Here is a 57,140-nt window from a genome sequence, read left to right as displayed (position 1 = left end):
TCGACTACACGATCAGCGAGGACCCGGTCGAGGCCATGAGCCTGCTCACGGCCGGCATCGTCACCGGCTCGGAGCTGACCGTCCAGCGCGCGCCGATCGACTTCCTGGAGATCGAGCTCGCCGTCCTCGCCGAGATGGGCCTGCGCTACTCCCTCTCCGCCGAGTACCTCGCGGACAACGGGCACACCCGGCTCGCCGACGTCACGATCGAGCCCTCGGAGCTCAAGGCCCCGATCGACAAGATCCACCCGATGCCGTTCCCGGGCCTCAACATCGACAACCTGCCGTTCTTCGCCGTCATCGCGGCGGCGGCCGGCGGGTCGACGCTGATCCACGACTGGGTCTACGACAACCGGGCGATCCACCTGTCCGACCTGACCCGGCTCGGCGCCGACGTCCGCCTGCTCGACCCGCACCGGGTGCTGGTCAGCGGCCCGACCCGGTGGTCGAGCGCCGAGGTGGTCTGCCCGCCCGCGCTGCGCCCGGCGGTCTGCATCCTCCTGGCGATGCTCGCCGCCAAGGGGACGTCGGTGCTGCGCAACGTCGACATCATCGCCCGCGGCTACGAGCAGCTCTACGAGCGCCTGGTGGAGATGGGCGCCCGCATCGAGGTCTTCCACGACTGAGGCGGAGGGGCAGGGGCGCGGTGCCCGCGCCCCTGCCCCTCCGCTCAACGCTCCTGGTCGGTGGGGCGCACCAGCACCTCGTTGACCGCGACGTGCGGCGGCTGGGTGACCACGTAGACGATCGCCCGGGCGACGTCGTCTGCCTGCAGCGTGCGCATGCTCTCGGCCATCTGCCGGGAGGCCTCGCGCGCCTCGGGCTGGGTGATGTGGCTGGACAGCTCGGTGGCCACCGCCCCCGGCTCGACCAGCGAGACGCGGACCCCGCGCGCGGTGACCTCCTGGCGCAGCGACTCGCTGAAGGCGTTCACCGCCCACTTGCTCGCGTTGTAGACACCGGCCCCCTTCCGGGCGGTCCGGCCGGCGACGCTGGAGACGTTCACGACGTCGCCGGAGCCCTGCTCGAGCATCCCGTCGATCGCCGCGTGGGTCGTGTAGAGGACGCCCATCACGTTGGTCTGCACCATCCGGCGCCAGTCCTCGGGGTCGGCGCCGACGATGGTGCCGAGCAGCATCACCCCGGCGTTGTTCACCAGGACGTCCAGCCCGCCCAGCTCCTCCCGGGTCCGGCGGACGGCGTCGGCGCACGCGGCCTCGTCGGTGACGTCGAGGTCGAGCGTCAGCACCGCCGCGCCGTCCCCGCGCAACTTCCCGGCCAGCGCCTCCAGCCGGTCCCTGCGGCGCGCCCCCAGCGCGACGGCGGCACCGGCCTGCGCCAGGGCCACGGCGGTGGCCTCCCCGATGCCGGACGACGCGCCGGTGACCAGCGCGACCCGGCCGGCGAGTGGACGGGCGACCTCGGTCATGCGTGCTCTCCCTCCCGGGCCGCCTCGTGCGCGCCCGCGCCCCAGCCTCGCCGATCCGGCCGTCCGCGGCGCGCGCGGGGTCAGGCCAGGCGGACGCCGAACCCCCGGACCGCCAGCCGCAGCAGCACCGGCCCGGGCCGCAGCAGGTCCCGCACGCGGGCCGCGGCGGCCTCCTCCAGCTCGCACACCCGGCGGGTGTAGTCGTCCGGGCCGCGGCGCCGGGCCCGGTCCAGCTGCACCGCGTTGGCCCACACCTTGCGCCGCGACTCGCGCAGGAAGACCTGGCTGGCCGTGCGGTTGGCCGGGGAGAGCGCCCGGTCGAGGAGTGTGCGCCGGCCTCCGGCGCGGTGCAGCTCGCCGTCCTCCACGGCCACCCGGGCGGCCAGCACCCGGTCGATGCGCTCGTGGTCGCGCCGCCGCCGGGCGAGCAGGTCCGGGTCGTCGAAGTCCTCCGCCGGGATGACCCGCACCAGCGACTGCGGCAGGTCGTAGTTGATGTGCGCGTTCATGCCCAGCAGCACGTGCGCCTCCGGCGGCAGGCCGGGCCGGGCTCCGAACGCCAGCCGCCAGGGCCGGGGCGGGGCGGCCGGGTCGCTGCGGTGCGCGGCCAGCGCGTCGAGGTAGAGCCCGGCGAAGTCGACGTCCCACCCCTCGACCCACACCGGGTCCTCGAACTCACCGCCGCGGATGGCCGCCGCGACCGCCTCCGTCGTCCGCAGGTAGACACCGTGGAAGAACCGGGCCGGGTCCCGGTCGGCCTCCAGCGGCGCCTGAAGATCGGTCATGCGCCCGATCAGCGCCGCGACGTCGGTACCCACGCCGCAGACCATGGCGGGCTCAGATCAGCGCGTCCAGACCCTCGTCCGGGGGCAGGCCCAGGGCGGCGTCCACCGGCGGCCGGTGCGGCTGGTCCAGCCCGCGCATGCGGGCCGCGTGGAGGGCCAGCAGCAGGTTCAGCCGCAGCGTCGGGTCGGTGGTGAAGGGCCCGAGCAGCCGCTCGAGCTTGCCGATCCGGTAGCGCATCGTGTTGTAGTGGAAGTGCAACCGCCGGGCGGACTCCGCCACGTTGAGGTTGGTCTCCAGCAGCACCCGCAGCGTCTCCCGCAGGTCGGCGGAGTCGGGATCGGCGGCGTCGGCCAGCGACCCCAGCACCTCGTCGACGTAGTTGCGCAGCTCGGTGCTGTCGGGGATCAGCGACAGGAGCCGGAACACCCCGAGCTGGTCGAAGTGGGTCACCGCCTGCGGACCGTGGATCTCCTGCCCCACGCTCAGCGCCCGCGACGCCTGCTGGTGCGCCTCCCCCAGCGCCGACAGCGAGCCGGCCGGCCGGCCGATGCCGGTGCCCAGCACCCGCCCGACCCGGCGCACGCGGGCGTTGACCCGCGAGGTCACCGCGGACACCAGTGAGGTGATCTCGTCCGGCGTCCGCCCGTCCAGCGGCAGCACGGTGACGATCTCGGTGGACAGCCCGGCGACCGCCGCGCCGGAGACCTCCGTCTCCAGCGCCGAGCGCCAGCCGTCGGCCAGCCGGTCGAGGACGTCGAGGGCGCGGGTGGGGTCGGCCTGCGGGTCGACGGCGGTCTCGGTCGCGGCCACCAGGACGACGACCGGCCCGTCCAGCCGCCACCCGAAGGACCGGGTCTGCGCCAGCGCCCGCTCGGTGTGCCGCAGCGACCCGGCGACCAGCCGGCGGACCAGGTCGCCCTGGAACCGCAGCTCGACGGAGTGCACCGCCTGCTGCCGGATGACCGACAGCGCCGAGACGACGGCCGCGCGCTCGAGGACGCCGCCGGCGCCGACCACCATCGGTCCGGACCGGTGGACGGCGACCAGCCAGCCGTGCCGCTGGTCGCCGGCCATGATCGGCGCCACGGCGTACTCCCCCACCCCGCCGGGCAGCTCGTGGTGTCCCGGGACCAGCAGGATGCCGTCGGCCGGCGAGAGGTCGGCGTCGGCGAGCACGTCGGCGGGGGTCACCACGGTCTGGTCGGCGCGCAGGCCCGAGAGCCGCCGCGAGGGCGCCATGAGCGCCAGCTCGTCCTCGGCCTCGGCGTCCAGCAGCCACAGCCAGTCGCTGATCTCGGCGACGTCCTCGGCGGGGCCCGCGGTGGTGACGATCTCCCGGTCGGGGCCCAGGCCCAGCACCGCGGCGCCCTCCAGTGCGTGTGCCAGCTGCTCGGTCACCTCGGCCAGCCCGCCGCCGCTGAGCGCGACGTCGATGAACTGGTCGTGCATGCGGTGGGACAGCGCGAGCGCCTCGCTCTGCTTGCCCACGACCGCGCCCAGCACCTCGGAGACCAGCTCCTCGGTGCGGGCCCCGGTGGGCAGCGCGAGCACCGGGAAGGAGCGCCGGTCGGCTTCGGCGAGCACCTCGTCGGGCACCGGCGCCGGGCCCTCGCCGCGGCGGAAGGCCAGCGCCGTGGTGCCCATCGAGTCCAGCCGCTCGACCAGGGCCCGGTAGTTGGCGGCGTCGGCCGGCGGCAGCCGCGCCCCGAGGACGACGAGGACGTCGGGTCCGGCCACGGCGAGCGGATCGGCCGGGTCGTCGACCACCATGTGCCGCAGGATCCGGTCGAGCCCGCCGGCGCCGGCGACGACGTCGGTGCCCTCGAGGGCCGGCAGCTGCAGGGCCTCCTCGAGGGTCAGCCCCATGCGCTCGAGCCAGCTCGGCCGGTCGGGGCGGTTCTCGGTCACCGGCGCCTCCGCTGCCGACAGGTGGCGACGCATCGGGGTCGCGTCACTACGAGGAGTTCGGATGGTCGGCGTGGCCTGACTCCGGGTCACGGACTCCACTGTCCCAGTTGCCCTTCCCTCTGGCCATACCACGGCATCCTGTCAGGAGTGCCTGGACCAACGACCCCATTCTTGGCGACTTCCGCCATACAAGGGCATGCGACGCGCCGCTTAGGTTCGACTCCCGGATCCATTCCGCCGCTGGATGGTAGGCCGACCACCGCACCGCGGTGCCGCCGAGTCCCTCCGGCGGAGGAGCGGGACCGGGCGGGGGGTCTCGAGCCACGGTTCCTCCCGTTGCTCCCACGGTGAAGAGGCCGCCATGCGCACCATCGACGAGACCGCCGGCCCGGGCGACACCCGTCCCGGGGCCCCGACCTCCCCACGCGGCCGCGCCGCTCGAGCCGGAGTGCCGACCATCCCCCTCCCCCGGGAGTCGGCCCAGGCAACCGCCCGCACCGCCCGTCCCGCCCGCGCAGCCACGGCGGTCCCCGCGTCCGCCAGCACCGGTGTCGCCGACCTGCTCCGCGGTCCGGTCCGCCCGGCCCGGGTGCTGATGAGCGTCCCGGCCGCGGTGTACCTGTACGTCCCCAGCGAGCGCGGTGGCGACGTCGTCGGCGTCCTCACCAGTGACGCGGCGCGGTTGCCGCTGGGCTGCGTCCTGTTCCGCCCGAGCAACGGCCGCCCGCTGGTGGCGCTGCCCAGCGACGCGCCGGCCGAGGTCGGCGGCGGTCGCATCGTCGTCGGGGACCTCGCGGTGAGCGCGGCCGCGTGGTGGGACCCGCGTCCCCGGCTGCCCAGCCCCCGCCCCGCGCTGCTCCCCGAGGGCGTCCGCCAGCTGCGCAACGCGCTCTACGGCGAGGGCGTCCCGCACAGCGCCTTCACCCTCCCCGGCCTGCCGGCCGGTCCCGGCGGGCCGCTGGCCGCGCTGCGCGGCGCCGTCCGACGGGCCGACCTGGACGCCGCCCTGCGCACCGCGGCCCGGCTGATCGGCCTCGGCCCCGGGCTGACCCCGGCCGGCGACGACGTCATGGCCGGGACGATGGCCGGACTGGTGCTGCTGGGTCACCCGGCCGCCGAACGGTTCGCCGCCGGCGTCTACGCGCTGGCCGCGGGGCGCACCACCGAGCTCTCGCGGGCGCTGCTGCGGCACGCCGCCGCCGGGCGGGTCAGCGGCGAGTACGCCGCCGTCCTGCACGGCCTGGTCGGTGAGCGGCCGCTGGGCCCGGCGATCGCCGGGCTGCTGGCCACCGGCTCCACCAGCGGCCGGGCCATGGCGCTCGGGCTGTGCACCGCGATCGACCTGGTGGACCGCACCACCCGCCAGCGCTGACCCGACGCGACGAGGCCTCCCCGGTCGACCGGGGAGGCCTCGTCGCGTGTGGCCCCGTCCAGAGGCTCGCCGCGAGCGTGCGAGCGGTGAGGAGGACGGGGTCCTCGTTCAGATCCGGCAGGCGTGGATGCTGGTGACCAGGATCGCGCGGGCGCCGAGCTCCCAGAGCTCGTCCATCACCCGGTTTGTCTCGCCCTGCGCCACCATCGCGCGCACCGCCGACCACCCCTCGGTCTGCAGCGGGCTGACCGTGGGCCCCTCCAGGCCGGGGGTCAGCGCGGTCGCCTTCTCCAGCAGGTCGTTCGGGCAGTCGTAGTCGAGCATCACGTACTGCCGGGCCACCAGGACACCGCGCAGCCGGCGGCGCAGCTGGGCCACGGCGGGGATCTCCTCCGAGCCCGCCCGCCGGACCAGGATCGCCTCGCTGGTCAGCACCGGCTCGCCGATGATGTGCAGTCCGGCGGCGCGCAGCGTCGTCCCGGTCTCCACGACGTCGCAGACGGCGTCGGCGACGCCCAGCCGGCAGGCGGTCTCCACCGCGCCGTCGAGCTTCACCACGCCGGCACGGATGCCCTGCTCGTCCAGGTAGCGCTGCAGCAGGACGGGGTAGGCGGTGGCGATCCGCTTGCCGGCCAGCTGTTCCACGGTGTCGACGCCGGACTCCACCGGCGTGGCGAACCGGAACGAGGAGCGGCCGAAGCCCAGCGGCATGACCTCGACCGCGGCGGCACCCTCCCCGTCGCCCGGGGCGGTCTCCAGCAGCATGTCGCGGCCGGTGATGCCGACGTCCAGCGTGCCGGCGGCCACGTACACGGCGATGTCACGGGGCCGCAGGTAGAAGAACTCGGTGTCGCTGTCGGGGTCGTAGACGGCGAGGTCCTTGGTGCTGCGCCGCTGCCGGTACCCGCTCTCGGCGAGCATGGCGGCCGCGGGCTCACTCAGGACGCCCTTGTTCGGCACGGCGATGCGCAGCACGGGGGTCTCCTTCGATCGGTTGGTCGGCCCTCCTGCAGGGTCCCGCCGCTGACTCCGTCCGGAGGCACCACCCCGAGCGTGCGAGGGGTGAGAGGGACGGGGTCCTTCCGCGGTGAGGGGCAGGAGGGTCCTCCTTCAGAGGTGGGCGTAGACGTCGTCCAGCGTCAGGCCGCGGGCGAGCATGAGGACCTGCACCCGGTACAGCAGCTGGCTGATCTCCTCCGCCGTCCGCTCCTCGCCCTCGTGCTCGGCGGCCATCCAGGACTCCGCGGCCTCCTCGACGACCTTCTTGCCGGCCGCGTGCACGCCGTCGCGGACCGCCGTGACCGTGCCGGAGGCGGGGTCACCGGCGGCCACCTTGGCGGCGAGCTCGGCGAACAGCGCGTCGAAGGTCTTCACGCACGGCTCCCGTCGGCGGCCGGGGTGACGGAGAAGCCGGTGGGCCGCGACGGCCCGCGCAGCGAGCGGAGGGTGAGCGCGGTGGCCAGCGCGGCGATCGTCGCCTCCCAGCCCTTGTCCTCCGCGGAGCCGGGCAGCCCGGCGCGGTCGCGCGCCTGCTGCTCGGTGTCACAGGTGAGGACGCCGTTGCCGACCGGCGTGCCCGCGTCGAGGGCCACCCGGGTCAGGCCGGCGGTGACGGCGTCGCAGACGTACTCGAAGTGCGGCGTCCCGCCCCGGATGACCACGCCCAGGGCGACGACGGCGTCGTGCCGCTCGGTCAGCGCCTGGGCGACCACCGGCAGCTCCACCGCGCCCGGCACCCGGACCACGGTCGGCTCGCGGACGCCGGAGGCGGCGGCCGCGGCGACCGCGCGGTCCAGGAGCGCGCCGGTGATCTCCGCGTGCCAGGTGGTCGCGACGATGCCGAGGGTCAGCCCCCCGGCGTCGACCGGCTGCGCCTCGGGCGCGCCCTGTCCGCTCACAGTCTCTGCTCCTGCTGACCCAGGGGCACGTCGGTGCCCGGGACGGTGGGGACGTCGGCCGGACCGGACTCGGTCTCGGGCTCGATGATGTCGAGGAGGTGGCCCATCCGGTCGCGCTTGGTGCGCAGGTAGGCCAGGTTCTCGGCGGTGACGTGACTGGGCAGCGGCACCCGCCCGGTGATCCTCAGCCCGTAGCCCTCCAGCCCGGCCCGCTTGGCCGGGTTGTTGGTGAGCAGCCGCATCGTGTGCACGCCCAGGTCGACCAGGATCTGCGCGCCGGTGCCGTAGTCACGGGCGTCGGCGGGCAGCCCCAGGTCCAGGTTGGCGTCGACCGTGTCCACCCCGGAGTCCTGCAGCTGGTAGGCCTGCAGCTTGTGCAGCAGGCCGATGCCCCGGCCCTCGTGCCCTCGGATGTAGAGCACCACGCCGCGGCCCTCCTGGGCCACCGCGGCCAGCGCCGCCTGCAGCTGCGGACCGCAGTCGCAGCGCAGTGAGCCGAACACGTCGCCGGTCAGGCACTCGGAGTGCACCCGGACCAGCACGTCCTCCCCGTCGGCGAGGTCGCCGTAGACGAACGCCACGTGCTCGCGCTCGTCGTAGGAGGACCGGTAGCCCACCGCGGTGAACACGCCCGGCGCCAGCGGCACCGCCGCCTCGGCCACCCGCTCCACCAGCTTGTCGAACCGCTTGCGGTAGGCGATCAGGTCCGCGATCGACACCAGCGGCAGGTCGTGCTCGTCGGCGAAGACCCGCAGCTCCTCGCCGCGGGCCATGCCGGTCGGGTCCTTCTCGCTGACCAGCTCGCACAGCGTGCCCGAGGGGCGCAGCCCGGCCAGGACCGCGAGGTCCACCGCCGCCTCGGTGTGCCCGGGCCGACGCAGCACCCCGCCGTCCTTGGCCCGCAGCGGCACGATGTGCCCCGGCCGGGCGAGGTCGGCGGCGTTGGTCTCGGAGGCGGCCAGCAGCCGGATGGTGTGCGCGCGGTCGGACGCGGAGATGCCGGTGGTGACGCCCTCCCGGGCGTCGACGGTGACGGTGTAGGCCGTGCCGCGGCGGTCCTGGTTGACCCGGTACATCGGCGGCAGGTCCAGCCGGTCGGCGTCGGCCTCGGTGACGGCCACGCAGATGTAGCCCGACGTGTAGCGGACCATGAACGCCACCAGCTCGGGCGTGGCCAGCTCCGAGGCGAAGATGAGGTCGCCCTCGTTCTCCCGGTCCTCGTCGTCGATCACCACGACGGGGCGGCCGTCCTTGATCGCGGCGATCGCCGCCTCGATCGAGTCGAGTCGCGTGGTCGGCTCGCTCACCGCCGGGCTCCCAACAGGCGTTCCACGTACTTGGCGACCACGTCGACCTCCAGGTTGACCGGGTTCCCCGGAGGCACCGCGCCGAGCGTGGTCTCGCGGAGGGTGGTGGGGATGAGGCTGACCTCGAACCACGGCTCGGGGTCATCGACCGCGCTCACCGCGCTCACCGTGAGCGAGACGCCGTCCACCGCGACCGAGCCCTTCTCCACCACGTAGCGTGCCAGCTCGCCCGGCAGCGCGATCCGGACGACCTCCCAGTGCTCGCTGGGGGTCCGGGACAGCACGGTGCCGACGCCGTCGACGTGGCCCTGCACGAGGTGCCCGCCGAGCCGGGTCTGCGGGGTCACCGCGCGCTCGAGGTTCACCGGGTCGCCCGCGCCCAGGGCGCCGAGGCTGCTGCGGCGGAGGGTCTCGGCCATCACGTCGGTGCTCCAGACGCCCTCGGCGCCGTCCCCGCCGTCCACGGCGGTGACGGTGAGGCAGACGCCGTTGACCGCGATCGAGTCACCCAGCGCCACCCCCTCCAGCGCCCTGCGCGCGCGGATCTGCAGCCGGGCTGCGTCCGGCTGCTCCTCGCGGACGAGCAGGGTGCCGACCTCCTCGACGATCCCGGTGAACACGATCAACTCCCTCCGGTCGCGGCCGGGCTGACCGCGGACCGACCTGCACCAGTGTGCCGGTTCGGTCGCAGCCGGATGCCGACGTCCCCGCCCAGGAGGGTGACGTCGACGACCGACAGCGTCAGCGCGTCCGCGATCGAGGTGATTCCCAGGTCACCGACGAGCGACGCGCCGGCGCCCAGCAGCTTGGGCGCCAGGTGGACGACGGCCTCGTCGACCAGCCCGTCGCGGAGGAACGCCGCGGCCAGCGTGGGACCCCCCTCGAGCAGCACCCGGCGCACGTCGCGCTCGAACAGCTCGACCAGCAGCGCCCGCGGACCGGACGCGGCGCTGATCAGCGTCGGGGCGGCCCCGTCGAGCACGCGCGCCGTGCGCGGCAGCCGGCCGCGACGGTCGAGCACCACCCGCAGCGGCTGCCGGCCGGCGTCGCGGCCCTCGGCGTCGCGGACCGTGAGCTGCGGGTCGTCGGCCAGCGCGGTGCCCGAGCCGACCACGACGGCGTCGCAGGTGGCGCGCAGGCGGTGGACGGCGGCCCGCGCCTGCGGCCCGGTGACCCAGCGGCTGCTGCCGTCGGCGGCGGCGACCCGGCCGTCGAGCGTGCCGGCGGCCTTCCACACCACGTACGGCCGCCGCTCCCGGACGCCGGTCAGCCACGCCGCCAGCGCCCCCTCCTCCGCGGCGGCCTGCTCGACGCCGAGCTCGACGGCGACCCCGGCGTCGCGGAGCTGCTGCGCCCCGCCTCCGGCCAGCTCGGTCGGTTCGGGGACGGCGACGACGACGCGGGCGATCCCCGCGGCCAGCAGGGCGTCGGCGCAGGGGCCGGTGCGACCGGTGTGCGCGCAGGGCTCGAGGGTGACGACCGCGGTGCCGCCGCGGGCGCGGTCGCCGGCCTCGGTGAGCGCCGCGATCTCGGCGTGCGGGCCGCCGGGCGGGGCGGTGGCCCCCTCCCCCACCGGCGTCCCGTCGGCGGCGAGGACGACGGCGCCGACCGGCGGGTTGGGGCTGGTCGTGCCGAGGACGGCGGCGCCGAGCTCGCGGGCGCGGGCCATGGCGCTGCGCTCGGCCGGGGTGACCCTCACCCCTGCATCGCCGCGGCGGCCTGCGCGCGCAGGCCGGCGATGGCGCGGGCGGGGTCCTCGGCGCCGTAGACCGCCGAGCCCGCCACGAAGACGTCGGCACCGGCCTCGGCGGCCTGCTCGATGGTGTCGGCGTTGATCCCGCCGTCCACCTCGACCAGGACGGTCAGGTGCCCGGTGTCGACCAGTTGCCGGGCGCGGCGCACCTTCGGCAGCACCTCGGACCGGAACTCCTGGCCGCCGAAGCCGGGCTCGACGGTCATGACGAGGAGGGTGTCGAAGTCCGGGAGGACGTCGAGGTACTCCTCCAGCGGGGTGGCGGGCTTGAGGGCGAGGCCGGCCAGGGCCCCGGCGGCGCGGATGTCGCGCGCGACGGCGCGCGGGTCGGTGCAGGCCTCCGCGTGCAGGGTGACGTTGCGCGCCCCCGCCTCGGCGTAGCCCGGAGCCCAACGGTCGGGGTGGTGGATCATCAGGTGGCAGTCCAGCGGCACCGGGCTGACCGCCTGCAGCGCCTGCATCACCGGGAGGCCGAAGGTCAGGTTCGGCACGAAGTGCCCGTCCATGACGTCGAAGTGCAACCAGTCGGCGTCCTTCACCCGGTGGGCCTCGTCCGCCAGCCGGGCGAAGTCCGCCGACAGCAGGCTGGGCGCGATCATCGGGGTGCGGGACACGTCTGCCGAGTCTAGGCGGGGGCCGGGAGCCCTCCGGCGTCGGCGCTGGTCACGACCGGGCGCGCGACCGCCGCACCCACAGGCCCCCGGCTCCGGCGGCGGCCGCGAGCACGCCCAGGCCGACCAGCCAGCCGGTGGCGACGCCGCCGTCGTCCTCCGCCTCGGCGGCCGGCGTGGTGGCGGTGGCCGCCGGCTCCTCCGCTGCCGTCCCTGCCGGCTCGGGCGACGGGGACGGCGTGGTCCCGGGCGCGGGCGGGGTCACCGGTGCCGGGGCGCCCGGGGCCACGGTGAGCACCGGGGCGGGCTGCTCGGGCTCCGGTGCGCCGGGGGCGGCCTGCTCGATCCAGGCGTCCTCGGTGCCGTCGGTGTAGCGCTGGATCGTCGGGAAGGCCAGCTCGGTGACCTCGAACGGCAGCTGCGCGACGGTGATCGCGAAATCGGCGTCCTCCCCGGAGGCCAGGGGCGGTCCGCCGACCTCGAAGCCGTCCGCGGTGGCGGTGAGCGTCCAGCCGGCCGGGCCGGAGGCGAGCGACACGGTGGCCGGGTCGATGCCGTCGGGCAGCCGCGTGCGCAGGCCGGCCACGCCGGAGGGGTTCTCGGCCGCGGCCGAGAAGGTGACGGTGACCGGCCCGGTGCCCGCGGTGGCGCCGGGCGCGCTCACCTCGACGTGCGCGGCCGCCGTCCCGGTGCCGGCGGCGAGCAGGACGGCGGCCAGGGCGCCGGTGGCCAGGGAGCGGCGCACGGCCGCGCTGCGGGTCCTCACGGCGCTCTAGTCGTCCGGCGGGGCCGGCTGGTTCCCGGCGCGGACCGGCCCGCCTCAGTCGCGGTCGGGCAGGGCGACCCACTCGGCCCAGGAGAGGTCCCGGCCGACGTAGCGGGGACGGCGCAGCGGCCACCGTTCCGCGAGCCACCGCGGCACGAACTCGTCGAGGGCCCGCTCCACCTCGGTGCCGACCAGACGGTCGACCACCCACCACGAGACCTCGGCGTCGGCGTCCCCGGCCTTCTCCGGCGGGTCGATGTAGACGCAGCCGAGCAGCTCGGTCTCGGCCTCGTCGTGCAGCGAGTAGTTGAAGCTCTCGTGCGCCTCGGTCTCGCGCTCGTGGCGGGCGAGGTCGGCCCGGTCCTGCTCGCGGGTCATGGTGGCCGGCGGCCAGCCCCAGGCCTCGCCGTAGATCGACCACAGCCGCTCCCGGCAGGCCATCACGGCGGGGAAGTCCAGGTCGACGTCGGCCTCGCGGATGGGCCGCAGGTGGTGGCCGGTGGGGAGGTCGGCGCGCAGCGGGCGGACGAAGTCGTCGGGCAGCCAGGGCACCGGCGCACGGTACTGGGGCGGCAACCGGAACGCGGGAGTCCCCTCATGTCGGCCGACGCACCTAGCCTGACCCCTGTGGGACGCACTGTCTCCGGCCGGTTCTCCGGCGCCGGTCCGGGTCGGATCTCCGTGGCGGCCTCCGTCACGCGCTTCACCGTGGCCGGCGTGGTGGCCACCCTCGCGCTGTCGCTGCTGATCGCCTCGCTGTCCCGGCGGGCGGGCGTCGAGGAGGGCATCCGGTCGGCCGAGCGGGTGGCCCGGGTCGTCGGCCACGGCGTGGTCGCGCCGCTGCTGACCCCCGAGCTGCGCAGCGGGGACGAGCAGGCCCGCGAACGCCTGAGGACGGCCGTGGACGCGGTCGCGATGTCGGGGCCGGTGAGCCGGATCGAGGTCCTCGACGGCCGGGGCCAGGTGCTGTGGTCCGACGAGCCCCGGGTGGTGGGCGTGGTCACCCCGCTGGACGACCTGGAGCGCGACGCGCTGGCCAACGGCCACGTGGCCTCGCACATCACCGACCTCACCGCGCCGCAGAACCGGTTCGAGTCCCCGGACCGCGCGCTGCTCGAGGTGCACGTGGGGGTCCGGGACGGGGCCGGGCGGCGGCTGTTGGTCAAGGTCTACCAGAGCTACGACGTGGTGCAGGAGTCGGCGCGGGCCGCCTACATGCGGTTCGCGCCCGCCTCACTCGGTGCCCTGCTCCTGCTGCAGGCGGTGCAGATCCCCATCGCCTGGCACCTCGCCCGCCGGCTGCGCCGCCACCAGGAGGCCGAGACCCGGTTGCTCCAGTCGGTCGTCGACGCCTCCGAGGACGAGCGCCGGCGGATCGCGGGTGAGGTCCACGACGGCGTCGTCCAGGACCTCACCGGCCTCACCTACGACCTCGACGTCGCCCGGCTGCACGCGGCGAACGCGGACCCGGAGCTCATCGCGCGCACCGCGGAGCGGGTGCGGCAGAGTGTGACCGAGCTGCGGTCGCTGCTGGTCGACCTCAACCCGCCGCGGCTGCCGGAGGCGGGGCTGGCGCCCGCGCTGGCCGTGCTCGCCGAGGGCCTGGAACGGGAGGGTCTCACCGTGCACCTGGACGCCGCAGCCGCCGAGGACCTCCCGGAGCCGGTCGCCTCGCTGCTCTACCGCGCCGGCCTGGAGGCGCTGCGGAACGTGCGGTCGCACAGCGGGGCCCGGCGGGTCACCGTGGTGGTCAGCCGAACGGCGGGCGAGGCGGCGCTCAGCGTCGACGACGACGGCCGCGGGATGGACCGGGTGGGCCTCGCCGCGAGCAGCGTCCGCGGGCACCTGGGCCTGCGGACCCTGGAGGACCGCCTGCAGGCCGCGGGCGGCGCCCTGACGATCTCCAGCGCGCCGGGTCAGGGCACCCGGCTCCTGGCCCAGGTGCCCCTCGACGGCGCCGGCGCGCAGTACCGCGGCGCGCAGGCGTCCGACTCGGTCGGGGTGACCCGGTGATCCGGGTGCTCGTGGTCGACGACCACACCGTCGTCCGCCGGGGGCTGACCCACCTGCTGGCCACGGCGGCCGACATGGAGTGCGTCGGGGAGGCGGCCGACGGGGAGCAGGCCCTGGTGATGATCGCCGAGCTGCGGCCCGACGTCGTCCTGCTGGACCTGTCCATGCCCGGCGCCGACGGGGTCGCGGTCATCCGCCGGCTGCGAGCCGACGGAGACCCGACCCGCGTGCTGGTGCTGACCTCGTTCAGCGACGCCGGGCTGGTCCTCGACGCGGTCTCGGCCGGCGCCGACGGCTACCTGCTCAAGCAGGCGCGGGCCGAGCAGATCATCGACGGCGTCCGGACCGTCGCCGGCGGGGGCGCACCGGTCGACCCCGCCGTGGCCCGCTCGCTGCTCCGCGACGTCCGGGACCGCGGCGCGGCGCCCGCGGTGCCCCTCACCGACCGGGAGACCGAGGTGCTCGAGCTGATCCGGCTCGGCTATCCCAACCGGCTCATCGCCCGCCGGCTGGACATCAGCGAGCGCACCGTCAAGGTGCACATCACGCACATCTTCCAGCGGATCGGCGTCGCCGACCGCACGCAGGCCGCGCTGTGGGCCGAGCGCAACCTGCGCCCCATGCGGGGCTGACCCCGGACGCCCCCGCCGTCAGCGGGTGCGGCGGAGCAGCGCCATGAACATCGCGTCGGTGCCGTGCCGGTGCGGCCACAGCTGCCCGTACCGGCCGCGCGCGACCCCGGGGACGTCGGGGAACAGGGGCGCGACCGGTAGCACCTCGACGTCGTCCCGGGCGGCCGCGGCGTCGACGACCGCGACGGTCTCTGCGGCGTGCGGGGAGCAGGTCACGTAGGCCAGCACTCCCCCGGGCCGCACGGACTCCAGGGCGGCGGCCAGCAGCGCGGTCTGCACCTCCACCAGCGGGGCCACGTCGTCCGGCGTCCGCCGCCAGCGGACCTCCGGGCGGCGGCGCAGCGCTCCCAGCCCGGTGCACGGGGCGTCGAGCAGCACCCGGTCGAAGGCGGCGGCCGGCCACGGCGGACGGCGGCCGTCGGCGACCAGCACCTCCACGTCGTCCTCGGCGGCCAGCGCCTGCCGCACCAGCTCGGCGCGGTGCGGCGACCGGTCGGCGGCGGTCAGCCGCACCCCGGGGCGACGGACCGCGGCGAGCAGCGCGGCCTTGCCGCCGGGGCCGGCACACACGTCCAGCCAGGCGGCGTCGGGGCCCTCCAGCGGCGCTCGGGTCAGCAGCAGCGCGGCCAGCTGGCTGCCCTCGTCCTGGACGCCGGCGGTCCCGGCGCGCACCGCCGGCACCCGCCCGGGGTCACCGCCGCCCAGCCGGACGGCGTGCGGCGACCACGGCCCCGGCGTCCCGCCCGACTCCTCGGCCAGCCGCTCGCGGGCCACCCGGCGGGCCACCAGGTGCACCTCGGGCGCGGCGTCGTCGGCCAGGAGGGCGGGCTCGAGATCGGCGTCGCCGCCCAGGGCCTCCCGCCAGGTCCGCACGATCCAGGCGGGGTGGTCGGTGGCCAGGGCCAGCCGCCGCTCCGCGTCGCCGCCGAGCCGCTCGAGCCAGGCCGCGCGGTCCCCTCCGGCGGCCACCTTCCGCAGCACCGCGTTGACCAGCCCGGAGGCCCCGGCGCCGACGATCGCCCGGGTCAGGTCGACCGTGGTGGCGACCGCGGCGTGCGCGGGCACCCGCAGGTCGAGCAGCTGGTACGTGCCCAGGCGGAGCAGGTCCAGCACCCGCGGGTCGAGGTCGGTCAGGGGCCGGTCGACCAGCCCGGCGAGGACGGCGTCGAGCGTGCCTCGGGCGCGCAGGGTGCCGTAGGTCAGCTGGGTGGTGAAGGCGGCGTCGCGCGCGTCGAGCTCCCGCTCGCGCAGCAGCTGGGGCAGCAGCAGGTTGGCGTAGGCCTCGCGGGACGTGACGGCGTCCAGGACGTCGTAGGCGGTCAGCCGCGCCCCGTCGAGCTGCGGCCGCGGCGCCCGCCGTCCGTCGCGCCGTCCCGGGCGCGGCCGGCCCGGCCGGCGTGGGGGCCGGGTCATCCGACCCGCTCGCCGGGCGCCGGGCGGGCCCCGCGGGCCCAGTCGGCGGCCGGCAGCAGCCGCTTGCCCGCCGGCTGCACCTCGCCCAGGCGCACCGCGCCCCGGCCCGTGCCGACCAGCACGCCGGTGGCGCCCACCGACAGCTCGCCGGGCGCCAGCCCCAGGGGCGACGGCAGCGGCTCGACCGGGCCCAGTCGCAGGCGGTCGCCGCGCCAGGTGGTCCACGCACCGGGGACCGGCGTCACCCCGCGGACCCGCCGGTCGACGACGTGCGCCGGCAGCGCCCAGTCGACCCGGGCGTCGGCCGGCTCGATCCGCGGCGCCAGGCTGATCCCCTCGGCCGGCTGCGGCTCGGGCTCGAGGGCGCCGGCCTCGATGCCGTCCAGCGTGGCCAGCAGCAGGCGGGCACCGCTGACCGCCAACCGGCCCAGCAGGTCCCCGGCGGTGTCCCGCGGCGCGATCGGCTCGGTGACCATGCCGTAGACCGGCCCGGTGTCCAGGCCCGCCTCCAGGCGGAAGGTCGAGGCGCCGGTGACCTCGTCCCCGGCCATGACCGCGTGCTGCACGGGGGCGGCGCCGCGCCAGGCGGGCAGCAGCGAGAAGTGCAGGTTGACCCAGCCGTGCCGGGGCAGGTCCAGCGCCGCCCGGGGCACCAGCGCGCCGTAGGCGACGACCGGCGCGCAGTCGACGGCGAGGTCGGCGAGCTGCTGGAGGAACGCGGGCTCGCGCGGCGAGCGCGGCTGCAGCACCGGCACGCCGGCGGCGTCCGCCCGCTCGGCCACCGGCGAGCGGCTCACCTTCCGGCCGCGCCCGGAGCGGGCGTCGGGCCGGGTGAGGACGGCGGCGACCTCGTGGGGCGAGTCGAGCAGCAGGTCCAGGGAGGGGACGGCGACGTCCGGCGTCCCGGCGAACAGGAGCCTCAGTGGGGGCTCACCTCCACGCGCGGCACCCACGCCTCCGTGCCCGACCACTCGGCCGCGGCGATCTCGGCCAGCGCGGCCGCGCGGGCGGCGTCCTCCAGCCGGTCGACGAACAGCACGCCGTCGAGGTGGTCGACCTCGTGCTGCACCGCGCGGGCCAGCAGGTGCGAGCCCTCGACCCGGACCGGCTCGCCGTGCAGGTCGAACCCGGTCGCGGCGACGTACAGGTGGCGGCGGCAGTCGTAGGCGAACCCCGGGATCGACAGGCAGCCCTCGGGACCCTCCTGGGTCTCCTCCCCCACCGGGGTCACGACCGGGTTGACCAGGTGGCCGAGCTCCCCGTCGACGAGCCAGGTGAACACCCGCAGGCCGACGCCGATCTGCGGAGCGGCCAGCCCCGCGCCTCCGGCGGCGAGCATCGTGTCGGTCAGGTCGGCGACCAGGCCGCGCAACTCCCTGTCGAAGTCGACGACGGGGGCGGCGGGCGTGCGCAGCACGGCGTCGCCGTACAGCCGGATGGGGGTGACGCTCACCGGTCGATCGTAGAAGAGGCCTTCTCCGCCCCCGCCGCTCCGGAGTCGGTCAGCCGGGGACGAGCGGTCGGTGGGCGCCCAGGTGCGCGTCGGCCCAGGAGGGCCAGGGCCTGGCCGCTTCCTCGCCGGCGAACGCCACGAGCCCGACCATGGCGGCGTCGACCGTCGGGCGGCGGTCGGGGTCGGGGTCGGTGAGCTCGGCGACCACGTCCATGACGGCGTCGGCGCGGGGCGCCTGGGGGTGCAGCAGGGCATGCAGCGTGGCCCCGACGCCGTAGACGTCCATCGCGGGGGTCACCGTGCGCACACCCTCGGCGGCCAGCTCCGGCGCGCGGAACCCCTCCGTGCCCGCCCGCTCCGACGGCTGCATCCGGTGGCCCAGGGGGCGGGCGGCACCGAGGTCGACCAGCCGCGGCTTGCCGTCGACGAGGAGCACGTTGAGCGGGTCGACGTCGAGGTGCGCCAGGCTCCGGGCGTGCAGCGCGCGCACGGCGCCGAGGAGCACGACGCCCAGGCAGGCGGTGTCCTCGGCCGACAGCCGACCATCGGCCTCCACGCACTCGAACAGGTTCGGACCGTCCATGTACTCGACGGCGAGGAAGGGGACGTCGTGGGCCCGCCCGTCGTGCAGCAGCCGCGGGATCGCCGGGTGGCGGAGCGCCATGAGAGCCCGCGCCTCCTGGTCCAGTGCCCGGACCGCCACGGGTTTCCAGCCCGGGCGGACGACCTTGACCACGGCCGGAGCCCAGAGGTCCACCGACCAGCACAGCCACGTCTCCCGGCGTGGGCCCACCATGATCAGCCCCCAGGCGAGGTGCCCGGGCACGAGCGGTCCGCCCGGCTCGGGGTTCCACCGCGGGCGGCCGTCCCGCTCGTCGAGCCTCACCGCAGCGCCCACGTCTGCCACTGCTCCTCCTCGGTCGGTCCTGGGACGGCGATCGCCGTCCCGCCAGCGGCCGGCGGGACGGCGATCTGACGGACTCAGTCACAGTCGTCGTCGCTGTTCCAGTGGTCGTCGCTGTGCCACCAGTGGTCGTCGTCGCTGCTGGACCACCAGTTCTTGAGGCGGCTCACCGTGGTGGTCACCTCACCGAAGATGCGGCGGAACGTGGTCATCTCGTGTCACCTCCCCTCGATGGACTCGTAACGGGTGCGGGGACTCAGAGGGCGCGTGCGCCGGGGACGTCCGGGCCCGGTCGGGTTGGCGTGCTGGGGGCCGGTGCCCTCGCGCACGGCGCCGTCGGGCCGGCGCTGCGCCGGAGGAGCGGTGTCCCGCGCGCCCGCGTACGGCCGGTACGGGGCCACGGGCACCGTCCGGTCGGCGATGGCCGCCAGGACCGGGTCGTGGGTGACGAGGACGACGGTGCGGTCCCGCGTGGCCGACCGGATTGCACCGACGACCTGCCGGGCCGCCTCGGCGTCGAGCGACGTCGTCGGCTCGTCGAGGAGGACGACCGGCGCCGGTGACACCACGGCGCGGGCCAGCGCCACCCGGCGCCGCTGGCCGCCGGAGAGCAGCACGCCGCTCTCGCCGAGCGGGGTGTCGTAGCCCTCCGGGAGGACGGCGGTGAACTCGTCCACCCAGGCGGCGCGGCCGGCGGCGAGCACCTCGGCGCGGCTGGCCGCCGGGGTCCCGAAGGCGATGTTCTCCGCGAGGGTGGCGTCGAGCAGCCACGGGTCCTGCGGCACGAAGGCCACCTGGCGGCGCAGCTCCGCCGTCGCCATCTCGCGGACGTCGACCTCGTCGATGAGCACCCGCCCCGCGTCCGGGTCGTACAGCCGGAGGAGCAGGGACAGGACCGTGCTCTTGCCCGCACCGCTGGGCCCGAACAGGCACACGGTCTCCCCGGCGCGGACGTCGAGGGAGAAGCCGCGCAGGACGGGGCGGTCGGTGGCGTAGGAGAAGTCCACCGCCTCCAGCCGGAGCCCCTGGCGCACCGGCGGGAACGGCCGCGGCCGGTCGGGCTCGGGCACCGCCTCGGTGCAGGCCAGCACCTGGTGGATGCGCTCCGCGCTGGCGTGCGCCTTGGCCTGCACACCGGACAGCCGCACCAGGCTGCGGACCGGCGACTGCAGCGACCGCAGGTAGGCCAACACCACGAGCAGTTGGCCCACCGTCAGGGCCCCGTTCAGCACCTGGATCCCGCCGGTGACCAGGACGACGCCGGAACCGACGCTGAGGAGGATGCCGGACACCGGCGCCCAACGCGCCTCGGTGACGGCCGCCCGCGTCTGCGCGGTCACCACGCGCTCGTTGGGCTCGCCGAACAGCCGGCCGGCCCGGTCCAGGCGACCGAAGGCCTGCACGGGCCGGACGTTGCGCAGCAGTTCGGTGGCGGTCGCGGAGAGCTTGCCGGCCGCCTCGCGCGCCTCCATGGTCGCCGCGCGCACCCGCCGGCGTTGACACGCGGTCAGCCAGGCCAGCAGGGGGAGGACGACGAGGCCGAGCCAGGCCAGGGTGGGGTCGACCGCGAAGAGCAGGACCAGGGCACCGCCGAGGAGCAGCAGATCGGGCAGGACCTGGGTGAACGCGGCCACGGTCGCGTCGAGCATCCGACCGACGTCGGCGGTCAGCCGGGAGACGACCTCCCCGGTGCGGGTCCGGTCGTGCCACCGCAGCGACAGGGACAGCGCCCGCGCGAAGAGGGCCGAACGCATCGCCCCGGCCATGCGTTCGGCTGCCCGCTCGGCCCACACCCGGGTCCCGACGTCCAGCAGGGCGCCGACGGCCTGCAGCCCGAGGAGGGCCACCCCGGCGGCGACGAGCAGGCCCACCGGGCCGAGCCCGGACAGGACCCCGGCCGGCCCGTGCAGCGGCTGCCCGCCCAGGGCGTGGTCGACCGCCAGGGCCAGCGGCCACGGGGACAGCAGCGAGGTGGCGACCTGGCACACCGCCGCGACGGCGGCCAGGCTGAGCAGGCCCACCTGGGGCCGGATGAAGGGCGCGGCGACCCGCAGGGCCCCGGGGGGCCGCGGAGCTGCATGCGCCGGCACGCCGTCCAGCGTTCGCTCCAGTTGGGTGGAGTATCCATCCGTCCCTGGGTGTACCCCGATGGTCTTAGGCCCGCGGGACGGCGCAAGCCGGAACGCGGAGACCCATTCCGAGCCGGTCGCGTCCTATCCTCTGCCACGTGACCTGGATCACGTCACGGCCGCGGGGGTGGCCGGCGAAGCCGCGGCCGGTCCCCGTGGTGGCGGCCCGTCGGACCACCACCGTGGGGTCCCCGTCGTGATCCGCGTCCTTGTCGTCGACGACCACGCGGTCGTCCGCCAGGGACTGATGAGCCTCCTCGAGGAGGGCGTGGACATGGAGTGCGTCGGCGCGGCAGGTGACGCCGCCGGTGCGCTCGGCCTGACCGAGCAGCTCCGTCCCGACGTCGTCATGCTGGACCTCTCCATGCCGGGAGAGGACGGCATCAGCGTGATCCGCCGCCTGCGATCCCGCTCGGACCCTGCTCGGATCCTCGTCCTCACCTCGTACGGGGAGGGCCCCCGCGTCCTCGAGGCCCTCGACGCCGGCGCCGACGGCTACCTGCTCAAGCACGCCTCGTCCGACGCGATCCTCGACGGCATCCGGGCCGTGGCCGCCGGGGACGGGCCGATCGACCCGCGGGTGGCCCCCTCGGTGATCGCCGCGCTGCGGGAGCGCGGACAGAGCGAGCTGCTCACCGACCGGGAGCGCGAGGTCCTCGAGCTGCTCCGTCAGGGGCACTCGAACAAGGTCATCGCCCGGCGCCTGCGCATCGCCGAGGGCACCGTGAAGACGCACGTGACCCACATCCTGCAGCGCGTGGGGGCGGCTGACCGCACCCAGGCGGCGCTGTGGGCCGAGCGCCACCTGCGCCCCGGCCAACCCGGGGAAGGCAGCGCCTGATGTCCCGGGGAGCCCACCGGAAGCGCCCGGGACCCGGTCACCCGCCCTTCCTGACCGACAGCCGGCACCGGCCGGTGGTGGTGGGGCGTGCGGCGGCGGTCCTCCGGCCGCAGCCGCACTGGGCCGGGGTCGTCCGCGTGACGGCCGGCACGCTGACCATCGCGGGGGCCTTCGTGCTGGTCCTGCTCGTCGGCACCTGGACGGGGCTGTCCCTCGTCGGCGGTCCGGCCGCCACCGACATGTCCGGGCCTCCGATGGCGTTCCCAGCCCCCGAGGCCGCGGCGCCGCCCGATCGGGACGTGCTGCGCCCGCCGGACGACGCCGTGCCGCAGCCCCCGCAGGTCGTGGAGGTCCTGCCACCCGCCACGTCCGGACCGGACATCCAGCCGGCCTCGGCCACCCGCGAGCGCGCTCCCGACGGGGATCCCACCCCGCAGCCGGGCGCCGGGATCGGCGCTCCCGCGGGGGCGCCGGCGCCCTCGGCCGGCAGGGTCGTGGTCCCGCCGCTGGTGGCGGCCACCTCGGCCGGACCGTCGCCGGCCCCGGCTCCCCCGGCCGACCCCGCCCCGTCGCAGGGGGCCGCGCCGGAACCCGCCGCACCGGAACCCGCCGCACCGGAACCCGCCGCACCGGAACCCGCCGCACCGGAACCCGTCGCACCGCCCGCCGCGGTGCCTCCCGCGCCGGACCCGCCGGCCGACGCCGATCCCGCGCCCCCCGCGCCGAGCAGCCCGCCGCCCGCCGAGCCGGTCGCCCCGCCTCCCGACGGCGACGAGCACGGACACGGCGACGGCGACGGACGCGGCCACGGGGGCCGGCATCCGCACGGCGACCGCGACCGGGAGCACGACCGGGACGCCGACCCGTACCCGTTCCGCGACGGCCACGGCCACGGGCACCACGGCACCAGCCGGCCCGCCGACCGGGACGAGCCGTGTCCGCCCGACGCCGTGCAGCCGTCCGGAACCGCGGCCCCCACCGAGGCCGCGGAGGAGCCCGTGGAGGCGGCTCCCCCGGCGGAGTGACTGCCCCGGGCTCAGACCAGGTCGAGCGGGTCCAGCTGCACCCGGACGTGTTCCGGCGCCTTCTTGGCGCTGCGGACGCCCTGCACCTCGGCCAGCGCGTGCGCCAGCGCCACGCCCTCGGTGCGGGGCACGCGGACGAGGAAGCGCTCCCGGTCGCCGTCCTGACCGGGCCGCGGTGGCTCGGGCACCGGGCCGAGCAGGTCGGCGTCGGCCGGCAGCCGCGCGGTCTCGAGGAACTCCGCCAGCGCCTGCGCCGTCCCCGACAGGGCGGCCATGCGCGTCGCCGGCGGGAAGCCCAACGCCCGCCGGTCGGCCAGCTCGCGGTCGGCCAGCCAGGCGGGGTCCCAGCGGACCAGCGCCTGGACGACGGGGTGCGCGGCGTCCGCGGCGACGACGACCTGCCCGCCGGCCGACGCGGGGCGCACCAGGGTCGCGGCGTTCACCCAGCGGCGCAGGGTCTCCTCCCCCGCCCGCAGATCGGCGCGCCCGAGCAGCGCCCACGAGTCCAGCAACAGGGCTGCCCCGTAGCCGCCGTCGGCCACCGGCTCGGCGCCCGGCGTGGCGACCACCACCGCCGGCCCGGCGGGCACCGACGCCAGGACGCCGGAGCCCCGGCCGGAGACCCGCACCGCCGCGCCGGGGAACGCCCGGCCCAGTTCCTCGGCGGTGCGGGCGGCGCCCACCACCGACGCGCGCAGCTTGGTGCCGTGGCAGTGCGGGCAGTCGAACGTCGCCGCCGGCCGGGCGCACCAGCGGCAGGCCGGCACGCGCGAGCCGCCGGGGCCGGGGGCCGGTGAGATGCCCAGCGGGCCGGAGCAGGCCGCGCAGCGGGCCGGCGCCCGGCAGCGGTCGCAGGCCAGCCCTGGCGCGTACCCGGCGCGGGGCACCTGCACCAGCACCGGGGCACCGTCGGCGAGGGCCTGCCGGGCGACCCGGTGGGCGAGGCTGGGCAGCCGCGCGGTGCGGGCGGCCGGGTCGCGGGCCAGCTCCGCGTCGGCGCCGAGGGCGTGCACGCGCGGCATGGCGGCCCGGAGGGTGGCGCGGTCGGCGACCAGCTCGTGCGCCCAGCCGCTCTCCACCAGCAGCTGCGCCTCCGCGGTACGGGCGCCGGCCGCCACGACCGCCGCGCAGGAAGCCAGGTGCGCGCGGTGGACGAGGACGTCGCGGGCGTGGGCGTAGGGCGCCCGCGGCTCGGCGTGCAGGTCGTCGCCGTCGTCCCAGATCGCCACCAGCGCGAGGTCGGCGACCGGCGCGAAGACCGCGGCCCGGGTGCCGAGGACGACCCTCGCGCTGCCGCGGGCGGCGTCGAGGAACCGCCGGTAGCGGGCGTCGGGGGCGGCATCGGCGCGCAGGACGACGAAGGAGCCCGTGGGCAGCCGGGCCTCCGCCGCGGCGGCCAGCCGGTCCAGGTCGCGGCCGTCCGGGACGACGACCAGGGCGCCGCGGCCGCCGGAGAGCGCGGCCTGGCACAGCTCGACCAGCCGGGCCGGCCAGTCCTCGCCGGGCAGCGCGGTCCAGACCGCCCGGGCCGGCCGGCCCTCGGCGACCGCGGTGAGCAGCGCCGGACCGGTCGGGTACGGGGCGAAGCCGGCCGGGTCGGGGGCGGCCGGGGGCGGCGGCGGCTCGGCGGCCGGCCGCTTCTCGGCGGCGGCCCGGCGCGGCGGGACGGCCAGCCGCAGCACGTCCGTGACCGTGCCGCCCCAGCGCTGCGCGACCGAGCGGGCCAGGGCGAGGACCTCGGGGGTCAGCACCGGCTCCGGGGAGACCAGCTTGGCCAACGGCGCGAGCCGGCCGCCGTGCTCGCTGGTGTCGCCGAGCTCGACGACGAACCCGTCGACCAGCTGGCCCGCGAAGCGGACCCGCACCCGGCAGCCCGGGCGGACCTCACCGGCCATCTCCTCGGGGACGGCGTAGTCGAACGGCCGGTCCAGGTGGGCCAGGGGGACGTCGACGACGACCCGGGCCACCCGCGGGGTGCGGGTGCCCGGGTCGTCGTCCGAGCTGGGCTGCGGCGGGGCCGAGGTCAGGGGGGTCTCCGGAGGGCGCGAGCGGGGCGGTTCGCCGACAGTGTCGCCGCGGGGTACGACGGCCCCGCGGCCCCGTCCATAGGCTCGCCCCGAGCTCGCGAGGGGTGAGGACGGGGTCCTCTCTCAGACCCCGGCGGCCGAGCGGAGGGCGTCGACGCGGTCGAGCCGCTCCCAGGGCAGTTCGACGTCCGTGCGGCCGAAGTGGCCGTAGGCGGCCGTCGGCGCGTAGATCGGCCGCAGCAGGTCCAGGTCGCGGACGATCGCGCCGGGACGCAGGTCGAACACCGTGCCGACCGCCTTCTCCAGCACGTCGTCGGGGACCACGCCGGTGCCGAAGGTCTCGACGAACAGGCCGACCGGGTGCGCCGCGCCGATCGCGTAGGCCACCTGGACCTCGCAGCGGCGGGCCAGGCCCGCGGCGACGACGTTCTTGGCCACCCAGCGCATCGCGTAGGCGCCGGAGCGGTCGACCTTCGACGGGTCCTTGCCGGAGAACGCCCCGCCGCCGTGGCGGGCCATGCCGCCGTAGGTGTCGACGATGATCTTGCGACCGGTCAGCCCGGCGTCGCCCATGGGGCCGCCGATGACGAACTTCCCGGTGGGGTTCACCAGCAGCCGGTACCCGGCGGTCGGCAGGCCGAGGGCGGCCAGCTCCGGCTCGACCACCAGTTCCTGGACGTCGGGGGTGAGCAGTTGCTCGATCGAGATGTCCTCGGCGTGCTGCGAGGAGACCACCACGGTGTCGACGCCGACCGGGCGGTCGTCCTCGTAGACGACGGTGACCTGGGTCTTGCCGTCGGGCCGCAGGTAGGGCACCGAGCCGTCCTTGCGGACCGCGGACAGCCGCCGCGACAGCCGGTGCGCCAGCGCGATCGGCAGTGGCATCAGCTCGGGGGTCTCGTCGGTGGCGTAGCCGAACATGAGGCCCTGGTCGCCGGCGCCCTGGCGCTCGATCTCGTCCTCGGTCGTGCCGGACGTGCGGGCCTCGTAGGCGGTGTCGACGCCCTGGGCGATGTCCGGGGACTGCGAGCCGATCGAGACGCTGACCCCGCAGGAGGCGCCGTCGAAGCCCTTGCGGGAGGAGTCGTAGCCGATGCCGAGGATCGTCCGGCGGACGATGTCGGCGATGTCGACGTACCCGGCGGTGGTGACCTCGCCGGCGATGTGGACCTGGCCGGTGGTGATCAGGGTCTCGACGGCGACCCGGCTGCGCGGGTCCTGCTCGAGCATGGCGTCGAGGATCGAGTCGCTGATCTGGTCGGCGATCTTGTCCGGGTGGCCCTCGGTCACCGACTCGGACGTGAAGAGACGGCGTGGCACTCGGGGCTCCTAGCGTTCGGGAACGGGTGGGCCCTCGCCGCGGGAGCGAGGGACATCGGGCCCACGGTACCGGCGCGCCACCGCGGCGGCGTGCTGCGCCGCCGGGTCGCTCAGGGCAGCCGGGCGGCCACCACGGCCCAGATCGCCGCCGCGACGGCGTCCTTGCCGCCCTCGGGGACCTCCGTGGCGGTCCCGTCGGCGGCGAGGACGACCGCGGCGTTGTCCGGCCGGCCGAAGACCCGCCCGCCGGACACGTCGTTGACCACGAGCAGGTCGCAGCCCTTGCGGGCGAGTTTCGCCCGCGCGTGGGTGAGGACGTCGGCCTCGTCGTCCCCGGTCTCGGCCGCGAAGCCGACGACCAGCTGGCCGGGCCGGCGCTTGGTGACCAGCTCGGCCAGGACGTCGGGGTTGCGCACCAGCGGCACCGCGCTGGGCTCGGCGGCGCTGTCCTTCTTCAGCTTGGTCCCCGCGACGGTCGCCGGCCGGAAGTCGGCCACGGCCGCGGACATGACCACGACGTCGGCGTCCGGGGACTCGACCAGCATCGCCGTCCGCAGCTCCTCGGCCGTCCCCACGGGGACGACGCGGACGCCGAACGGGGCAGGCAGCTCGACGTTGGCCGCGACGAGCACCACCTCCGCGCCGCGGGCGGCGGCGACCCGGGCCAGCGCCCAACCCTGCCGGCCCGACGAGCGGTTGCCGAGGTAGCGCACCGGGTCCAGCGGCTCGCGGGTGCCGCCGGCGCTGATCACGACCCGCCGTCCGGCGAGGTCCCGGGCGAGCGCGGCGGGGCCCTCGGTGAGGACCACGGTCGCCAGGATGGCGATGTCGGCGGGCTCGGGCAGCCGCCCGGGCCCGGAGTCGGGACCGGTCAGCCGCCCGACGGCCGGCGGGAGCACGATCGCGCCGCGCCGGCGCAGGGTCGCGACGTTGTCCTGGGTGGCCGGGTGCAGCCACATCTCGGTGTGCATGGCCGGCGCGAAGACCACCGGGCAGCGCGCGGTGAGCAGCGTGGCGGTGAGCAGGTCGTCGGCCCGGCCGGCCGCTGCCCGGGCCAGCAGGTCGGCGGTGGCGGGGGCGACGACGACGAGGTCGGCGGTCTGCCCGATGCGCACGTGGGCCACCTGGTCGACGTCGGACCAGACGCCGGTGGTGACCGGGTTGCCCGACAGGGCCTCGAAGGTCGCCGCACCCACGAAGTTCAGCGCGGACGGGGTCGGGACGACCCGGACGTCGTGCCCGGCCTCGGTGAACGCGCGCAGCAGGAGGGCCGCCTTGTAGGCGGCCACGCCCCCGCTGACGCCCAGGACGATCCTCGCCATGCGCTCATCCTCCCCAGACACGACGACGCCCCCGGAGACAACCGGAGGCGCCATCACAACGAGGTGCTGGAACGGCTCCTCTGCAGGGGCCCGCGCCGAGCCTGCGAGGCGTGGGGGGCAGTCGAAGGGCCCCGCCCTCCCCGCCCTTCGCACGCTCAGGCCGGGCCCCTGGGCGGGGCCCTCAGTTCTCGCCGGCGGTGTGGGTGAGCAGGCCCTCGTTGATCTCGCGCAGCGCGATCGAGAGCGGCTTCTCCTGGGGGGCGGTGTCGACCAGCGGGCCGACGTACTCCAGCAGGCCCTCGGAGAGCTGGCTGTAGTAGGCGTTGATCTGCCGCGCGCGCTTGGCGGCGAAGATCACCAGGCCGTACTTGCTGCTGGTGCGCTCGAGCAGCTCGTCGATCGGCGGGTTGGTGATGCCCTCGGGGGCGGGTGCGACTCCGGACACGGGCGGGCGTGCTCCTTGCGATCGTCAGGCGGGAGTGTCGGGCGGCGGGACCGGGCCCGTCACTCTGACGCGTCGCTGCTCGGAACGGTGCCGGGCGACGGCGCAGTCAACAATCCTACCAACTCGTCGGCGGCCCGGGCCACGTCGTCGTTGACCACCACCACGTCGAACTCCCCCGCGGCGTCCAGCTCCGCCTGCGCGATCGCCAGCCGGCGCTCCTGCACCGCCGGGGGTTCGGAGCCGCGGCCGGCGAGCCGGCTCACCAGTTCGGCCCACGAGGGCGGGGCCAGGAAGACCAGCTGCGCGTCGGCGTCGCGGGCGCGGACCTGACGCGCGCCCTGCAGCTCGATCTCCAGCAGGGCCGGCGCCCCGGCGGCGAGTCGCTCGCGCACCGGGGCGACCGGCGTGCCGTAGCGGTTGCCGGCGTACTCGGCCCACTCGAGGAGCCCGTCCTCGGCGATCAGCCGGTCGAACGCGGCATCGGTGACGAAGTGGTAGTGCACCCCGTCGACCTCACCGGGGCGGGGCCGCCGGGTGGTGGCCGACACCGACACCCACACGCCCGGGTGCCGGCGCCGGACCTCCGCCACGACCGTGCCCTTGCCGACCCCCGACGGGCCGGAGAGCACGGTCAGCCGTGCCGGGGTGCGTTCCTCGGCGCCACTCGCCACTCGTCGTCGTCCTCGGCCTCCGGGTGCCTCGTCGAGCGGGTCAGCCCTCCGCGGAGCCCTGTTCGGCGGCGACCTTCTCGCCACCGAACTCCGCTTCGAGGGCCCTGCGCTGGTTGGCACCCAGGCCGCGCACCCGGCGGGTCGGGGAGATCTCGAGCCGCTCCATGATCTTGGCAGCCCGCGCCTTGCCGACTCCCGGCAGGGACTCCAGGACGGCGGAGACGCGCATCTTGCCGATGACCTCGTCGGTCTCCCCCTGGCGGAGGACGTCGCCGACGGTGGCGCCCTTGCTCTTGAGCCGCTCCCGCAGCTCGGCACGGGTCTTGCGGGCCGCTGCGGCCTTCTCCAGTGCGGCGGCGCGCTGTTCGGGGGTCAGGTCAGGAAGGGGCATGGTGCGACCCAATCGTGTCGTCGCCGGCGCTCGTCTCGACCGGCGGGGCTCGGTGCGGTGTCGGGGCCGGGGCTCTCTGCTGAGCCCGACCGCCAACCTAGTTCCCGTATATGTGCAGGTCACGCCCACTCGGAGCGCCAGATTCCAGCATTCGGTGACCTGGCGTTCACCCAGTGTCGCAGAATCCGGTGACCGTGCGTCATACCCGCAGGTCGAAGGCCGTTCCGCGCGGCTCCGGGTTTCCGGACGCTCTCGTCCGACACACCGTGGACGACACGCCGACACGTCCCGGAAACCGCAGGTCCAGGCGGGGAGCGACCGCTGTTGCATCCCGCAACGGGCTCAACCGGCGAGCTCGGTGGCCCATCGGTCGGCCGCGGCCCGCAGGGCGGCGGCGTCCGGACCGGCGGCGAGCACGTCCCGCGAGACGGTGGGGACGACGGCGGCGTCCGCCCCGAACAGCCGCCGCAGGTCGGCCACCGACCCGCCCTGGGCGCCCAGGCCGGGGGCCAGCACGGGGCCGCCCAGGCCGGCGAGGTCGACGTCCAGCTCGGGCAGCGTGGCGCCGACGACGACGCCGAAGGAGCCGGTGGCCGCCCCGAACCGGCTGCCCACCGGAAGGGCCCCGTCCTCCCCACCCTTCGCGGGCTCAGGGCGGGGCCGTCGGAGCGGCGGCACGTCCCCGACGACCCAGCCGGGGGTGTTCCAGCCCCGGACGGTGTCGACGACGACCTGCGCGACCGACCGGTCCCCCACGACCGCGTGCTGCAGCGTTCCCGCGTCCGGGTTGGAGGTGCGGGCCAGCACGAACAGCCCCCCGCCGTGCTGCCGGGCGGTGTCGACGGCCGGCTGCAGCGAGCCGGGGCCGAGGTAGGGGCTGACCGTCATCGCGTCGGCGTACAGCGGGTGGCCGGGGCGGAGGTGGTCGGCGTAGGCGTCCATGGTCGAGCCGATGTCCCCGCGCTTGGCGTCGAGCAGCACTAGGGCGCCGGCGGCGCGGGCGCGGGCGACGGCGTCCTCCAGCACGGCCAGCCCGCGGGAGCCGTGCCGCTCGTAGAAGGCCAGCTGCGGCTTGAGGACGGCGACGGTGCCGGCGAGGGCGTCCACGACCGCGTCGGTGAACCGGGCGAGGCCCTCGGGACCGTCGGGCAGCCCCCAGCGCTCCAGCAGGGACACGTGCGGGTCGATGCCCACGCACAGCGGCCCGCGGGCGGCGACGGCGTCGGCGAGCCGCTGCCCGAACGGCGCGGTCACGAGCTCTCCTCGCTGGCGCTCGTCGACCTCGTGCGCGGCGCTGCTGTGCTCGTGCGTGACCTCGCCAGCTCGGTCACGAGGCCTCCACCGCGCGCGGCAGCGTGTTGCCCAGCGCCGCGATGCAGTCGCGGGCCAGGTACGGGTCGGCGAAGGCACCCGACGCCGACTGCACCGCGTCGGCGCCGGCGGCGAACAGCGCCGCGCACGAAGCCGGGTCGGTCACCCCGCCCATCGCCAGGACGTCGAAGGAGGCGCCGCCGGCCTCTCGCAGCGTGACCAGGCGTCGGGTGAAGTCGAGCGCGGACTCCCGGACGGCGACCCCGGACAGCCCGGCCAGCTCCCGGCCGGGGAAGGTCGGCGCGCCGTCGCCGCGGCGGACCCGGCTCTGCAGCGTGTTGATGCCCGCGACGCCGTGGACAAGCGGCACGATCCGGGGCACCAGCGCGGCCAGGGCGGGCTCGTCCAGCCAGGCGAGCTTGGCGACCAGCCCGGTGCGGTCGTCCAGCGCCCGCCGCACGCCCTCGACGACGGCGACCGTGGCGTCGGCGTCCAGGCACAGCGGCGGCCGCACCCCGGCCGCGGAGCGGTCCAGCGTGTTGGGGCAGGACAGGTTCAGCTCCACGACGGGCGCACCGGCCTCCTGGGCCAGCAGCGCCGTCCGCACGAAGTCGTCGACCAGGGCGGGCAGCCCGGCCCCGTCGACGTCCTCCCCCATGACGCTGACCAGGAGCAGTTGGTCGTCGCCCAGCACGGCCAGCGACCGCTCCAGGTCCGGCCCCCACTCCTCCGGGGCCAGCGACGGGACGCCGAAGGAGTTCACCGTGCTGACCTGCGGGGAGCCCGGCGCGACCCAGTCCCACGGGTCGGCGGTCACCTCGGCGGTCGCGCCCGGCGGGAGGCTCGCGGTCTCCCGGGCGGCGAAGACCCAGTTGGGCTGCCGGTTGGGCTCATGGGCCCGGCTGCGGACGGTCTTGTAGGTCAGGACGCTGTAGCCGTTGCCCGCGAAGTGGCGCACCCAGGCCTCGCCGCCGTTCAGCACGCACGCCGGCACCCCGATCGGGAAGCCGACCTCCCGGCCGAGGACCCGCCAGCGCCGTCCGGCCGCGACCGGCCGCTCGGGCAGCCGGGGGCCGAGCGGCGTGGCGAGGTTGTCCCGGTAGGAGCCCAGGACGTCGTAGGCCGGCGTCCGGACCCCGGAGGCCGCCAGCACCCCGGCGTGCCCGGCGAAGAACAGCACCCGGGTCAGCAGGGGCAGGTCCGCGTCGTCGGCGTCCCCGGACGCGAGCCGGGCGGCCAGCCCCCGGGCCGCCGCCGCCAGCGCGTCGAGCTCCCGCTGCGGCGGCCGCGCGAACCGGGTGACCCCGGCCAGGAAGGCGTCGGGCAGCCCGTCGACCAGCCCGCGGCCGACCAGGTCCTCGCGCACCCGGGCGACGGCGGAGACCGCCGGTGCCGTGGTCACGAGCGGGACGCCGCAGCCAGCGCGGCGTGCACCTCCTGGAGGCTGCGCACGCCGACGCCGCCCCGGCGCAGCGCCTCGATGCCCTGCACCGCCGCCGCCAGCCCCTGCACCGTGGTGATCGACGGGACGCCCTGGCTGACCGCCGCCGTCCGGATCTCGTAGCCGTCCAGCCGCGGCCCGCTGTTGCCCGGCGACCCGAAGGGGGTGTTGACCACGATGTCGACGTCCCCGGCGAGGATCCGCTCGACGACGTTGCCGGGGCCCTCGCTGAACTTGCCGACCACCTCGCAGTCCACGCCGTTGCGCCGCAGCACCTGCGCGGTGCCGGAGGTGGCCAGCACCCGGAAGCCGAGGTCGGCCAGCCGCTTGACCGGGAAGATCGCCGAGCGCTTGTCCCGGTTGGCCAGCGAGACGAACACGGTGCCCTCCACCGGCAGCGGGCCGTAGGCGGCCGCCTGCGACTTGGCGAACGCCGTCCCGAAGCCGGTGTCGAGGCCCATGACCTCGCCGGTGGACTTCATCTCCGGGCCGAGCACGGTGTCGACGTTCTGCCCCTCGACGGTGCGGAACCGGTGGAAGGGCAGCACCGCCTCCTTGACCGCGATCGGCACGTCCGCGGGCAGGTCGGCGCCGTCGCCGGTGGCCGGGAGCACCCCGGCCGCGCGGAGGTCGCCGATCGACTGCCCCACCGCGATGCGCGCGGCGGCCTTGGCCAGCTGGACGGCGGTCGCCTTCGACACGAACGGCACCGTGCGGCTGGCCCGGGGGTTGGCCTCGAGCACGTAGAGGATGTCGTCCTTCACCGCGTACTGGACGTTGAGCAGCCCACGGACGCCGATCCGGGCCGCCAACAGCTCGGTGGCCCGGCGGATGCGGACCAGGTCGGTGGCGCCGAGGGTGATCGGCGGCAGCGCGCAGGCGGAGTCACCGGAGTGGATGCCGGCCTCCTCGATGTGCTCCATGACGCCGCCGAGGTAGAGCTCGGAGCCGTCGTAGAGCGCGTCGACGTCGACCTCGACGGCGTCCTCGAGGAACCGGTCGACCAGCACCGGGTGCTCGGGGCTGACGTCGGTGGCCTTGGCGATGTACGCCTCCAGCGTCGCGTCGTCGTAGACGATCTCCATGCCGCGCCCGCCGAGCACGTAGGAGGGCCGGACCAGCACCGGGTAGCCGATGCCGGCGGCGATCCCGCGCGCCTCGGCGAAGGTCGTCGCCGTGCCGTGCTTGGGAGCGAGCAGGCCGGTGTCGGCCAGCACGCGGGAGAAGGCGCCGCGGTCCTCGGCGGCGTCGATCGACTCCGGCGAGGTGCCCAGCACGGGGACGCCGGCGTCCTTGAGCCGCTGCGCCAGGCCCAGCGGCGTCTGCCCGCCGAGGGTGCAGACGACCCCGGCGACCGGTCCGGCGGCGCGCTCGGCCTCGTAGACCTCGAGGACGTCCTCGAAGGTCAGCGGCTCGAAGTACAGCCGGTCGGCGGTGTCGTAGTCGGTGGAGACGGTCTCCGGGTTGCAGTTGACCATCACCGCCTCGTAGCCGGCGTCCTGCAACGCCTGGACGGCGTGCACGCAGGAGTAGTCGAACTCGATGCCCTGCCCGATCCGGTTCGGCCCGGAGCCGAGGATCAGCACCGCCGGCCGCTCCCGCGGCTCGACCTCGGTCTCCTCGTCGTAGGAGGAGTAGTGGTACGGGGTGCGGGCGGCGAACTCGGCGGCGCAGGTGTCGACGGTCTTGAAGACCGGCCGGATGCCCAGCCGCCGGCGCAGCGTCCGGACGCCGTCCTCCCCGGCCAGCTCCGGCCGCAGGGACGCGATCTGCCGGTCGGACAGGCCGTGCCGCTTGGCGCGCCGGAGCAGCTCGGGGGTGAGCGCCGGCGCCTCGCGGACCTCCCGGCCGACCTCGGCGACCAGGGCGATCTGGTCGACGAACCACGGGTCGAACCCGCTGGCCGCGGCGACCTGCTCGACGGTGGCGCCGGCCGACAGCGCCCGCTCGGCCAGGTAGAGCCGGCCGTCGACCGGGGTGCGCAGCGCCTCGAGCAGCTCCTCGGCGCCTGCTCCGGCGGCGTCTCCGCCCGACCCACCGCCCCCGGCCGGACCCGTCCAGAAGCCCGCGACCTTCGTCTCGGTGGACCGCATCGCCTTGCCCAGCGCCTCGGGGAAGTTGCGGCCCAGCGCCATGACCTCGCCGACGCTCTTCATCGTCGTGGTCAGCCGCGGGTCGGCCCCGGGGAACTTCTCGAACGCGAACCGCGGGATCTTGACGACGACATAGTCCAGCGTCGGCTCGAAGGCGGCCGGGGTGACGCCGGTGATGTCGTTGGTGATCTCGTCGAGGGTGTAGCCGATGGCGAGCTTCGCGGCGATCTTCGCGATCGGGAAGCCGGTGGCCTTCGACGCCAGCGCCGACGACCGCGACACCCGCGGGTTCATCTCGATGACGACCAGCCGCCCGGTCTCCGGGTGCACGGCGAACTGGATGTTGCAGCCGCCGGTGTCCACGCCGACCTCCCGCAGCACCGCGATGCCGACGTCGCGCATCCGCTGGTACTCGCGGTCGGTGAGCGTCATCGCGGGGGCCACGGTCACCGAGTCGCCGGTGTGCACGCCCATCGCGTCGACGTTCTCGATCGAGCAGATGACGACCACGTTGTCGCTGCGGTCGCGCATGAGCTCGAGCTCGTACTCCTTCCAGCCGAGCACCGACTCCTCGATGAGGACGGTGTGCACCGGGGAGTCGGCGAGCCCGTGCCCGGCCATGCGGCGCAGCATCGCCTCGTCGGTGGCGATGCCCGAGCCCAGGCCGCCCATGGTGAACGACGGCCGGATGACCACCGGGTACCCGACCTCGGCGGCGGTCTCCAGCGCCTCGTCGATGCTCGCGCAGACCTTCGACCGGGGGGCGTCGGCGCCGATCGACCGGACGATGTCCTTGAACATCTGCCGGTCCTCGCCGCGGTTGATCGCGTCGACGTCGGCACCGATCAGCCGGACGCCGTACTTCTCGAGGACGCCGTTCTCGTACAGCCCGATGGCGATGTTGAGGGCGGTCTGCCCGCCGAGGGTGGCCAGCAGCGCGTCGGGGCGCTCCTTGGCGATGACCTTCTCGACGAACTCCGGCGTCAGCGGCTCGACGTAGGTGGCGTCGGCGACGTCGGGGTCGGTCATGATCGTCGCCGGGTTGCTGTTGACCAGGCTGACCCGCAGCCCCTCGGCCTTGAGCACCCGGCACGCCTGGGTGCCGGAGTAGTCGAACTCGGCGGCCTGGCCGATGAGGATCGGCCCGGAGCCGATCACCATCACGTGGTGGATGTCGGTGCGCTTGGGCATCAGGCGCTCTTCTCCCCCGTGCTGTGCTCCACGACGGGAGGCGGGCTGACGGCGTCCCCGCCCTGGCGGGCGGACTCCATGAGGTCCACGAACCGCTGGAACAGCGGTGCCGCGTCGTGCGGGCCGGCGGCGGACTCCGGGTGGAACTGCACGCTGAACGCGGGGGCGTCCACCAGGCGCAGGCCCTCGACGACGTCGTCGTTGAGGCCCACGTGGCTGACCTCGACCCGCCCGTAGGGGGTGTCGGTCGGCCGGTCCAGCGGCGCGTCGACGGCGAAGCCGTGGTTGTGGCTGGTCACCCGGACCGTGCCGCTGACCCGGTCGAGCACCGGCTGGTTGAGGCCGCGGTGGCCGAAGCGCAGCTTGTAGGTGCCCAGGCCCAGCGCCCGGCCGAGGATCTGGTTGCCGAAGCAGATGCCGAACAGCGGCCGGCCGGCGTCGAGCACGCCGCGGACGGCCTCGACGGCGTAGTCCGCGGCGGCCGGGTCGCCCGGACCGTTGGAGAGGAAGACCCCGTCGGGGCCGGCGGCGAGCAGGTCCTCGGCGGTGGCGGTCGCCGGCAGCACGCGCGTCTCGACGCCGAGCTCGGCCAGGTGCCGCGGGGTGGCGGTCTTGATGCCGAGGTCGAGGGCGGCGATGGTGAACCGCTTCTCCCCCACCGCAGGGACGACGTAGGGGTCGTTCGCGGTGACCGCGGGCGCCAGGTCGGCCCCGGTCATGCTCTCCGAGGCCTGCACCCGGGTGAGCAGCTCCTCGACCGACAGCCCCTCGCTGCTGATGCCGGCGCGCATCGCGCCGCGCTCGCGCAGGTGGCGGGTGAGCGCCCGGGTGTCGATCCCGCTGATGCCGACGACGCCCTGCGCGACCAGTTCGTCGTCCAGGCTGCCGGTGGCCCGCCAGTTGGCCGGGCGCCGGGCGGGGTCGCGCACGACGAAGCCGGCCACCCACATGCGGCGGCTCTCGTCGTCCTCCCCGTTCACCCCGGTGTTGCCGATGTGCGGAGCGGTCATCACGACGATCTGCCGGGCGTAGCTGGGGTCGGTCAGCGTCTCCTGGTAGCCGGTCATGCCGGTGGCGAACACCGCCTCGCCGAGCGTCGTCCCGACCGCGCCGTAGGACTCGCCCCGGAACGTCCTGCCGTCCTCGAGGACCAGCAGCGCCTCACTCACCTGATCGCCTTCCCGTCCATGCCCCGGCGAGATCGGCGATCTCGCTCGGTTCCCCTGTGCGAGCGCGCGAGATCGCCGATCTCGCCGTCCGGGCCGTCAACGCTGCGCCTTCCCGTCCAGCACGGTCGGCGTCCCCCGCAGGAACGTCGCGACCACCCGGCCGGGGAGCTCCCGGCCGGCATAGGGGCTGTTGCGGCTGCGGCTGGCCAGCGCGGCCGGGTCGACGGCGGCCCGGGCGGCGGGGTCGAGCAGCAGCAGGTTGGCCGGCTCGCCCGGGGCGAGCGGGCGGCCGTGCCCGTCGAGGCGACCGATGGCGGCCGGGCGGGCGGACATCCGGTCGGCGACGCCGCGCCAGTCGAGCAGGCCGGTGTCGACCATGGTGTCGATCACCACCGACAGCGCCTGCTCCAGCCCGACCATCCCGGGCCGGGCCTGCGCCCACTCGCACTCCTTGTCCTCCATCGCGTGGGGGGCGTGGTCGGTGGCGACGGCGTCGATCGTGCCGTCGGCCAGACCGGACCGCACGGCTGCCACATCGGCGTCCGTCCGGAGCGGCGGGTTGACCTTGAACACCGGGTCGTAGCTCTCGGCGCACTCGTCGGTGAGCAGCAGGTGGTGCGGGGTGACCTCGGCGGTGACCTGCACGCCGCGCGACTTCGCCCAGCGGAGGATCTCCACCGAGCCCGCCGTCGAGACGTGGCAGACGTGCAGCCGCGCACCGACGTGCTCGGCGAGCAGCACGTCGCGGGCGATGATCGCCTCCTCGGCGGCCGCCGGCCAGCCGGTGAGGCCCAGGCGCGCGGACCGGTCGCCCTCGTGCATCTGCGCGCCGAGGGTCAGCCGCGGCTCCTCGGCGTGCTGGGCGACGACGCCGTCCAGCGCCTTCACGTACTCCAGCGCCCGCCGCATGAGCGCGGGGTCGGCGACGCAGTGCCCGTCGTCGGAGAACACCCGGACCCGCGCGGCGGAGTCGGCCATGGCCCCGAGCTCGGCCAACCGCTCCCCGGCCAGCCCGACGGTCACCGCCCCGACCGGGACGACGTCCACCAGCCCGGCCTGCTGGCCCAGCCGCCACACCTGCTCCACGACGCCGGCGGTGTCGGCGACCGGGTCGGTGTTGGCCATGGCGTGCACCGCGGTGTAGCCGCCCAGCGCGGCGGCCCGGCTGCCGGTCTCGACGGTCTCGGCGTCCTCCCGGCCCGGCTCGCGCAGGTGGGTGTGCAGGTCGACCAGGCCGGGCAGGGCGACCAGCCCGGCGGCGTCGACGACGTCGGCGCCGGGAACCGACAGCGACTCCCCGATCGCGGCGATCCGGCCGTCCTCGAACAAGATGTCGGCGGCGTCCTCGCCGTAGGGCCGCGCCCCTCGGATCAGGACGGTCATGAGGGGGCGCCTCCCAGCAGCAGGTAGAGCACGGCCATGCGCACGGAGACCCCGTTGCCGACCTGCTCGACGATCGTGGAGCGGGCGGAGTCGGCCACCTCGGCGGCGATCTCCATCCCGCGGTTCATCGGACCCGGGTGCATGACGATCGCGTCGTCGCCGAGCACCGCCATGCGCCGCGCGTCGAGGCCGTAGCGGCGGCTGTACTCGCGGGCGCTGGGGAAGAACGAGGCGTTCATCCGCTCGGCCTGGACCCGCAGCATCATCACGACGTCGGCCTTGGGCAGGACGGCGTCGAGGTCGTAGGAGACCTCCGCCGGCCAACTCCCGACGCCGACCGGCAGCAGGGTCGGCGGGGCGACCAGGGTGACCTCCGCGCCGAGGGTGTCCAGCAGCCGCACGTTGGAGCGGGCCACCCGGCTGTGCAGGACGTCGCCGACGACGGCCACCCGCACGCCCTCGAGCCGGCCGAGCCGGTGCCGGATCGTGTAGGCGTCCAGCAGGGCCTGCGTGGGGTGCTCGTGGGTCCCGTCGCCCGCGTTGACGACGCTGCCCCGGACCCAGGTCGCCAGCCGGTGCGGCGCCCCCGAGGCGCTGTGCCGGACGACGACCGCGTCGGACCCCATCGCCTCCAGCGTCAGCGCGGTGTCCTTGAGGCTCTCGCCCTTGGAGACGCTGCTCCCCTTGGCCGAGAAGTTGATGACGTCGGCCGACAGCCGCTTGGCGGCCAGCTCGAAGGAGATGCGGGTGCGGGTGGAGTCCTCGTAGAAGAGGTTGACCACCGTGCGGCCGCGCAGCGTCGGCAGCTTCTTGACCTCGCGGCCGGCCAGCGCCTGTTCGATCTGCGCGGCGGTGTCCAGCACCAGGGTCGCGTCGGCGCGGTCGAGGTCGGCGGCCTCCAGCAGGTGGCGCTTCACCGGGGGTCGCCCCCTTCGATCAGGAGCACCTCGTCGGCGCCGTCCACTTCGGTGAGGTGGACGCGCACCTGCTGGGTGCGGGCGGTGGGCACGTTCTTGCCCACGTAGTCGGCGCGGATCGGCAGCTCCCGGTGGCCGCGGTCGACGAGGACGGCGAGCCGCACCGCCCGCGGCCGGCCCAGGTCGCGCAGCGCGTCGAGCGCGGCCCGCACCGAGCGGCCGGAGTAGAGGACGTCGTCGACGAGCACGACCAGCCGGTCGTCGATGCCGGCCTCGGGCAGCGTCGTCGGCTCGAGCGCGCGGACGCCGCGCCGCCGCAGGTCGTCGCGGTAGAGGGTGATGTCGACGGTGCCGACGTCGACCGCCGTCCCGGAGAACGCCTCGATGCGGGCGGCCAGTCGGCGGGCCAGCGGGGCGCCGCGGGTCGGGATGCCGATCAGGACGACGTCGGACAGGCCGCCGTCTGCCGAGTCGGGGCTGGCCGACGCGGCGCGCTCGATGACCTGGTGGGCCATCCGGTCGAGGACGCGGGCCACGTCGGCGGCGGAGAGGAGTGCTGCGGCGGGCGCACCGGCGGACGCCGGTGCCGGACCCGGGGCAGGCTCGGGCGAGCTGGCCATGAGGCCTCCTTCCCCGCCTCACGGGACGGGTCGTTAAAGGAGTGGTCGGACCGGGCCCGACGGTACTGCACGACCGGATGTGACCCGCATCGCGGCTGGTTGCGCCACGATGTGGTGCCGATGCACCCGGAGGAGTGTCCTGGTGTCGCTCGCCCCGCTCGACCAGTACGCTCCGTGACGACAACTCGCCCACGACGACGCACAGTGAGCAGGAAGCGATGAGCACCGACTACTCACGGGCCCTCGGTGCCCGGCTCCGCGCCATCCGCAACCAGCAGGGGCTCTCGCTCCAGGGAGTCGAGGACAAGTCGCACGGTCGCTGGAAGGCCGTCGTGGTCGGCTCGTACGAGCGGGGCGACCGCGCGGTGACCGTCCAGCGCCTGTCCGAGCTGGCCGTCTTCTACGGCGTCCCGGTCTCCGAGCTCCTGCCCGACCCGCGGCCGAGCTCGGCGGTCACCTCGACGACCAAGATCGTGCTGAACCTCGAGTCGCTGGGCTCGCTGCCCGCCGACGAGGCCGGCCCGCTGGCCCGCTACGCCTCGACCATCCAGGCGCAGCGGCACGACTACAACGGCAAGGTGCTGTCCATCCGCGCCGAGGACCTCAAGTCGCTGGCGATCATCTACGACATGAGCCCCGACGAGCTGACCAGCCGGCTCATCGAGTGGGGGGTCCTGTCCCCCGGCATGGAGAGCGTCGTCGGCTTCGGTGGCGACGAGGACGAGGACGAGGTCAACCCCAACTGGGAGCGGCGCCGCACCCCGCGCTGAAGAAGGACGCCCAGAAGGACCCGTCGCCCCGCCGCTCGCGGGCTCGCGGCGGGACCCTGCGACAGGGCCACCGAACCGCTCGTAGGAGGACCCCTTCCTCCCCACCGCTCGCGAGCTCGCGGCGGTGCCCGGGAAGGGGCCGGGAGGGTCGCGACGGGGCCGGACGTGCGAGAGGCCCCGGACCACGTGGTCCGGGGCCTCTCGCACGTCCGGGGCTCCCCGGCTCGGCGACCACCCTGCATGGGGGGTGGGAAGTGTCGGTGGGTGCGCCTAGCGTCCGCGGCGTCGCACCGACCTCCGAGGAGCCCGCCATGTCCCTGCCCGACCCGGTCCCCGTCGTCCCGGACCGGGATCTCCTCCTCGCCGCTCGCCGGCGGGCCTCCCTGCGCCGCGCCCAGCGCCAGCGCTCGGCAGCCCGGGTCGCCGCCATGCTCGTGGCCGCGGGGCCCACTCAGGCCGAGGCCCCGCCCGCGGGGCGCGGTCGGGGCCTCGTGCTGTGGAGTGTCAACTGGTCGGCAGTTCCGCCTCGAGGATGGCGCCGAGGACGCCGTTGACGTAGGCCGGCGAGTCGTCGGTGGACAGCGTCTTGGCCAGCTCCACCGCCTCGTCGATGACCACCGGGTCGGGGACGTCGTCGTCCCACAGCAGCTCGAAGACGGCCATGCGGAGGATGGCGCGGTCGACGTCGGGCAGCCGGTCGATCGACCACCCGCGGGCGTGCCGGTCGATCAGCTCGTCGATGCGGCCGGCGTGGTCGACCACGCCCTCGACGAGCCGGACCGTGTAGACGTTGACCGGCGGCTGCCCGGCAGCCACCTCCTCGGCGAGCTGCTCGCGAGGGTCCCGGCTCCGCAGGTCGGCGGCGTAGAGGACGTCGACCGCCCGCTTGCGCGCCTTGGACCGTGCAGCCATGCCGGCGGTACGTCAGTTGGCGCGGCCGAGGTACCGGCCGTCGCGGGTGTCGACCTTGAGCTTGTCGCCGGTGTTGACGAACAGCGGCACCTGGATCTGGGCGCCGGTCTCCAGGGTCGCCGGCTTGGTGCCACCGGTGGAGCGGTCGCCCTGCAGGCCCGGGTCGGTGTGCTGCACGAGCAGCTCGAGGGTCACCGGGAGCTCGACGTAGAGCGGGGTGCCCTCGTGGACGGCGACGACGGCCTCGGTGTTCTCCAGCAGGTAGTCCGCGCCGCCGCCGACCGTCTCGGCGGGCACGTGGATCTGGTCGTAGGTCTCGCCGTCCATGAAGACGAAGTCGGTGCCGTCCTTGTACAGGTACGTCATGTTCCGCTTGTCGACGGTGGCGGTGTCCACCTTGGTTCCGGCGTTGAACGTCCTGTCGACGACCTTGCCCGAGAGCACGTTCTTCAGCGTGGTGCGGACGAACGCGCCGCCCTTGCCCGGCTTGACGTGCTGGAACTCGGTGACGGTCCAGAGCTGGCCGTCGAGGTTGAGGACCATGCCGTTCTTGAGGTCGTTGGTGGTAGCCATCTAGAGGACCAGCAGTTCCTTGCTCGTGAGGGTCAACAACTCCGGCTCGTCGTCCGTGACGACCAGCGTGTCCTCGATCCGGACACCGCCGTGGCCGGGCAGGTAGACGCCGGGCTCCACGGTGACGGCCATGCCGGCGGCCAGCGTACCCGCGCCGAGCTGGCCGATGCCCGGCGCCTCGTGGATCTCCAGGCCGACGCCGTGGCCGAGGCCGTGGGAGAAGTGCTCGCCGTGGCCGGCGGCGACGATGACGTCGCGGGCCGCCGCGTCGACCGCGACCACGTCGGCACCGACCGCCAGCGCGGCCCGGCCGGCCGCCTGCGCCGCCGCGACCAGCTCGTAGACCTCGCGCTGCCACTCGGCAGCGTGCCCGAGGACGATCGTGCGGGTCATGTCGGAGTGGTACCCGTCGACGGTCGCGCCGAAGTCCAGCTTGAGGAAGTCGCCGGCCCGCAGCTCCGTGGTGTCGGGGCGGTGGTGCGGGATGGCGGAGTTGGCGCCGGTGGCCACGATCGTCTCGAACGACGGCGCCTCGGCCCCGATCGCCAGCATCCGGGCGTCGAGCTCCCGGCCGACCTGCAGCTCCGTCCGGCCCGGGCGCAGCGCCCCCTCAGCGGCCAGCTCGGCCAGCGCGGAGTCGGCCACGGCGCACGCCCGGCGCAGCGCGTCGATCTCGTCGTCGTCCTTGACCGCTCGCTGCGCCTCGACCGCCCGGCGGACCGAGGTCAGCTCCGGCACGGTGCCGCCGGCGGCGGCGTCGGCCAGCACGTCCTCGAGCCCGCGCAGCCCGTCGACGGTGAGGTGGTGGCTCTCGTAGCCGATCCGGCCGTCGTTCCGACGCACCGCCTCGCGGGCGAGCGCGGCGACGGTGGCGCGGTCCACGAGCAGCTCGACGTCGGGCACCTGGACACCGGCCTGCGTGGTGTACCGGCCGTCGGTGCCGAACACGTCGCCGCCGTCGCGGCGCAGCAGCAGCGCGCCGTTGGACCCGGTGAAGCCGGTCAGGTAGCGGACGTTGAGCAGGTCGGTCACCAGGACGGCGTCCAGCCCCCGCTGCGCGGCCGTCGCCCGCAGCACCTCCCGCCGCTCCGCGTACCTCACCGGTGCCCCCTGGCGACCAGCCACTGCAGCGCCAGCACGTACCCCTGCACGCCGAGGCCGGCGATCACGCCGTCGGCCACCCGCGAGACGTAGGAGAAGTGCCGGAACCCCTCCCGCTTGTGGATGTTGGTGATGTGCACCTCGACCAGCGGGCCGTTGAGCGCGGCCAGCGCGTCGTGCAGCACGACCGAGGTGTGTGACCAGCCGCCCGGGTTGATCACCACGGGGTCCCCGGAGTCGGACGCGGCGTGCACCCAGCCCAGCAGCTCGCCCTCGGTGTCGGTCTGCCGCACGCGCACCTCGACGCCGAGGCCGCGCCCGGTGCCCTCGAGCAGCTCGACCAGCTCGGCGTACGTCGTCGTCCCGTACTTCTCCGGTTCGCGCAGGCCGAGCCGGCCGAGGTTGGCGCCGTTGAGCACCTGGATCGTCACGTCGTCTCCCCGTTGACAGCGGCCCAGGCGGCGTCGAGCCAGGCCTGGTCCGGATCGGCCAGGATCTTCGGGTCGCCCAGCCCGTCCAGGACGACGAACCGCAGCGACGCCCCGCGGGCCTTCTTGTCCACACGCATGATCGACTGCAGCCGCGCCCAGTCGCCGGTGTAGCGCGTGGGCAGCCGCATCGCGGCCACCAGGTCGCGGTGCCGGTCGACCTCGGCGCGGCTGAGCAACCCCGCCTGACCGGCCAGCTCGGCGGCGAACACCAGTCCGACGGCGACCGCCTCGCCGTGCCGCCAGCCGAAGTCCTCGACCCGCTCGATGGCGTGGGCGAGGGTGTGGCCGTAGTTGAGGAACTCGCGGCGGCCGGTGTCGAAGAGGTCCTCCCCCACGGCCTCGGCCTTGACCCGCACCGCGCGCTCGATCAGCTCGGCGGTGTCCCGGCGGCCGGAGGGGTCGGCCTCGAGCAGCTCGAGGATGCGGCCGTCGGCGATGAACCCGCACTTGACCACCTCGGCCAGCCCGGCGCGGAACTCCGCCTCCGGCAGCCCGGCGAGGACGTCGGTGTCGGCCAGCACCGCGGCCGGCGGGTGGAACGCGCCGACGAGGTTCTTGCCCGCGCCGGTGTTGATGCCGGTCTTCCCGCCGACCGCGGCGTCCACCATGCCCAGCAGGCTGGTCGGCAGGTGCACCACGCGGACGCCGCGGACCCACGTCGCGGCCAGGAACCCGGCCAGGTCGGTGACCGCTCCCCCGCCGACGCCGACGACCGCGTCGGACCGGGTCAGGCCCAGGCGCCCGAACTCCTCCCACGCACGGGCGGCGACCTCGGCGGTCTTGGCGGCCTCGCCGTCGGGGACGACGACGGCCTCCGCGGCCACCCCGGCGGTCTGCAGCGTCTCCACCGCCGCGCCGGCGAGCGCGGCCAGCGGCGGCGCGTGGACGACAGCCGCCCGCGCGGTGCCGGCCAGCACCAGCCCCAGCTCGGCCTGCGCGCCCGGCCCGATGACGACGTCGTAGGGCTTGCCGCCGGGGACGGTCACCCGCCGCGAGGTCACGTTGCCACCGGGCCCGCTGCCGCGGGGCGCTCCGCTCCCCGCCCGTTCCTCGCTCACTGGCTCCCGCCCCTGTCCGCTCGCGACGACGTCCGCTCGCGCAGGGCGGCCGCGACGTCGGCGATCACGTCGCCGGGCCCGCGCCCGCCGGTGGGGACGGTCAGCGTGGCCACCTCCTCGTACAGCGGCGCCCGCGCCAGCAGCAGGTTGCGCAGCGTGGCCCGCGGGTTCATGCCCAGCACCGGGCGGGTCCGGCCAAGGCCGACCCGGTCCGCCGCGGAGGCGAGGTCGACGTCCAGCCACACGACCGTGCCGCCGGCGCGGCCGTAGCCGACCAGCAGCTCCCGTGTCGCGGCACTGAGCACCGCGCCGCCGCCGAGGGCCAGCACGCCCTCGTGCGCGGCGAGCGCGCGGGCCACCGCCTGCTCCTCCAGGTTGCGGAAGAACGGCTCGCCGCGCTCGACGAACAGGTCGGCCACGGCCTGCCCGGTGACGTCCTCGATGTCGGCGTCGGTGTCGCGGAAGGGGACGCCGAGGAGCTCGGCCACCGCCGTGCCGACGGTCGTCTTGCCCGACGAGGGCGGTCCCACCAGGACCAGGACGGGGCGGGTCGTCGGCTCGGCGGGGCTCATCGGATCGGGAGCGCGTCGAGGTAGGCCTGCGCGTTGCGCCGGGTCTCGGCCAGCGAGTCGCCGCCGAACTTCTCCAGCGCGGCGTCGGCCAGCACGAGGGCCACCATCGCCTCCATGACGACGGCGCCGCGGGGCACCGCGCACGCGTCGCTGCGCTGGTTGATCGCGACCGCCGGCTCGCCGGTGGCGACGTCGACGGTGGACAGCGCCCGCGGCACGGTCGAGATGGGCTTCATGGCCGCCCGCACCCGCAGCACCTCGCCGTTGGTCATGCCGCCCTCGATGCCGCCGGCGCGGTCGGTGGTCCGCTGGACCCGGCCGTCGGCGAGCACGATCTCGTCGTGGGCGACCGACCCGCGGCGGCGGGCGGTCTCCAGGCCGTCGCCGACCTCGACCGCCTTCACCGACTGAACGCCCATGAGGGCCGCGGCGAGCCGGGAGTCCAGCCGGCGGTCCCAGTGCACGTGGCTGCCCAGGCCCGGCGGCAGGCCGTGGACGACGACCTCGATCACGCCGCCGAGGGTGTCGCCGTTCTTCCGGGCGTCGTCGACCTCGGCCACCATCAGCGCGCTGGTGGCCGGGTCGGCGCAGCGCACCGGGTCCTCGTCGATCCGCGGGTTGTCCTGCGGGCCGGGCACGATGCCCTCCGGGACGACGACCGGCCCGATGCCGACCACGTGGCTCACGACCTCGGCACCCAGCGCCTGGCGGAGGAACGCCCGGGCGACCGCACCGAGCGCGACGCGGGCGGCGGTCTCCCGCGCGCTGGCCCGCTCCAGCACCGGCCGGGCGTCGTCGAAGCCGTACTTCTGCATGCCGGCCAGGTCGGCGTGGCCGGGACGGGGCCGGGTGAGCGGCGCGTTGCGCGCCTGACCCTCGAGCACCTCGGCGTCGACCGGGTCGGCCGACATCACCGTCTCCCACTTGGGCCACTCGGTGTTGCCGATCTGGACGGCGATCGGCCCGCCCTGGGTCACGCCGTGCCGGATCCCGCCGGTCAGCGTGACGACGTCCTGCTCGAAGGACATCCGGGCGCCGCGGCCGTGGCCCAGCCGCCGGCGGGCCAGGTCGACGTCGAGGTCGGCGGTCTGGACCTGCACGCCGGCGGGCAGGCCCTCGAGGATGGCGGTGAGCTGCTGGCCGTGCGACTCACCGGCGGTCAGCCAGCGCAACATGCCCCGGATTCTAGAAGGACCACCCTCCACCCCTTCCCTCGCAGGCTCGGGCGGGCCCCCGGAGGGTGGCCGTTCCGGTTCGTCACCAGGGGCCCTCCAGCGCCAGCGCCAGCACCGCGCCGACCAGCAGCGGCGGCCCGAACGGCAGGGCGGTGCGCCACCCCGCCCGCCGCGTGACGAGCAGCGCCACCGACACCAGCGCGCCGGTGAGCAGGCCGAGGAACACGCCGGCCAGCAGCGCGCCCCAGCCCACCCAGCCGAGCACCAGCCCGAGCAGGCCGAGCAGCTTCACGTCGCCGTAGCCCAGCCCCCGCGGGGAGGCGAGCGCGCCCAGCGCGGCCAGCCCGAACGCGACGGCCGCCGCCAGCACCGCCCGCACCAGCGCGGCCCACGTGCCGAGCACGGCGGCGTCGGCCAGCAGGGCGGCGCCGACCACGGCGTAGGCCGGGAAGGTGACCCGGTCGGGCAGCCGGTGGACGGCGAGGTCTACGCCGGCCAGGACGACCCCCGCGGCCGCGGCCCAGGCCAGCCCGACCGTGGCCGGTCGGAGCCCCGCGAGGAGCAGCACCCCGGCGAGCGCGGCGCCGAGCACCAGGCAGGTCGCGGCCGTCCGGACCGGTCCGGCGACCGCGGCGGCGTCGCGGTGCGCCAGGCGGACGGTCGCGCGGGCCAGCCACGGCCCGAGCGCCAGCGCCAGGACGGCGGCCGACACCGCGACCGCGGCCGCCGGCAGTTCCCCGACCGGCACCGGGTCAGCGGGCGTCGAGCGCCGCGCGCATGGCCTCGATCGGCGCGGGGTGCCCGGTCATCAGCTCGACCTGCGCGGTGGCCTGCCAGAACAGCACCTCGAGGCCGCCGGCCACGGTGCCGCCGGCCTCCTGGACCCTGACCGCCAGGGGGGTCGGCCACGGGTCGTAGAGCACGTCCAGGACGGTCTGCCCGGCCCGCCAGGGCAGCGCGGAGACGACCGGCTGCCCGCCGACGGGCACGGTGCTGACCACGACCGAGGCGTCGACGACCGCGCCCTCCAGCGACCGCACCGTCGTCGGCACGCGCAGGGTCTCGAGCACCCGCAGCAGGTCGAACGCCCGCGCCGGCTCCCGGACGACGACGTCGACCTGCTCGGCGCCCAGCGAGGCCAGCGCGACCGCGGCGGCGGCCGCCGTCCCGCCGGCCCCGAGGATCGCGGCGTGGTCCACCCGGTCGACGCCGGCGAGCTGCAGGGCCATGCCGACCCCGGTGACGTCGGTGTTCTCCGCCCGCCAGCCGGCCTCGGTGCGGACCAGCGTGTTGGCCGCGTGCAGCAGCCGCGGCAGGGGGTCGACGACGTCGGCGGCGTCCACGGCGGCCTGCTTGCACGGCATGGTGACCGAGAAGCCGCGCCACTCCTCGCCGAGCCCGGCGAGCAGGACCGGGAGGTCCTCGGCGCCGATGTCGAGTGCGTCGTAGGTCCAGTCGGTCAGCCCGAGCGCGGCGTACGCCGCCCGGTGCAGGAGCGGGGACAGCGAGTGCCCCAGCGGGCGGCCGAGGACCGCCGCCCGTCTGGTACCGCTCGGCGCCGTCCCCTCGTCAGCCACCGCAGCCGAGGCCGGCGCTGGCGCAGCGCTCCCGTGCCGCCTGGAACTCGGCGTAGTCGGCGGTGAAGAAGTGGCGGCCGTCCTCGGACTCCAGCACGTAGTACAGGAGGTCCCCGGTGGACGGCGCCAGCGCCGCCTCGAGGCTGGCCTCACCCGGGGAGCTGATCGGCGTCGGCGGGAGGCCGGCGCGGGTCCGGGTGTTGTACGGGCTGTCGGTCTCCAGGTCGGTGACCGTCAGCTCGTTGCCGTTCTTCTGCAGGCCGTAGGCGAGCGCCGCGTCCACCCCGAGCGGGATGCCCTGGTTCAGCCGGTTGTAGACCACCTGGGCGACGTTCGGCCGCTCCTCGTCCAGCCGGGTCTCCGACTGCACGATCGAGGCCACGTTGACGATCTCGCTCACGGACCGGCCGGCGGCGGCGGCGCGCTGCTCCAGCTGCAGTCCGGTCGCCGTCTCGGTGAACTTCGCGACCATGGCCCGCAGCATGTCCACCGGCTCGTCGTCCGGGGTGAAGTCGTAGGTGGCCGGGAAGAGGTAGCCCTCGAGGGACCCGTTCGCGTAGGCCGGCAGGCCCAGGGCGGCGGGGTCGGCCGCGGCGGCCTGGAGCTCCTCCACGGGGATCTGGGTGGCCTCGGACAGCCGCTGCAGGACGGCCTGGACGGTGAAGCCCTCGGGGATGGTCACCCGCGAGAACAGCCGGGTGGCCGGGTCGAGCATCAGGTCCAGCGCCGCCTGGCCGCTCATCTGCGACCGCATGGCGTAGACGCCCGGCTGGATGCCGGTCGCCGCCGGCTCGGACTCGGCGGCCTCGACGAACGGGCCGGTCGAGGCGATGACGCCGCCGTCGACGAGGGTCCGGGCGATGTCGCTCAGGGTGTCCCCCACCGCGATCCGCACCTCGACGCTGCCGGTGCCCTGACCGGCGAAGTCCTCGCTGGGCGGGTTGACCAGGTTGATCAGCGCCTTGCCACCGACCACGATGCCCACCACGAGCCCGGCCAGCACGACCAGCGAGAGGACGGCGGCCAGCGGGCTGCGCCGGCGGCCACGGCCGGGACGCCGTCCACCGCCGTCGGTGTCCTCGTCGTCGTCCCGCCGGCGGCGGGAGCGGCGCGGCTCCTCGGCCCCGGAGGCGCCGATCACCTCGAGGCCGCCGGTGGAGTCGTCGTCCCAGGCGTACAGGTCCGGGGCGGCGGTGCCGTCGTCGTCCGGCGCGTCGCCGGGGACGGCCTGCTGGGCGCCGAGGGGCTGGGCCACGGTCTGGTCGTCGTCGGGGTCGACGTCGGTGCGCCGCCGCATGCGCGACCAGGTGCCCGCAGGCCGCGGCGGGAGGTCCGGCAGCGGGGCGGAGGGGTGCGTCGACCCCTCCTCGTCCCGCGACGCGCTCGTGCCCGGCGGGCGCGGCAACCGGCCGCCGTTCCCGGGCAGCGGGCCGGTGCTGCGGTCGTCGGCGCGCGCGCCCGGGTGGCGCGGCATCGAGGCCATCCACGCCGTCGCGGGGGCACCGCTGGGCACGTCGGGCGACGCGTGCCGACCCCGCCGCGAGGACGGGGTCGGATCCGTCATGACCGCTCCCGCTGTGCGTCCAGATAGGCCTGGAGGATGACCACCGCGGCGGCCTGGTCGATCACCGAGCGCTGCTGCCGGCTGTCGAGACCGTTCGCCCGGAGGGAACTGGCTGCGGTCACGGTGGAGAGCCTTTCGTCGACGAGGTGCACGGGCACGGAGCCGATGCGCCCGGCGAGTGCCCGAGAGTAGGCACGAGCCTCACGCGCCGACGCGCCCGACGCACCCGAGAGGTGCCTCGGCTCCCCCACGATCACCTCTGTCACCTCGTGTTCCACGACGAGGTCGGCGATGCGGTCCAGGTCGGACTCGTCGCGCCGGCGCTGGACGGTCTCCAGCGGGCTCGCCAGGGTGCCCGTCGGGTCGGAGATCGCCACCCCCACGCGCACGGTGCCGACGTCGATGCCGAGCCGCCGGCCCTGCTTCGGACGGCGGGGCGGGATCGGCAGCCCGCCCGGCAGCCCGCCGGACAGGTCGATCTGCGCCGTCTCGTGGCGCACCGGCGGGAAGCCGGCGGACAGGTCGATCGCCTCGGTGCTGTGGTGGCCCGGCTGCGGGGTGGGCCGCGGTCGTGCCGGGGGCACCGCCGGGCGGCGCACCTGCCGTTCGCCCACCGGACCGGTCTCGTCGGGGCGCTGGTCGGCCACTCCGCTCACCTTCCTGCGGCGGTCGCGACCGCCTGTTCGCCGGCCTGCAGGGCCGCTGGGATGCCCGCGGGGTCGGTACCGCCCCCCTGGGCCACGTCTGTCTTCCCACCGCCCTTGCCGCCCACGTGGGTGGCCGCGACCCGCACGAGGTCGCCGGCGGAGAGCCCCCGCTGAACGGCGGCCGGGTTCAGGGCCGCCACGACAGCCACCTTGCCCGCCGACTCCGAGGCGAGCAAGACCACGGCGGGGCGGTCGGCGGGGATCCGCCCGCGGACGTCGAGGGCCAGGGTGCGCAGGTCCCCACCCGCCAGACCGCCCGGCGCGCCGGTGACCACGGCGATCCCGCCGACGTCCTTCGCCCCGGCGGCCAGCTCGCCGGCCGCGGCGAGGGTCTGCTGGGCGCGCAGCTCGGCCAGCTCCTTGTCCACGTCGCGCAGCCGGGCGAGCATGCCGCTCACCCGCTCGACCAGGTTGTCGGTCGGCGTCTTGAGCATCTCGCCGAGCTGCCGGACCAGGTCGCGCTCGCGGGCCAGGTACCGGAAGCCCTCCAGCCCGACGACGGCCTCCACCCGGCGGGAACCCGAGCCCACCGACGACTCACCGGTCAGCGCGAGCGTCCCGATCTGGGCGCTGCCCTGGACGTGGGTGCCACCGCAGAGCTCGCGCGACCAGGGACCGCCGATCTCGACGACGCGGACCTGCTCGCCGTAGGTCTCCCCGAACAGCGCGAGCGCGCCGAAGGCCTGCGCCTCGGGCAGCGTCATGTAGCTGGCGGTGACCCTGTGGTCGGCGCGGACGGCGGCGTTGGCGACGTCCTCGATGTCGTGCCGCTGCTGACCGGTGAGCGCGCCCTGCCAGGCGAAGTCCAGCCGCAGGTACCCGGGGCGGTTGTAGGACCCCGACTGCAGCGCCTGCGGGCCCAGCACCTGGCGCAGGGCGGCGTGCACCACGTGGGTGCCCGAGTGCGCCTGGCACGCCGAGAGCCGCCACTCCCGGTCGACCTCGGCGACGAGCTCGGCGCCCTCGCGGAGCTCCCCCTCCAGGACGCGCACCTGGTGGGCGACCAGCCCCTTGACCGGCCGCTGCACGTCGAGCACCTCGGCGCGGCCGCCGTCCCAGGTGAGGACGCCGGCGTCGGCCACCTGGCCGCCGGACTCCGCGTAGAACGGCGTGCGGTCGAGCACCACGCGGGTGACCTCCCCGGGACCGGCCGGCGCGACCGGGGCGCCCTCCTCCGCGTCCAGCTCGGACACCAGCCCCAGCACGCGCGACTGGGTGCGCAGCGTGTCGTAGGCCCGCCAGTCGGTGGGCCCGTGGTCGGCCAGCAGCCGCCGGTAGGCCAGGACGTCGACCGAGCCGGTCTTCTTGGCGCGGGCGTCGGCGCGGGCCCGGTCGCGCTGCTGCTGCATGAGGGCCCGGAAGCCCTCCTCGTCGACGCTGACGCCCTGCTCGGCGGCCATCTCGAGGGTGACGTCGATCGGGAAGCCGTAGGTGTCGTGCAGCGAGAACGCCTGCTCGCCGGACAGCTCCGGCGTCCCGGCCTGCTTGGCCGCGGCGACCGCGGTGTCGAACAGCGTCGTCCCGGCGGTCAGGGTGCGGCGGAAGGCCTCCTCCTCGGCGTAGGCGACGCTGGAGATGCGCGCGAAGTCGGTCGCCAGCTCGGGGTAGCTGGCCTTCATGGCGTCCCGGGAGACCGGCAGCAGCTCGGGCAGGGTGGCCTCGTCGACGCCGAGCAGCCGCATCGAGCGGACGGCGCGGCGCAGCAGCCGGCGCAGGATGTAGCCACGGCCCTCGTTGCCGGGCGTGACGCCGTCGCCGATGAGCATCAGGCCGCTGCGCACGTGGTCGGCCACCACGCGCAGCCGGACGTCGTCCTCGTGATCGCGGCCGTAGGTCACCCCGGCCAGGTCGGCCGCCCGGCGCAGCACCGGCGCGACCTCGTCGATCTCGTAGAGGTTGTTCACGCCCTGGAGCAGGTAGGCCACCCGCTCCAGGCCCATGCCGGTGTCGATGTTCTTCCGCGGCAGGTCGCCGACGATGCGGAACTCCTCCTTGGAGCGCACGTCGTCGAGCTGGTACTGCATGAAGACGAGGTTCCAGATCTCGAGGAACCGGTCCTCGTCGACCACGGGCCCGCCGTCCTGGCCGTGCTCGGGACCGCGGTCGTAGTAGATCTCGCTGCACGGGCCGCCCGGGCCGGGCTGGCCGGTGTGCCAGTAGTTGTCCTTCAGCCCGCGGCGCTGGATCCGCTCGTCGGGCAGCCCGGCGATGCGCTTCCACGCGTCGGCCGCCTCGTCGTCGTCCAGGTAGACGGTGACCCAGATGCGCTCCGGGTCGAAGCCGAGCCCGCCGTCGGCGACCGGGCCGGTGACCAGGTCCCAGGCGTACTGGATCGCCCCCTCCTTGAAGTAGTCGCCGAAGGAGAAGTTGCCGTTCATCTGGAAGAACGTGCCGTGGCGGGTGGTCTTGCCCACCTCCTCGATGTCGAGGGTGCGCACGCACTTCTGCACGCTGGCGGCTCGCGGGTACGGGGCCGGCTCGCGGCCGGTCAGGTACGGGATGAACGGGACCATCCCGGCCACCGTGAACAGCAGGGAGGGGTCCGGCGAGACCAGCGAGGCGCTGGGGACGACGGTGTGGCCGCGCGCGGCGAAGTGCTCCAGGAAGCGGCGGCGGATCTCGGCGGTCTGCATGTCCTACTCGGTCGGGAGAGGGCGGGGCGGTCGGCCCCGCGGGCGGGAAGGGAGGTCAGCGGTCGGCGGCGTGCGCACCCGGGCGGTACGGCAGCTGGGCGGGCCGGCCGTCGGGCAGCGGGGCGTCCAGGCCGGTGCCCGCGCGCAGCTCCTGCTCCCGCGCGGCCGCGGCGGCCCGGACGTCGGCCCCGAACTCGCCGATCGCGTCGGCGAGGTCGCGCAGGCCCTCGACCAGGGCCCCGGCGACGCTCTGCGGGGTGAGCTTCTCCGCCGCCCGGGACAGCTTGCGGACGACGAGGGCGCCGATGGTGATGCCCATCGCGAGCCAGAACAGCCGGCGCATCACGCGGCCCGCCGGGCGGCACGGCGCGCGCGGCGCTCGTCCTTGTCGCGGCGCGCGGCCTCGGCGATCGCCTGGCCCTCGCGCTTCCTCTTCGCCGCGCTGCGGACGCCGTAGCTGAACGCGGCGACCTTGATCAGCGGGCTGCCGAGGGTGGCGGCGACGACGCTGGTCAGCGCGGCCACGTTGCTGGAGACGTTGGCGGCGTTGCCGGTGATGTCGTCGACCCGCTCCAGGTTGGTGTTGACGTGCGCGACCGTCGTCGAGGCCTGGCTCAGGATGGGGCCGCTCTGCTCCCGGGTCTGGCGGATGGTGAGCGTCGCCTCGTCCAGGGTGCGCCCCAGCTTGAGGATCGGGACGGCGAGCAGCAGCACCAGCAGCACCAGGGCCAGCGCTGCGATCAATCCGGCCCACTCTCCTGCGGTCACGCGCGGCTCTCCTGTTCCTCGGCTGTCTCGTCCGGAGCCGGGCTGCACCTGGGACTCCGGAGGGCGTCGGCCCGGCGTGGTCACAGTAGTCGCGGGCGTCGACCGCCGTCCGCGCACCGCCGGGGTCAGCGACCGCGCCGGACGATCGCCCGCAGCTTCCCGAGCCGCGCCGCGATCGGGCCCTCCGCGCCGCGGCTGGTGGGCCGGTAGTAGTCGCGGCCGACCAGCGCGTCCGGCGGGTACTGCTGCGGCACGATGCCGTCGGGCGCGTCGTGCGGGTAGCGGTAGCTCGTCCCGTGCCCGAGCTTCTTCGCCCCGGCGTAGTGGGCGTCGCGCAGCCCCGGCGGCACCGGCCCGCCCAGGCCGGCGCGCACGTCGGCGACGGACTCGCTGATGGCCACGGTGACCGCGTTGGACTTCGGTGCGGTGGCCAGGTGGACGACGGCGTGGGCGAGCGGGAAGTGCCCCTCGGGCATGCCGATGAAGGCGACCGCCTCGGCGGCGGCGACGGCGGTCTGCAGCGCCGTCGGGTCGGCCATGCCGATGTCCTCGCTCGCGGAGATGACCAGCCGGCGGGCGATGAAGCGGGGGTCCTCCCCCGCCTCGACCATCCGCGCGAGGTAGTGCAGCGCGGCGTCGACGTCGCTGCCGCGGATCGACTTGATCAGCGCGCTGGCGACGTCGTAGTGCTGGTCGCCCTGCCGGTCGTAGCGCACCGCGGCCTGGGCCACCGCCGTCTCCAGGGTGGCGAGGTCGATCTCGGCCAGGTCGGCCGCCAGCGCGGCACCCGCGCCCGACTCCAGCGCCGTCAGCGCCTTCCGCCCGTCCCCGCCGGCGATGCGGACGAGGTGGTCCTCGGCCTCCGCGCTCAGCGTGACCGCGCCGTCGAGCCCGCGGTCGCTGGTCAGCGCGCGGCGCAGCAGCGTGCGGACGTCGTCGTCGGACAGCGGCTGCAGCGCCAGCACGAGGGAGCGGGACAGCAGCGGGCTGACCACGGAGAAGAACGGGTTCTCGGTGGTGGCGGCGATCAGGCTGACGATGCGGTCCTCGACCGCGGACAGCAGCGAGTCCTGCTGGGTCTTGGAGAAGCGGTGCACCTCGTCGATGAACAGCACCGTGCGCCGGCCGGCGTAGGTGAGCTCCCGCTTCGCCGCCGAGATGACCGTGCGGACCTCCTTGACCCCGGAGTCCAGGGCCGACAACTGCACGAACTGCCGCTTGGTGGCCAGCGAGATGACGTGCGCCAGCGTGGTCTTGCCGGTGCCCGGCGGGCCGTAGAGGACCAGCGACATGGGCTCGTCGGCCTCGACCAGCCGGCGCAGCGGCGACCGCGGACCGAGCAGGTGCTGCTGGCCGACGACCTCGTCCAAGGACCGCGGCCGCATGCGCACGGCCAGCGGCGCGCCGGGGTCGACCGCAGTCGCCTCCGCGGGCGCCTCGTCGAACAGCGAACTCACGGTTGCGACGCTACCCGCGGGGCACGACACCCCCGTGCAGCAGCGACGCATCGGAGACCAGACCGTCAGCGCCATCGGCCTCGGGGCGATGCCCCTGTCCACCAAGACCGACCGGCCCTCCCACGACGAGGCCGTCGCCACGATCCACGCCGCGCTCGACGCCGGGGTGACGCTCATCGACACCGCCGACGCCTACGCCCGCGACGAGGCGGAGTTCGGCCACAACGAGTCGCTGGTCGCCGACGCGCTGGCGTCCTACGGCTGCGGCGCGGACGGCGTCCTCGTGGCGACCAAGGGCGGGCACACCCGGCGCGGCACGGACTGGGAGCTCGACGGGACCCCGGCGTACCTGCGCACGGCCTGCGAGGGGTCGCTGCGGCGGCTGGGCGTGGACGCGATCGACCTCTACCAGTTCCACCGGCCCGACCCGGACACCCCGTGGGAGGAGTCGATGGGCGCCCTGCGGCAGCTGGCCGACGACGGGCTGGTGCGCATGGTCGGCATCTCCAACGCCGACGTCGCGCAGATCGACGTCGCCCGCGCGATCGTGGGCCCGGCGCTGGTGAGCGTGCAGAACCAGTTCTCCCCCGGCTGGCGGTTCTCCGCCGACGAGGTGGCGCACTGCGCGGCGCACGGGCTGGCGTTCCTGCCGTGGAGCCCGTTCGGCGGGGGGTCCGCGGCCGGCTCCCTCGACGACACCGCGCCGGCGTTCGCCGAGGTGGCGGCGGAGCTGGGGGTGTCGGTGTACCGGGTGGCGCTGGCCTGGCACCTGGCCCAGTCGGAGGTCGTCGTCCCCATCCCCGGGGCGTCGCGCCCGGCGTCCATCACCGACTCCGCCGCCGCGGCCGACCTGCACCTGACCGCCGACCAGCTGGCCCGCCTGGACGCCTGAGCGCGATCGGACCCTCGCGCCGGTCCGTCCCGGGCCCCCACAATGGCCGCACGACCGGGCCCCACGAAGGGATCGCGGACATGGCCGTACCGTCCCCCGCCCCGACCAGCACCGGCCGCCTCGTCGCGGGACAGGTGATGCGCCCTCCGGCGACGACGGTGGAGCACAGCGCCCACGTCGCCGCGGCGGCCTACCTGATGAAGAAGTCGCACGACAACGCGCTCGTGGTGATCAGCGACGACGCCGCGCGCCGGCCGATCACGATGATCTGCGACAGCGACGTCACCCAGGCGGTCGCGGACGGTCGGGACCTCGAGGAGACCCGGATCACCGACCTGCACCTCGCCGAGGTCGTCGCCTTCGACCCCGACACACCCGTCCCGGAGGTCGCCGAGCGGATGCTCGAGACCGGCGTCGCCTACGCCCCGGTGGTCGAGGACGGGCACCTCGTGGGGCTGGTCGACCTGGCGGTGGTGTGCGGAGCGCTGCTGACCGACCGCCGGTCGCACGGCCTGCGCGACGACATGGTGTAGCCCTCAGGGCCCGGCGTCAGGGACCGGCGACGGGCACGAGTCCCCCCGCCGGCAGCCGGCGGACCGGCGCCGGCGGGGGGCAGTCGTCTCAGCGGCCGAGGACCTCGCGGAGCGCGGCCAGCACCAGCGCGACGGTGTCCGGGCGGGCGTTGGCGCCCATCAGCCCGATCCGCCACACGGTGGCCGCGTACGCGCCGACGCCGCCGCCGATCTCCAGGTCGTAGCGCTCCAGCAACTCCTTGCGGACCGCCGCGGAGTCCACGCCGTCGGGCACCCGCACGGTGGTCAGCTCCGGCAGCCGGGAGCCCTCGGCGGCGAACAGCTCCAGGCCCATCGCCTGCAGCCCCTCGTGCAGCAGGCGGCCGGCCTCCGCGTGCCGGGCGTGCACCGCGTCGAGGCCCTCGTCGAGGATGCGGCCCAGGCCGGCGTGCAGCGACACGACCATCCCGGTGGGCGCGGTGTGGTGGTACGTGCGCCCGCCCGAGCCCGCGGCCTCGCCGGCGTAGCCGCCCAGCATGCCGAGGTCGAGGTACCAGCTGCGCGGTGTCTCGACCCGCCGCTCCCAGGCGCGGTCGTTGATCGTGAACGGCGCGAGACCCGGCGCCACGCCGAGGCACTTCTGCGAGCCGGAGTAGGCCAGGTCCACGCCCCAGTCGTCCAGGAGGACCGGGATCCCGCCCAGCGAGGTCACGCAGTCGGCCAGCAGCAGCGCGTCGCCCTTGCCGTCGGCCAGCGGTGCGAGGTCGGACAGCACGCCGGTGGAGGTCTCGGCGTGGACGGCGGCGATCAGCTTCGGCGACGGGTGCGCCGACAGCACGCGGTCGGCGTCGACCGGCTGCCCCCAGTCGTGGTCGACCCGGACCACCTCTGCGCCGCAGCGCGAGGCGACGTCGACCATGCGCTCACCGAACAGGCCGTTCACCGCGACGACAGCGACGTCGCCCGGGCCGACGGTGTTCACGAACGCCGCCTCCATTCCCGCGGAGCCGGTCGCCGACAGGGGCAACGTGCGCCGGTTGGTCGTCCCGAACACCTGGCGGAGCCGGTCGGAGGTCTCGTCGAGCATCCCGAGGAACACCGGGTCCAGGTGGCCCAGCAGCGGCTGGGTCAGGGCGACGGTCGCCTCCGGGTAGGGGTTGGAGGGACCGGGTCCGAGCAGGGTGCGGGCACGCAGCGGCATGTCCGGGACGCTACCGGCGGCTCCGCGGTCCCCGCCGCGCCGGATCAGGACACGGACGACGACGACACGGGAGGACGACGGTGACCGCCGACCCGCCCGGCCCGCTGCGGCGCGACGAGGCCCTCGACATGTGGCGCGCCTACACCGAGAGCCGCACGCGGCCGGTGCCGGCCGGGGACGAGCCGCCCGTCGTCGACCGGTTCGGCGACTCCGCGGCGCTGGCCGGCGAGCCGCTGCCGCGCATCGGCGGGCACTGGGTCGCCTGCGACGGCACCGGCCGGCCGCGCTGCGTGCTGCGCACCGTCGAGCTGCGCCTGGGACCGCTGGCCAGCGTCGACGACGCCTTTGCGGCGGACGAGGGCGAGGGTGACCGCACGCGGGCCTCCTGGCTCGCCGGCCACGAGCGCTACTTCCGCCGCACCCAGGCCGTCCGCGGCGGCGACTGGTCCGACGGCCTGGAGGTGGTGTTCGAGCGCTTCCGCGTCGTGTGGCCGCCCGAGGTCGCCGACCCGGCCAGCACGGACTGAGCGGTGGGGGGGGGGGGGGGGGGGGGGGGGGGGGGGGGGGGGGGGGGGGGGGGGGGGGGGGGGGGGGGGGGGGGGGGGGGGGGGGGCGGCGGGCGGGGGAAGGGCGGCA

At 75.6% G+C, this 57,140-nt stretch carries 57 protein-coding genes (1 of these 57 running past the window's edge); 10 read left to right on the top strand and 47 right to left on the bottom strand.

Annotated features, from left to right (window positions below; translation table 11 throughout):
• On the top strand, positions 1 to 626 hold the end of the coding sequence (locus ACI782_RS17865) for a helix-turn-helix domain-containing protein (RefSeq protein WP_456911416.1). Its footprint begins 1,009 nt before the window's first position; 626 of the gene's 1,635 nt are visible here — the last part of the coding sequence; the start codon falls outside the window, past its left edge; its stop codon occupies positions 624 to 626.
• Between the two features lie 44 nt (positions 627 to 670).
• Here the strand turns inward: ACI782_RS17865 and ACI782_RS17860 are convergent, their stop codons facing one another.
• The 3 genes from ACI782_RS17860 to ACI782_RS17850 form a co-directional block, all read right to left on the bottom strand.
• Positions 671 to 1,429, bottom strand: coding sequence for an SDR family NAD(P)-dependent oxidoreductase (locus ACI782_RS17860; RefSeq protein ID WP_456911415.1), 759 nt, complete (start codon positions 1,427 to 1,429; stop codon positions 671 to 673).
• Between the two features lie 80 nt (positions 1,430 to 1,509).
• Positions 1,510 to 2,247: a DUF5995 family protein gene (locus ACI782_RS17855; protein ID WP_456911414.1), complete on the bottom strand. Its 738-nt coding sequence runs from the start codon at positions 2,245 to 2,247 to the stop codon at positions 1,510 to 1,512.
• A 19-nt stretch (positions 2,248 to 2,266) separates the two neighbouring features.
• Entirely contained in the window at positions 2,267 to 4,123 is a 1,857-nt protein-coding gene (locus tag ACI782_RS17850; RefSeq protein WP_456911413.1) for a PucR family transcriptional regulator, read from the bottom strand.
• Positions 4,124 to 4,484: 361 nt separating this feature from the next.
• Here ACI782_RS17850 and ACI782_RS17845 point away from each other — a divergent pair, with 361 nt between their 5' ends.
• Positions 4,485 to 5,495, top strand: a complete 1,011-nt coding sequence (locus tag ACI782_RS17845) for a DUF2877 domain-containing protein (protein ID WP_456911412.1) — start codon at positions 4,485 to 4,487, stop codon at positions 5,493 to 5,495.
• A 108-nt stretch (positions 5,496 to 5,603) separates the two neighbouring features.
• On the opposite strand, the gene hisG is transcribed toward ACI782_RS17845, so the two are convergent.
• From hisG to ACI782_RS17800, 9 genes are all read right to left on the bottom strand, one after another.
• Positions 5,604 to 6,470, bottom strand: coding sequence for an ATP phosphoribosyltransferase (gene hisG, locus ACI782_RS17840; protein ID WP_456911411.1), 867 nt, complete (start codon positions 6,468 to 6,470; stop codon positions 5,604 to 5,606).
• Positions 6,471 to 6,605: 135 nt separating this feature from the next.
• Complete coding sequence (locus tag ACI782_RS17835) at positions 6,606 to 6,869, bottom strand: phosphoribosyl-ATP diphosphatase (protein WP_456911410.1); 264 nt, start codon at positions 6,867 to 6,869, stop codon at positions 6,606 to 6,608.
• Positions 6,866 to 7,393 carry a 6,7-dimethyl-8-ribityllumazine synthase gene (gene ribH / locus ACI782_RS17830; RefSeq protein ID WP_456911409.1) on the bottom strand — a complete coding sequence of 176 codons (528 nt, stop codon included), beginning with the start codon at positions 7,391 to 7,393 and terminating at the stop codon, positions 6,866 to 6,868. Before ribH ends, ACI782_RS17835 begins: the two co-directional genes overlap by 4 nt.
• Entirely contained in the window at positions 7,390 to 8,700 is a 1,311-nt protein-coding gene (locus ACI782_RS17825) for a bifunctional 3,4-dihydroxy-2-butanone-4-phosphate synthase/GTP cyclohydrolase II (protein ID WP_456911408.1), read from the bottom strand. The genes ribH and ACI782_RS17825 overlap by 4 nt, the downstream gene beginning before the upstream one ends.
• Entirely contained in the window at positions 8,697 to 9,320 is a 624-nt protein-coding gene (locus ACI782_RS17820) for a riboflavin synthase (RefSeq protein ID WP_456911407.1), read from the bottom strand. Before ACI782_RS17820 ends, ACI782_RS17825 begins: the two co-directional genes overlap by 4 nt.
• A gap of 2 nt (positions 9,321 to 9,322) precedes the next feature.
• Entirely contained in the window at positions 9,323 to 10,399 is a 1,077-nt protein-coding gene (gene ribD, locus ACI782_RS17815; RefSeq protein ID WP_456911406.1) for a bifunctional diaminohydroxyphosphoribosylaminopyrimidine deaminase/5-amino-6-(5-phosphoribosylamino)uracil reductase RibD, read from the bottom strand.
• Positions 10,396 to 11,067, bottom strand: coding sequence for a ribulose-phosphate 3-epimerase (rpe, locus tag ACI782_RS17810; RefSeq protein ID WP_456911405.1), 672 nt, complete (start codon positions 11,065 to 11,067; stop codon positions 10,396 to 10,398). The genes ribD and rpe overlap by 4 nt, the downstream gene beginning before the upstream one ends.
• Positions 11,068 to 11,116: 49 nt before the next feature.
• Positions 11,117 to 11,830 (bottom strand): DUF1775 domain-containing protein, encoded by a 714-nt coding sequence (locus tag ACI782_RS17805; protein ID WP_456911404.1) that lies wholly within the window; start codon positions 11,828 to 11,830, stop codon positions 11,117 to 11,119.
• Positions 11,831 to 11,884: 54 nt separating this feature from the next.
• Positions 11,885 to 12,382: a GNAT family N-acetyltransferase gene (locus ACI782_RS17800; RefSeq protein WP_456911403.1), complete on the bottom strand. Its 498-nt coding sequence runs from the start codon at positions 12,380 to 12,382 to the stop codon at positions 11,885 to 11,887.
• Positions 12,383 to 12,457: 75 nt separating this feature from the next.
• On the opposite strand from ACI782_RS17800, the gene ACI782_RS17795 reads away from it, so the two are divergent.
• A complete protein-coding gene (locus tag ACI782_RS17795; protein WP_456911402.1) occupies positions 12,458 to 13,843 on the top strand; it encodes a sensor histidine kinase in 1,386 nt (461 codons plus the stop codon).
• Positions 13,840 to 14,475 (top strand): response regulator, encoded by a 636-nt coding sequence (locus ACI782_RS17790; protein WP_456911401.1) that lies wholly within the window; start codon positions 13,840 to 13,842, stop codon positions 14,473 to 14,475. Before ACI782_RS17795 ends, ACI782_RS17790 begins: the two co-directional genes overlap by 4 nt.
• Positions 14,476 to 14,493: 18 nt before the next feature.
• Here the strand turns inward: ACI782_RS17790 and ACI782_RS17785 are convergent, their stop codons facing one another.
• From ACI782_RS17785 to ACI782_RS17760, 6 genes are all read right to left on the bottom strand, one after another.
• On the bottom strand, positions 14,494 to 15,888 hold the full coding sequence (locus ACI782_RS17785; RefSeq protein WP_456911400.1) for an RsmB/NOP family class I SAM-dependent RNA methyltransferase: 1,395 nt from the start codon (positions 15,886 to 15,888) through the stop codon (positions 14,494 to 14,496).
• A complete protein-coding gene (gene fmt, locus ACI782_RS17780; RefSeq protein WP_456911399.1) occupies positions 15,885 to 16,841 on the bottom strand; it encodes a methionyl-tRNA formyltransferase in 957 nt (318 codons plus the stop codon). The genes ACI782_RS17785 and fmt overlap by 4 nt, the downstream gene beginning before the upstream one ends.
• Entirely contained in the window at positions 16,808 to 17,341 is a 534-nt protein-coding gene (gene def, locus ACI782_RS17775) for a peptide deformylase (RefSeq protein ID WP_456911398.1), read from the bottom strand. Before def ends, fmt begins: the two co-directional genes overlap by 34 nt.
• A gap of 49 nt (positions 17,342 to 17,390) precedes the next feature.
• Positions 17,391 to 18,248 (bottom strand): protein kinase domain-containing protein, encoded by an 858-nt coding sequence (locus ACI782_RS17770; RefSeq protein ID WP_456911397.1) that lies wholly within the window; start codon positions 18,246 to 18,248, stop codon positions 17,391 to 17,393.
• A 74-nt stretch (positions 18,249 to 18,322) separates the two neighbouring features.
• The gene (locus tag ACI782_RS17765) at positions 18,323 to 18,457 is read right to left on the bottom strand and encodes a hypothetical protein (RefSeq protein WP_456911396.1); all 135 of its coding nucleotides are present in this window, start codon (positions 18,455 to 18,457) and stop codon (positions 18,323 to 18,325) included.
• A 6-nt stretch (positions 18,458 to 18,463) separates the two neighbouring features.
• Positions 18,464 to 20,335, bottom strand: coding sequence for an ABC transporter ATP-binding protein (locus ACI782_RS17760; protein ID WP_456911395.1), 1,872 nt, complete (start codon positions 20,333 to 20,335; stop codon positions 18,464 to 18,466).
• A gap of 235 nt (positions 20,336 to 20,570) precedes the next feature.
• Here ACI782_RS17760 and ACI782_RS17755 point away from each other — a divergent pair, with 235 nt between their 5' ends.
• Positions 20,571 to 21,215, top strand: a complete 645-nt coding sequence (locus ACI782_RS17755) for a response regulator (protein WP_456911394.1) — start codon at positions 20,571 to 20,573, stop codon at positions 21,213 to 21,215.
• The gene (locus ACI782_RS17750; protein ID WP_456911393.1) at positions 21,215 to 22,240 is read left to right on the top strand and encodes a hypothetical protein; all 1,026 of its coding nucleotides are present in this window, start codon (positions 21,215 to 21,217) and stop codon (positions 22,238 to 22,240) included. The genes ACI782_RS17755 and ACI782_RS17750 overlap by 1 nt, the downstream gene beginning before the upstream one ends.
• Before the next feature lie 11 nt (positions 22,241 to 22,251).
• Here the strand turns inward: ACI782_RS17750 and ACI782_RS17745 are convergent, their stop codons facing one another.
• The 13 genes from ACI782_RS17745 to pyrR all read right to left on the bottom strand — a co-directional run bounded on the left by ACI782_RS17745 (position 22,252) and on the right by pyrR (position 38,541).
• Positions 22,252 to 24,207, bottom strand: coding sequence for a primosomal protein N' (locus ACI782_RS17745; protein WP_456911392.1), 1,956 nt, complete (start codon positions 24,205 to 24,207; stop codon positions 22,252 to 22,254).
• Positions 24,208 to 24,390: 183 nt separating this feature from the next.
• A complete protein-coding gene (gene metK, locus ACI782_RS17740) occupies positions 24,391 to 25,587 on the bottom strand; it encodes a methionine adenosyltransferase (RefSeq protein ID WP_456911391.1) in 1,197 nt (398 codons plus the stop codon).
• Between the two features lie 110 nt (positions 25,588 to 25,697).
• Entirely contained in the window at positions 25,698 to 26,909 is a 1,212-nt protein-coding gene (gene coaBC, locus ACI782_RS17735) for a bifunctional phosphopantothenoylcysteine decarboxylase/phosphopantothenate--cysteine ligase CoaBC (RefSeq protein WP_456911390.1), read from the bottom strand.
• A gap of 181 nt (positions 26,910 to 27,090) precedes the next feature.
• Positions 27,091 to 27,354, bottom strand: a complete 264-nt coding sequence (gene rpoZ, locus ACI782_RS17730; protein WP_012949163.1) for a DNA-directed RNA polymerase subunit omega — start codon at positions 27,352 to 27,354, stop codon at positions 27,091 to 27,093.
• 59 nt (positions 27,355 to 27,413) lie between these two features.
• Positions 27,414 to 28,025, bottom strand: a complete 612-nt coding sequence (gmk, locus tag ACI782_RS17725; RefSeq protein ID WP_456911389.1) for a guanylate kinase — start codon at positions 28,023 to 28,025, stop codon at positions 27,414 to 27,416.
• Positions 28,026 to 28,065: 40 nt separating this feature from the next.
• The gene (mihF, locus tag ACI782_RS17720; protein ID WP_456911388.1) at positions 28,066 to 28,416 is read right to left on the bottom strand and encodes an integration host factor, actinobacterial type; all 351 of its coding nucleotides are present in this window, start codon (positions 28,414 to 28,416) and stop codon (positions 28,066 to 28,068) included.
• Between the two features lie 342 nt (positions 28,417 to 28,758).
• A complete protein-coding gene (gene pyrF / locus ACI782_RS17715) occupies positions 28,759 to 29,670 on the bottom strand; it encodes an orotidine-5'-phosphate decarboxylase (protein WP_456911387.1) in 912 nt (303 codons plus the stop codon).
• 73 nt (positions 29,671 to 29,743) lie between these two features.
• A complete protein-coding gene (locus ACI782_RS17710; protein ID WP_456911386.1) occupies positions 29,744 to 31,129 on the bottom strand; it encodes a dihydroorotate oxidase in 1,386 nt (461 codons plus the stop codon).
• Entirely contained in the window at positions 31,126 to 34,452 is a 3,327-nt protein-coding gene (gene carB, locus ACI782_RS17705) for a carbamoyl-phosphate synthase large subunit (protein WP_456911385.1), read from the bottom strand. The genes ACI782_RS17710 and carB overlap by 4 nt, the downstream gene beginning before the upstream one ends.
• A complete protein-coding gene (gene carA / locus ACI782_RS17700; protein ID WP_456911384.1) occupies positions 34,452 to 35,621 on the bottom strand; it encodes a glutamine-hydrolyzing carbamoyl-phosphate synthase small subunit in 1,170 nt (389 codons plus the stop codon). The genes carB and carA overlap by 1 nt, the downstream gene beginning before the upstream one ends.
• 96 nt (positions 35,622 to 35,717) lie before the next feature.
• Complete coding sequence (locus tag ACI782_RS17695) at positions 35,718 to 37,004, bottom strand: dihydroorotase (protein ID WP_456911383.1); 1,287 nt, start codon at positions 37,002 to 37,004, stop codon at positions 35,718 to 35,720.
• The gene (locus tag ACI782_RS17690) at positions 37,001 to 37,921 is read right to left on the bottom strand and encodes an aspartate carbamoyltransferase catalytic subunit (RefSeq protein ID WP_456911382.1); all 921 of its coding nucleotides are present in this window, start codon (positions 37,919 to 37,921) and stop codon (positions 37,001 to 37,003) included. The genes ACI782_RS17695 and ACI782_RS17690 overlap by 4 nt, the downstream gene beginning before the upstream one ends.
• On the bottom strand, positions 37,918 to 38,541 hold the full coding sequence (gene pyrR, locus ACI782_RS17685) for a bifunctional pyr operon transcriptional regulator/uracil phosphoribosyltransferase PyrR (RefSeq protein ID WP_456911381.1): 624 nt from the start codon (positions 38,539 to 38,541) through the stop codon (positions 37,918 to 37,920). Before pyrR ends, ACI782_RS17690 begins: the two co-directional genes overlap by 4 nt.
• A 218-nt stretch (positions 38,542 to 38,759) precedes the next feature.
• Here pyrR and bldD point away from each other — a divergent pair, with 218 nt between their 5' ends.
• Complete coding sequence (bldD, locus tag ACI782_RS17680) at positions 38,760 to 39,311, top strand: transcriptional regulator BldD (RefSeq protein ID WP_091217936.1); 552 nt, start codon at positions 38,760 to 38,762, stop codon at positions 39,309 to 39,311.
• A gap of 504 nt (positions 39,312 to 39,815) precedes the next feature.
• Here the strand turns inward: bldD and nusB are convergent.
• From nusB to ACI782_RS17605, 15 genes are all read right to left on the bottom strand, one after another.
• Entirely contained in the window at positions 39,816 to 40,223 is a 408-nt protein-coding gene (gene nusB / locus ACI782_RS17675) for a transcription antitermination factor NusB (protein WP_456911380.1), read from the bottom strand.
• 12 nt (positions 40,224 to 40,235) lie between these two features.
• Positions 40,236 to 40,796 (bottom strand): elongation factor P, encoded by a 561-nt coding sequence (gene efp / locus ACI782_RS17670; RefSeq protein WP_456911379.1) that lies wholly within the window; start codon positions 40,794 to 40,796, stop codon positions 40,236 to 40,238.
• Positions 40,797 to 41,897, bottom strand: coding sequence for a M24 family metallopeptidase (locus ACI782_RS17665; protein WP_456911378.1), 1,101 nt, complete (start codon positions 41,895 to 41,897; stop codon positions 40,797 to 40,799).
• Complete coding sequence (aroQ, locus tag ACI782_RS17660; protein ID WP_456911377.1) at positions 41,894 to 42,328, bottom strand: type II 3-dehydroquinate dehydratase; 435 nt, start codon at positions 42,326 to 42,328, stop codon at positions 41,894 to 41,896. The genes ACI782_RS17665 and aroQ overlap by 4 nt, the downstream gene beginning before the upstream one ends.
• Positions 42,325 to 43,389 carry a 3-dehydroquinate synthase gene (gene aroB / locus ACI782_RS17655; RefSeq protein WP_456911376.1) on the bottom strand — a complete coding sequence of 355 codons (1,065 nt, stop codon included), beginning with the start codon at positions 43,387 to 43,389 and terminating at the stop codon, positions 42,325 to 42,327. The genes aroQ and aroB overlap by 4 nt, the downstream gene beginning before the upstream one ends.
• Before the next feature lie 53 nt (positions 43,390 to 43,442).
• Positions 43,443 to 44,018 (bottom strand): shikimate kinase, encoded by a 576-nt coding sequence (locus tag ACI782_RS17650; RefSeq protein WP_456911375.1) that lies wholly within the window; start codon positions 44,016 to 44,018, stop codon positions 43,443 to 43,445.
• Positions 44,015 to 45,193: a chorismate synthase gene (gene aroC / locus ACI782_RS17645; RefSeq protein ID WP_456911374.1), complete on the bottom strand. Its 1,179-nt coding sequence runs from the start codon at positions 45,191 to 45,193 to the stop codon at positions 44,015 to 44,017. The genes ACI782_RS17650 and aroC overlap by 4 nt, the downstream gene beginning before the upstream one ends.
• Before the next feature lie 82 nt (positions 45,194 to 45,275).
• Complete coding sequence (locus ACI782_RS17640) at positions 45,276 to 45,941, bottom strand: prepilin peptidase (RefSeq protein ID WP_456911373.1); 666 nt, start codon at positions 45,939 to 45,941, stop codon at positions 45,276 to 45,278.
• A gap of 4 nt (positions 45,942 to 45,945) precedes the next feature.
• Positions 45,946 to 46,770, bottom strand: coding sequence for a shikimate dehydrogenase (locus ACI782_RS17635; protein WP_456911372.1), 825 nt, complete (start codon positions 46,768 to 46,770; stop codon positions 45,946 to 45,948).
• Positions 46,763 to 48,334, bottom strand: a complete 1,572-nt coding sequence (mltG, locus tag ACI782_RS17630) for an endolytic transglycosylase MltG (RefSeq protein ID WP_456911371.1) — start codon at positions 48,332 to 48,334, stop codon at positions 46,763 to 46,765. Before mltG ends, ACI782_RS17635 begins: the two co-directional genes overlap by 8 nt.
• Complete coding sequence (gene ruvX / locus ACI782_RS17625; RefSeq protein ID WP_456911370.1) at positions 48,331 to 48,981, bottom strand: Holliday junction resolvase RuvX; 651 nt, start codon at positions 48,979 to 48,981, stop codon at positions 48,331 to 48,333. The genes mltG and ruvX overlap by 4 nt, the downstream gene beginning before the upstream one ends.
• Before the next feature lie 5 nt (positions 48,982 to 48,986).
• Positions 48,987 to 51,674, bottom strand: coding sequence for an alanine--tRNA ligase (gene alaS / locus ACI782_RS17620; RefSeq protein ID WP_456911369.1), 2,688 nt, complete (start codon positions 51,672 to 51,674; stop codon positions 48,987 to 48,989).
• 55 nt (positions 51,675 to 51,729) lie between these two features.
• Positions 51,730 to 52,017: a hypothetical protein gene (locus tag ACI782_RS17615; RefSeq protein WP_456911368.1), complete on the bottom strand. Its 288-nt coding sequence runs from the start codon at positions 52,015 to 52,017 to the stop codon at positions 51,730 to 51,732.
• Positions 52,017 to 52,442, bottom strand: coding sequence for a DUF948 domain-containing protein (locus ACI782_RS17610; RefSeq protein WP_456911367.1), 426 nt, complete (start codon positions 52,440 to 52,442; stop codon positions 52,017 to 52,019). Before ACI782_RS17610 ends, ACI782_RS17615 begins: the two co-directional genes overlap by 1 nt.
• A 125-nt stretch (positions 52,443 to 52,567) precedes the next feature.
• Positions 52,568 to 53,899: a replication-associated recombination protein A gene (locus ACI782_RS17605; RefSeq protein WP_456911366.1), complete on the bottom strand. Its 1,332-nt coding sequence runs from the start codon at positions 53,897 to 53,899 to the stop codon at positions 52,568 to 52,570.
• A 34-nt stretch (positions 53,900 to 53,933) separates the two neighbouring features.
• Here ACI782_RS17605 and ACI782_RS17600 point away from each other — a divergent pair, with 34 nt between their 5' ends.
• Together ACI782_RS17600 and ACI782_RS17595 are read left to right on the top strand one after the other, a co-directional pair.
• Positions 53,934 to 54,791, top strand: a complete 858-nt coding sequence (locus ACI782_RS17600; RefSeq protein WP_456911365.1) for an aldo/keto reductase — start codon at positions 53,934 to 53,936, stop codon at positions 54,789 to 54,791.
• An 80-nt stretch (positions 54,792 to 54,871) separates the two neighbouring features.
• A complete protein-coding gene (locus ACI782_RS17595) occupies positions 54,872 to 55,324 on the top strand; it encodes a CBS domain-containing protein (protein WP_456911364.1) in 453 nt (150 codons plus the stop codon).
• 88 nt (positions 55,325 to 55,412) lie between these two features.
• Here ACI782_RS17595 and ACI782_RS17590 read toward each other — a convergent pair whose 3' ends face one another.
• Positions 55,413 to 56,504 (bottom strand): pyridoxal-phosphate-dependent aminotransferase family protein, encoded by a 1,092-nt coding sequence (locus ACI782_RS17590; protein ID WP_456911363.1) that lies wholly within the window; start codon positions 56,502 to 56,504, stop codon positions 55,413 to 55,415.
• A gap of 80 nt (positions 56,505 to 56,584) precedes the next feature.
• Between ACI782_RS17590 and ACI782_RS17585 the strand changes: the two genes are divergently transcribed.
• Entirely contained in the window at positions 56,585 to 57,031 is a 447-nt protein-coding gene (locus tag ACI782_RS17585) for an ASCH domain-containing protein (RefSeq protein ID WP_456911362.1), read from the top strand.
• Positions 57,032 to 57,140 lie beyond the last annotated feature (109 nt).

The sequence above is a fragment of the Geodermatophilus sp. SYSU D00703 genome (genome assembly GCF_054050155.1).
The sequence above is the reverse complement of the archived record's forward strand: the minus strand, read 5'-3'. Positions and strand labels throughout refer to the sequence as shown.

Coding starts and splice junctions, on each gene's coding strand:
- ACI782_RS17860 (WP_456911415.1), bottom strand. CDS start 1,429: ATGACCGAGGTCGCCCGTCCACTCGCCGGCCGGGTCGCGCTGGTCACC.
- ACI782_RS17845 (WP_456911412.1), top strand. CDS start 4,485: ATGCGCACCATCGACGAGACCGCCGGCCCGGGCGACACCCGTCCCGGG.
- ACI782_RS17785 (WP_456911400.1), bottom strand. CDS start 15,888: ATGACCCGGCCCCCACGCCGGCCGGGCCGGCCGCGCCCGGGACGGCGC.
- ACI782_RS17765 (WP_456911396.1), bottom strand. CDS start 18,457: ATGACCACGTTCCGCCGCATCTTCGGTGAGGTGACCACCACGGTGAGC.
- ACI782_RS17750 (WP_456911393.1), top strand. CDS start 21,215: ATGTCCCGGGGAGCCCACCGGAAGCGCCCGGGACCCGGTCACCCGCCC.
- coaBC (WP_456911390.1), bottom strand. CDS start 26,909: ATGGCGAGGATCGTCCTGGGCGTCAGCGGGGGCGTGGCCGCCTACAAG.
- mihF (WP_456911388.1), bottom strand. CDS start 28,416: ATGCCCCTTCCTGACCTGACCCCCGAACAGCGCGCCGCCGCACTGGAG.
- carB (WP_456911385.1), bottom strand. CDS start 34,452: ATGCCCAAGCGCACCGACATCCACCACGTGATGGTGATCGGCTCCGGG.
- ACI782_RS17695 (WP_456911383.1), bottom strand. CDS start 37,004: ATGACCGTCCTGATCCGAGGGGCGCGGCCCTACGGCGAGGACGCCGCC.
- pyrR (WP_456911381.1), bottom strand. CDS start 38,541: ATGGCCAGCTCGCCCGAGCCTGCCCCGGGTCCGGCACCGGCGTCCGCC.
- bldD (WP_091217936.1), top strand. CDS start 38,760: ATGAGCACCGACTACTCACGGGCCCTCGGTGCCCGGCTCCGCGCCATC.
- nusB (WP_456911380.1), bottom strand. CDS start 40,223: ATGGCTGCACGGTCCAAGGCGCGCAAGCGGGCGGTCGACGTCCTCTAC.
- efp (WP_456911379.1), bottom strand. CDS start 40,796: ATGGCTACCACCAACGACCTCAAGAACGGCATGGTCCTCAACCTCGAC.
- ACI782_RS17650 (WP_456911375.1), bottom strand. CDS start 44,018: ATGAGCCCCGCCGAGCCGACGACCCGCCCCGTCCTGGTCCTGGTGGGA.
- aroC (WP_456911374.1), bottom strand. CDS start 45,193: ATGTTGCGCTGGCTGACCGCCGGTGAGTCGCACGGCCAGCAGCTCACC.
- mltG (WP_456911371.1), bottom strand. CDS start 48,334: ATGACGGATCCGACCCCGTCCTCGCGGCGGGGTCGGCACGCGTCGCCC.
- alaS (WP_456911369.1), bottom strand. CDS start 51,674: ATGCAGACCGCCGAGATCCGCCGCCGCTTCCTGGAGCACTTCGCCGCG.
- ACI782_RS17615 (WP_456911368.1), bottom strand. CDS start 52,017: ATGCGCCGGCTGTTCTGGCTCGCGATGGGCATCACCATCGGCGCCCTC.
- ACI782_RS17595 (WP_456911364.1), top strand. CDS start 54,872: ATGGCCGTACCGTCCCCCGCCCCGACCAGCACCGGCCGCCTCGTCGCG.
- ACI782_RS17590 (WP_456911363.1), bottom strand. CDS start 56,504: ATGCCGCTGCGTGCCCGCACCCTGCTCGGACCCGGTCCCTCCAACCCC.